Raw genomic sequence first — 57,671 nt, 5'->3', positions numbered from 1 at the left:
GAGACCATGTCTCCAGCACGCCCCTGAATTCCCGCCTGTTGCGATAATCGGTATCGAGTGGAAAGTAGGTTTCGGTAACGGCAGCCTGCCAGGCATCGCCCCCGGCTTGACCGCTGATATCATCGACGACGTATCTCATGCATCGACTTCCCCTTGTAGGCCGGCTTTTCCCGGTTCCCGCTATTGAGGGCAGAGTACATCAATTCCGTGGGTCGTATTGCTAAAAAACGCATAAACTTATGAGCATGGCCGCGCTGCGAGATGGACTAGGACTGCGACCCAAGCAGCCAGCCAGCCCGGAAACCTCAGCGGAGGACGGCTACCTTGGCACGCTCGTTGTAGAACCCGAGCTTGTCGGAGATCTCGTTCGCGGCTGTCAACAGGCTCTCCAGATAGGAGTCGCGGTTGCGCAATCCATCTTCCCGAGGCGCGACGAGGCAGAGGGTGGCAATGCAGTTGCCACCGGCCTGGTAAATCGGCACGGCAAAACAATGGGTGAAGTTTTCGACCTCGCTGTTGAAGGTGAAATATCCGTCACGAGCTGCAGTGCGCACCTCGGCCAAAAAGGTTGCGGGATCCAGCTGCCTGCCGTCCGGCAGCGTGAAATCTTCCGGCGGGATCAGATCGATGATCTGCTGGTCGGTCAGGTGTGAGACGAGCAGCCGTCCCGACGCCGTCCAGGGGATCGAAACTGTTTCGCCTACGTTGGAGGAAATACGGAAGGGTCGAACGCCCTCCCGCATCATCGCGACGGTGTACTTGTTTCCTTCGAGCAGACACATCTGGGCAGTTTCGCGCGTTTCCACTGCAAGGCGGGTCAGCATGCGCTCGCATTCCCGCATCAGATCGAAATGCTCGGCATAGGCTGTTCCAAGGAAATACAGACGACGGCCGAGGAACACCCGCCCGTCGTCTCCCTGATAGTCGAGCATGCCGTGGCCGAGAAGCAGGTTGACCAGTTCGTATACAGACGATCGCGGCGCGCCTATTTCCGCCGCGATCTCGTTGGGTCTCATGGGCTGGCGCTTCACGCGCAGAAACTCCAGGATCTCGAAAGCGCGATCCAGTCCTCTGGTGCGTCGCGATGCGATCTCGACAGCCTCAGCCATGCATTTCTCCAATATTCAGGCGCGATCCGAGCGATAGGCGACGCAATCCACCTCGACCTTGCAATCGACCATCATGCGCGACTGGACACAAGCGCGCGCGGGAGGGTTTTCGCTGAAATATTCGGCGTAGACGCCATTGAAACTCAAGAAATCGCGCGGATCGTCGAGCCACACGCCGACGCGCACGACATCCTGAAGCGTGTAGCCGGCCTCCTCGAGGATGGCTATCATGTTGTCGATGGCCTTCCGGCTCTGGGTGACGATGCCGCCCGGCACGATCTCGCTGTTCTCCATGGGAACCTGACCGGAAACATAAAGCCAGCCACCGGCTTCCGTGGCCCGCGCAAACGGAAGGGGTTGACCGCCAGCGCCTTTTTCTCCGGCGCCATAACGTTTGATCGTCATAATATTTCACTTTCCTGCTTAATTGAAACTCGAGGTCTTTAAAAACTCGGCGAGCCGCTCGGTCTTCGGCTGTACGAACATTTCCTTTGGATCGCCCTCTTCGCAGATGACACCCTGGTTCATGAAGATAACCCGGGACGACACCTCATAGGCAAAACGCATCTCGTGCGTGACCAGCAGCATGGTCATGCCATCTGCCGCCAGCCCCTTGATGACCTGAAGCACTTCCCCGACCAGTTCCGGGTCCAGCGCGGAGGTTACCTCATCGAAGAGCATCAGGCGCGGGGACATCGCGATCGCCCGGGCAATCGCAACGCGCTGCTGCTGGCCACCCGATAACTGGCCGGGATAGTGATTGCTGCGCGCCGAGAGGCCGACGCGATCGAGCCAGCGCTCGGCAAGCGTCCGGGCTTCGGTTTTCGGCATCTTCTTCACCTTGACGAGACCGAGCATGACATTTTCGGCCGCTGTCATATGGGGAAAGAGATTGAATTGCTGGAAGGCCATGCCCGTCAGCGCGCGCTGGCGCGCGATTTCCCGTTCGCTCTTGCGACGGCGCGAGCTGCCTTCGATGTGGTAGCCAATCTCCTCGCCATCAAGGTTGATGGTTCCGCCCTGGAACTCCTCGAGCATGTTGATACAGCGAAGCATCGTCGTCTTGCCGGAACCCGACGAGCCGATGATCGAGATCACCTCGCCTTCCGCGACGGAACAATCGACGCCCTGCAGCACCTCATGGTGGCCGTAGGTTTTCCGAAGGCCTTTGATTTCAAGCATAGTCCTGGCCATTGGCAAGCCTCCTCAAGATGGCAGCATGGTCTTGCGCTCGACGAATTTGCCAAAGCGCTCGATCCCGAAGTTGACGGCGAAATAGAGGGCGCCTGCGAGGAAATAGAATTGCAGGCTCATGAAGTTGCGCGAGATGATCTCCTGGCTGCGCAGCAACAGCTCAGCCACTCCGATGACCGAAAGCAGCGTCGATGCCTTGACGATTTCCGCAGCCGTGTTGACCCAGGCCGGAAGGCACTGGCGCAACGCCTGCGGCCAAAGCACGGAGGTGAATGTCTGGGTGAACGTCAGGCCGATCGCCTTGGCGGCTTCCGTCTGGCCCCGGGGGATTGCCTGCAGCGCGCCGCGTACGATCTCGCCGACATGTGACGAGCAGAAGATCGCCAGCGCCAGCACGCCGGCAGAAAAAGGACCGAGGTCAAGACCGACGGCACTCAAGACATAGTAGCTGGCCAAAACAAGCACGAGAACCGGCGTGCCGCGGATGATGTCGGTATAGGCCCGCACGACAAACCGCAGCGCCATGTTGCCGTAGGCCAGCGCGAGCCCGACGAAGACACCGACGACCGAGCCGGCAAGGATGGCCAGCAGCGAGATCGATATCGTCATCATCAGCCCGCTGACGATCACATAGCGGGCAATCCAGAGCTGTTCGAGGAAACTGTGGGACATCGGCTTACCTCGGCAGCGCCAGCCGGCGCTCGAAGAAGCGCATGACGGCAGCAATGAGAAGACAGGTGACGACATAGAGACCGGAGGTGACCATCCATGTCTCGATGACACGGAAGCTTTCGACATTGATCTTGCGGGCGGCGAAGGTCAGTTCCGGCACGGCAATGGTCGCTGCAAGCGATGTGTCCTTGAACAGGGATATGATCGTCGAGGACAGCGACGGCAGCACGTTCCGGAACATCAGCGGCGCGATAATCGAGGTGCGGATCTGGCTCGAGGTCAGGCCGATGGCGAGGCCGGCTTCGGTCAGGCCCTTCGGAATGGACAGCAGCCCGGCGCGAAATACTTCCGCCAGATAGGCGCCCGAATAGAGGGAAAGCACCAGGATGAAGCTTTTCACCTTGTCTAGCCTGAATCCCATCTGCGGCAGCGCGAAATAGGCAAACAGGACCAGCACGAGGATAGGCAGGTTGCGTATCAGCGTCACATAGCAGCGCGCCGGGATCGCCACGAACCGCTGTTTCGACAGCAGGGCGAATGCCACCACCAAGCCGATAACGGCGCCGATCACGATCGAGATAATCGCCAGGCCGAGGCTCAACGCCAAACCGCTCCAGAGAAAATCGAAATTGCGCCAGACCGCAGAGAAATTCAGCGTGTAACCCATGGTCGTCCTCGCAGAAAAAGGGAGCGAGGGATGCCTCGCTCCCCTGAGCCAGTTACTTGAATTCGACCGGGAAGCCGATCTGCGGCGGTGTCAGGTCCTTGCCGAACCAGGTCTTGTAGGACTTCGCGTAGGCATCGAACTCAACGCCGGTCATCGCTTCATGCAGAGCGGTGTTGACAAAGTTCAGCCAATCCTGGTCACCGCGCTTGACACCGCAAGCATAGGTCTGCGGGTTCCAGCCATAGCCGGCATCCTTATACCTGCCGGCGTTCTGGGTCATGTACCAGGCGAGCGATGACTGGTCGGTGGCGACAGCATCGGCCCGGCCGGATTCCAGGGCCTGGTAGATGAGATCGACGGAGTCGTACTGGTCGACCTTGGCGTCCGGAAGCGCCGCGTGGACCATGGCTTCGGCATAGACATTCTGCAGCACAGAAACGGTGACCGACGAGCCTGCCGCCTTCAGCGCGGCATAGTCGGCATACTGGCCGTCAGCCTTCAGCATGAGGCCGACGCCTTCGCGGTAATAGGGAATGGTGAAGGCAATCTGCTGGGCGCGCTCGCCGGTGACAGTGATGAACTGGCAGGTGATGTCGACCTTGTTCGTGGTGATGTTCGGAATACGGGCATCGGACGACTGGTTGACGTATTCGATCTTGTCCGGATCGCCGAACAAAGCCTTGGCGATGATGTGGCCCATATCGACATCGAAGCCCTGCAACTTGTCGTCCGCACTCTTGAAGTGCCACGGCGCATTGGTGCTGCCGGTACCCATTACCAGGTGGCCGCGTGCAAGCACTTCATCGAGCTTGCTGCCGTCGGCAAGAACGGGGCTGGAAAAAGCGACTGCTGCGGCCAGGGCGATCAGGCCGGCACGAATAGAAAAGGTCATGACGTTCCCCTTGAAAAGATGATTTATTGACTGTCCAATATACCGGACATACGTCTGTTTTACTGGATCTTGATAAAAAGCTTTACCGGCCATAAATTGTCAAGCGCACGACGCTAAAAAAGTCGCACCGTTTTTCAGTGGCTAAATTTGTGGCAGTGCAGCAATTTGGGGGAACCGGCGGCCAATCGGGGAGTGTCGACAAAGGGCGTGAACGTTGCCCTCAAATCCGTGGCTGAAAGTGGAAAGCGCAACACCGGGAATTTTCAAACTATGCCAAACAACGCTAACCGACCAATTAGCCTGTATCCTAGAAAACTTGCGTTTCAGCGGCCGAGAGCATGTCGCGTGCAGTCGGGCATGCCAGCGTTCAACAGTCTTTCTCCAAGCTCTGGCTTGGGACGGCTGCGTCTGTAGCAGGGCTTGCAACCGGTGCACGCCCGGTCCTTGCAAGGTAGACTTCAATACCGGCGCGGGTGAGGAACGATGCGAGACCGACGAGGATGGCGACCACACGGATAAGCATCTCATCCCGATCCACCTTTTTCTGTCGGGCGGCAAGAAGTGATTTTTCGGTTTCGGTCACATCGCCGATGACCCGCCGGATGCTGTCCATCGTGGCTTTCTGCATCATTTCGAGTTCCATCGTCCTTGCCGCCTCGAAACCCTTGGCGTCGTGCGTGGTTATCGATCGCTGCAAGTCCGCGAGCTTCTCGTCGATCAGACCATTCAGCCTGCGCACCCGTTCCACCTGAACTGTGTTGTCGGAGATCGATACCGCCAGGGTCGTGCGCAGTTGAGTCAGTCTCGTCAGGGCCTTCTCGTAGGGATCCAGATAACGACTATCTCCACTCAACAGGTATCCCCGCTGTCCCGTCTCGGCATCGTCGAGGCCGATCAGTACGTCTTTGGTGGTATCTATGACCTGATAGGCGTGGACGACGAGTTGCTGATGGTTGCTCAGCAAATTATGCGTCCAGCTGGTGGCAACCACGCCGCATGCGATGACCATACCGACCGGAATAGACCGCAGCAGCACAGGCGTCGTTAGATATGAGCGCCTCAGCCCTCGCCACGACCAGTCCATCATTACCTCCTGCCGAGATCCTCAAACACGCAATACTCAGGCGCGAACCCGCCCTTACTTAATGATCGTCGTGCAAGTAGCGTGCCTGGCGGGGGAGTCTTAGGGCGACGAGGAACGCGATGATCATCATGATGGTGACGTACCAGTAAAACAGCTGCTCGTTTCCGGCGTTTTTCATCGATAGCGCCACGAATTCTGCGGAGCCGCCGAAGATAGCGTTGCCCACGGCATAAGCGAGACCCACGCCAAGCGCGCGCACTTCGGCCGGAAACATCTCGGCTTTCACGATGCCGCTGATCGAAGTGTAGAAGCTGACGATGGCGAGTGCGACCACAATCAGGATGCCGGCTATGACGGGATCGGTGACGTGTTGCAGCGTGACGAGGATCGGCAACGTGCAGAGAGTGCCGAGCCCGCCGAACAGCAGCATGTTGTTGCGGCGGCCGATCCGATCTGACAGGGCACCGAATATCGGCTGCATGCACATGTAGAGGAACAGCGCCACGGTCATCACGTAGCTCGCCGTTTTCACCGGCATGTGGACCGTGTTGACAAGATATTTCTGCATGTAGGTGGTGAAGGTGTAAAAGATCAGCGACCCGCCGGCGGTGTAGCCGAGGACCGTCAGGAAGGCGGGGGTATGGTTGCGGAAAAGTGCCGAGAGCGAGCCCGCTTCCTTGCTGTTGCGGGTTTCAGCTTTCTGGGTCTCGGTCAGGGTGCGACGCAGGAAAATCGATACGACGGCCGCGACGGCACCGATTGCGAATGGAATGCGCCAGCCCCACTCGGTGATCTGCTCGCTGGTCATTAGCGCCTCTATAACGACGATCACCAGCACCGCCAGCAGTTGCCCGCCGATCAGCGTCACATACTGGAAAGACGAGAAGAAGCCGCGCCGGCCGCGCAGTGCGACTTCGGACATGTAGGTTGCGGTCGTGCCGTATTCACCGCCTACCGACAGACCCTGGATCAACCGTGCGACCAGCAGCAGGAAGGGCGCGAGGACGCCGACCTGTGCATAGGTCGGCAGGACCGCGATCATCAGCGAGCCGCCGCACATCATCGACACCGAGATCAGCATCGAGGTCTTGCGCCCGAGACGATCGGCGACGCGGCCGAAGAGCCAACCGCCGATCGGCCGCATCAGGAAGCCCGCAGCGAAAACCCCGGCCGTCTGCAGCAGCTGGACCGTCGGATCCTGGTTGGGGAAAAACGAGCTTTTGAAATACAGCGCGGTGAAGGCGTAGACGTAGAAATCGAACCATTCCACGAGGTTGCCCGAAGATGCAGCCATGATCGCAACGATGCGGTGGCGGGTTTCCTCGGCCGTGTAAGGCACCGTGGTCGTGGTGGCTGGGTCTGACAAGATTTTCCTCCTCCCGGATCATGCGGATCAACGTGCAAGAGCGCGTTGCGGAAGAAACCTAGAACCGCCGACGGGAGATGCAACCTAAAACGTACTGTTTGCGGGATGAGCTACCTTTTACGCAGGGTTATTAGGGCCAATGCCGGCACCCTTGCATGCTGTCACACAAACGGCGACCTGCGTCGCCGTTTGGAGAAATCAGCCGACCGGCAACTATCCGCCGATCATCAGCTTGACGATCTCGTCATGGGTGGTTTCGGCAATCTTTCTTTCGCCGGCGACGATGCCGCGGCGGAGGACGACGATCCGGTCCGAGACGGCAAAGATATCCTGCAGGTTATGGGAGATGAAAACCACGCCTCTTCCCTGCGCTTTCAGGGATTTGATGAGCGCCACGACCTTGCGCTGCTCGGGCACGCCGAGCGCTGCCGTCGGCTCATCCATGATCAGGATGCGGGCATTCCAGTAGACGGCACGGCCTATTGCCACCGCCTGGCGCTGGCCGCCGGAAAAGTTGCTGACCGGCGCATCGAGCCGTTTTACGTGGAAATCCAATGTTGCCATCGTCTTGCGGGCGGCCTCGGCCATAGCCTGGCGATCGATCACCGGCAGGAAGCCGAAGACCTTTTTCATCGGCTCGCGGCCGAGGAAGATGTTGGCACCGATGGTGAGGTTATCGGCAAGCGCCAAGTCCTGGTAGATCGTCTCGATGCCTTTCTCCCGCGCGTCCTGCGGCGATGAAAACGACACAGGCTTGCCCTCGATGAGGATGTCGCCGGACGTCGGCGGATAGACGCCCGAAATCGTCTTGATCATCGTCGTCTTGCCGGCGCCATTGTCTCCGGCCAGAGCTACCACCTCGCCGGGATGGACGACCAGGGAGCAGTTTTCCAGCGCTTTGACCGCGCCGAAGCTGCGGGACAGGTTTCGGACTTCGAGCAGGGGGGTCTGGCTATTCATCTTGCTTTGCTCCGGTGAACCGGCGCTGGGCCTGGTCAATGAGAACCGAAATGATGATGACGACGCCAACGGCGATGAACTGCCAGAAGGGTTCGACATTGAGGAAGACGAGACCGTACTGGATAACGGCGATGACCAGCGCGCCGGCAACGGTTCCGAGGATCGACCCGGATCCGCCAAAGAGGCTGGCGCCGCCGATGACCACGGCCGCAACGCAATCGAGCAACAGCGGTTCGCCCGCCTGGGCAGCACCTGCCGTGAAACGCGCGGCATAGAGCGCTCCGCCGAGGCCGGCACAGGCCGACGACAGCATGTAAAGCCGCATCAGATGGCGCTTGATATCGATCCCGGCGCGACGGGCAGCCTGTGCATTGGCGCCGATCGCGTAGTTATGCTGGCCGAAGCGGGTCTGGCTGAGCAGGTAATGCATGAGCAGCACAAACACCGCCGTGACGATGACCAGATAGGGAATGCCGAAGATGCGGCCGTTGCCCAGGATGGCGAAATAGTCGTTGTTGACCGGCACCGTCGTTCCACCAGCGAGCAGGAAAGCCGCGCCGCGTGCAACGCCAAACATGCCAAGCGTGCCGATGAAGGGCGGAACCTTCAGCCGCGATATCAGCAGCCCGTTGACCACGCCCGGAATGGTGGCGACCAGGATGGCGACGAGAATGCCGATGACCATGGCAGCCGGCAACGGCATGTAGAGGCCGGCGATATTGGTCATGTGGGCGGCCACCACTGCGGCAAGCCCCATGATGAAGCCCATCGACAGATCGATGCCGCCCGAAATGATGACGAAGGTCTGGCCGATGGCGAGAAGCAGTGGCGCAACGGCGAAGATGGCGATCGACTGCCAGTTGAAAGGCGAGAACACGAATGTTCCGCCGAACGAAAGTCGTGACCAGATCTCGAACACCAGGATCAGCGCGGCGAGAAACAACCAGGCACGCAATTGGGCGATCCGTGTGATCAGGCTTTTGGTCTGGTCGGCATGGTCCGCCTGCGGCGCGACATGCAGGTCCGCCTTCGGCGGGGTTTCGACAGTGCTTGTCATTTTTTCATCCAGGAGCAGGGCCTGCGGCCTAAGGCTGCATGCGTTACAAATTGACGCTGGAAACCGCCCGCGGAGGATAGAGACCGACCGCGGGCGCCCTTTGGATTAGTCAGAGTAGATGTACTTCGCGACCTTGGGGTCGGAGACATTGGCCTTGTTGATGATGGTAAAGCCCGTGCCGATTGCGGTCGGGATGGAATTGCCGGTCAGGTGCGCATAGGCGGCCATGACACCGAAATAGCCGATCTCAGCCGGATGCTGGGCGATGGCAACATCCACCAGGCCGGACTTGAGATTGTCGACCATGCTGGTCGGTGCGTCGAAGGCAACGACCTTGACCGCGCCCGTCTTGCCAGCCTGCTTGACGCCTGTGGCCGATCCGAGAGCCGAAAACAGGTTTGCGCCGAACACACCGACGAGATCCGGGTTACGGGCAAATACCGCCTGAACCTGGGACGCCGCCTTGTTGGCATCGTTGTCGTTGAACTGCGTGTCGAGCACCTGGATGTTCGGATGGTTGGCGGCCATTTCCTTCTTGAAGCCCTGCTCGCGCTGGTCGGTCGTCGAGACGCCCGGCTTGACGTTCGAGACATAGACCTTGCCCTTGTCGCCAACGGCAGTTGCCAGCGCGCGGGCAGCGATTTCACCGCCGAGCACATTATCGGATGCGATGTAGGAGAGCGGGAAATCGGCATTGCCGGCGCCGGTCTGGTACACGCCCGTGCCGATGAACGTATCGACAGTGATAACCGGAATACCGGCGTCGTTCGCTTTTTTCAGCGGCTGGACCAGCTGGTCCTTGTCGGTCGGGGCGATCAGGATGGCATCAGGCTTTTTGGCAATGACGGCGTCCAGTACCGGCACCTGCGTGACCGGATTGAAATCCGGGGCACCCTGGAACACCAGCTGAGCGCCAACAGCCTTGGCAGCAGCCTCGGCACCCTTGCGCATGGTGATGTAGAAAGCGTCTGTGGTCAGGCCGGGTACGAGTGCGATTGTGTATTTCTTGTCCGCAGCGCCGGCGTGACCTGCGGTCAGGGCTGTGGATGTGACAATTGCCGCAGCAGCGGCAACCTTGAAGAATGAACGACGCTTCATAGTCTCCTCCATTATGAGCTGGTGTTCTATGCTAGACGGCGTCCCCTCCTGGAAACCGGCCGGCTTGATCCTCATGCCGAGACGCACCTCTCGTCAAGTGAAATTTCTTCCTGAAACGAATTTCTTTACTTTTGCATAGTTGCGAAGGGACTTTTCGCAGTGCTCAGTTGGTCGCTTCCGCGCGCAGAATGTCGAGGATGGCTTGCGCGGTGGCGGTGTCCGTAACGAGGGCATTGATCATGCCCGCGCGCACTGCGCCGATGACGCCGGCCGCCTTCTCTACGGTGGCAACGACGCCAATCGCCAATCCGGTACGACGCAATTGCTCGGGCGACGCTGCAATCATCCGCTCCTCGCCTACCCAGGTCAGCATCCGGCCATCGATGTCGACATAGTGGCGGATGACATCGCCGACGGCACTCAGCGCCTGCTCGTTCAGCGTGGCGGCACTCGCCTCGGGTGGATTTATGGCGTGTGGAAGTCCTATTCCAACGATGCAGCAATCCATGCGGTCCCATAAGCCGGTGGTCTCGCGCACGAAGGGGTCGCTGAGAAAAGCCTCGCGCAAATCCGTCGAAGAGAGATACGGCGCGTGCAGGAACCGGGGCGTGCCACCGACATGTTCGGCAGCCAGGCGGACAAACTCATTGATCTGGAAGTGCTGCGCCGCCTGCTGCATGCCGCCGTTCAACGGCACCACCAGCATGCCTGGAATACGGGGCAGGCCAACCATCAGCACTTCGCGAATGGCCCTCCCCCAGCCTATGCCAAGCACCGAGCCGGATCCGAGGCCCTCTTCTTTCAGCAGGTTTCCCAAGGGTGCGGCTAGGGACCCCAGAACCCCCGACGCGGGCGTATCGATCACTGCAGCGCGTTTCAGCTTGAGCGCGTCGATCAGTTCGAGCCTGATCTCGTCCGGTGACGCAAGGTCCAGAACTTCGATCCTGACAATCCCGACTGCACGGGCCTTCTGCAGCAGGCGGGACACCGTTGCCGTCGAGACACCCACCTTCCTGGCAATGTCGACCTGCGACATGTCTGCCTCATAGTGCAGCTTTGCAACCATGTGCAGCATGGCGCGCGATGCCGGAGTTTCTTGCGAAGGCAGCGGAGGCACTCTTGCAATTCCTTTCTGAAACGTGTTACATGAACGTGACTTGGAGGAGTTATCGCTGAAAAGCGGCTAAACCGCAATCCTGCCGAAATGCCTAAAAATCAAGGCTATCCAATCGCCAACCGCACCCGGTGGCGCATAGCAGAATTGTGACCGTTTTCAGAGGCTCCGTCGAGCAATTGATCAGCAACCGCCCATAATTCAGCGGACAGGGAGTAGATGTGATGACAGCCATGACGACAGCGGAACAGCGCGCGTATCAGCAAATCTGCGGAGCCAACGGCGCAATGATGGTGATCGCGTGCGACCAGCGCGGCGGAATGCGGTCGCTTCTCGCCTCCACGCCCGAGGAGCAGGCGAAGATCGGCAACGACATGCTCGGCGATACCAAGGCCGATATTACCCGCCACCTCGCCGCCCATGCCGGCTGCGTGCTGGTCGATCCGATCTGCGCGGTACCGCATCTCGTCGATCGCGGCATTCTTCCGCGCGACACCGGGCTTCTGATCGGCCTAGACGCATCCGGTTGGGACACATCGCCGGAGGGCTACCGAATTTCCAAGATGGTGGAAGGCATCGATGCCCGGCGCGTTCGCCAGCTTGGCGGCACTGGCGGCAAGATCATGGTCTATCTGCGCATGGATGTGCCGGAGGCCAACACCCAGAACCTTGCAACATTGAAGCACTTCATCGAAGATTTCGGTCGCGAGGATCTGCTGCTCGTCGTCGAGTTCCTGACCTACCGGCTCGAAGGTGAAAGCCCTGCGGAATACGAAGCGAAAGTACCTGCTCTGATCTTCGATGGGTCGCGTGCCTGCCTGGAGCTGGGTTCCAAAGTGCTGAAGATTCCTTACCCTGGCTCAGAAGAAGCCTGCGCCAACATCACCAGGCTTGCCGGCAATGTTCCATGGGCCGTGCTGTCGGCCGGGGTCGACCACGAGACCTTTCTCGTCCAGGTCGAGGCTGCCATGAAGAACGGCGCTTCGGGCGTCATTGCAGGCCGTTCGCTGTGGAAGGACTGCATCTCGATCGACCGGGAAATCTCGGAAAAGAAGCTTTCGACGATCGCGGTTTCGAGATTGAAGGATATCCAGGCGATCATTGCGCGCTATTACAATACGCGCACCAGCAAGGCAGCATAAGGTCCGGTCGCAGACATGAAAACGCAGCAATGTGCAATCGGCGTCGATATCGGCGGCACGAATATTCGCGCTGCACTGATCTCGGCGACCGGAGAGATCCTGAGCAAGAGGATCGTTCCCGGGAGCCGCGACCGGGAAACGGCCATCGACATCATCTCGGGCCTCATCCGCGAGATCGATGGCCCGCAAGCCGTAGCCATCGGCATCGGCGTTCCCGGGCGCGTCGATGCCCATGCGGGGGCCGTGCTGTCCGGCGGTTATCTCGATCTGTCGAGCTGCGATTTCAAGACGCTGATCGAAAGCGCGTTCGGCAAGCCGGTGGCCGTTGCCAACGACTGCAGCATGGCACTGCTCGGCGAGACCGGCGTCGGCGCGGCACGCGGCGCCCGCAGTGCCGTGATGCTGACGATCGGCACTGGAATCGGCGGCGCGGCGATGGAAAACGGGCGTATCGTCAACGGCAAGCAAAGTGCCGGGCAGCTTGGCCATATCGTCGTCAACCACGGCGGCCGGCAATGCATCTGCGGACAGGTGGGATGCGTCGAAACCGAATCGTCGGGAACCGCGCTTGGGCGCCACCTCGACGAAGCCGGATATCCGGCAGGAACGCGGTTCGAGGATATCCTCAGCGAGGCCCGGGACGGAGACGACCGCGCCCTCGGCGTCATCAGGAACTGGGCGGGACCGCTTCGCGCGGCGCTCGGAACACTATCGGCAGCCTTCGATCCGGCAATGCTGCTGCTCGGCGGAGGCATGGGCCAGGCGGCAGTCGATGCGCTGGCGTTTCTTCCGGCCGTGTCAGGCTGGAACTGCACGCCGGTCAGTGCCGCAGCACTCGGTGACGATGCGGGCATAGTCGGCGCAGGGCTCGCAGCCCACGAACTCGCGAGGCAGCGGCAAGGCTGGCCTTCGCGCCAGGCCAGCGGCAAGCGCGTGCTCATGGTCAATGGCATACCCGCATCGGGCAAGAGCCGTCTCTCGCATGCGGTGTCCGAGGCGACGGGATGGCCGATCCTTGCCCTCGATACGGTCAAGAACCCCTTTCTCGAATATATCGAAGACGTCGACCGCCTGTTCAACCGGACGCTCGGCAAGGCGAGCTACAAGGCGATATGGTCAGTTATCCGGGATGCGCCCGATGGTTCAACCTTCATCGTCGATGCGTGGTTCGGCTTCCAGGCGCTCGAACTCCTCAAGGAGCATATAGAAATGTCCGGCGCCACGGACATTGCCGAAATCTGGTGTCACGCTCCGGGAGAGATCCTGGCAGAGCGATATGCTGCCAGGCTGGAGAAACGCCTTCCCGGCCATCCCGGGGCTTCCTATATCCCGGAACTGATCGAACTCGCCAAGCGAGCTGGCCCCTCCGCAATAGGCCCGGTCTACGATGTAGATACCACGCAATTTCCGGATTACGACGCTGCCGTCAGATGGGCAAAATCGGTCCTCTCCGGGATGACGCCGGCGTCCTGAACCAGAATCCGAATATGTCCACGCTACTTCGCAAGCCGTAACGGATTGACGTGAAGGGTGACCACCACGCCGTCCTCGAACCATTCATACTTGATGGAACCTTGAAGCTGGCCGGTGACGCTTCGCTCGACAAGCTTGCTTCCGTAGCCTCCGACGCCGGTCGGTGCGCGAACCTTAGGCCCACCTCGTTCCGTCCACACGATGGTGACGGCTTCGTCGTGTGCCGAGCAGGACACATCGAGAATGCCTGTGCCCACCGACAGCGCACCATACTTCAGTGAATTCGTCGCCAATTCATGGACGATCAGCGCCAGGATTGTCGTTGCCGATTCCCCGACACTCATGCGCGGTACGGAAACGCGGATACGCCCGCTGAATGCGCCGAGATCGTCGTAGGGCGCAAGCAGAACCGTAAGCAGGTCGCCGAGAAGCGCAGAAGCTTCTTTCGTCTGGCCGGGTACCGGCCGCACCAGATCGTGTGCACGACCTAGCGCTGTCAACCGCAGCGTCAGTTCACGCGCCATATCGTTGGTGGTCTCGGTCGAGCGGGAGGTGATAGCCGTTAACCCAGCAGCGATCGCCAGCAGATTTTTTACGCGATGGCTCATCTCGCCGGCCAGCAGTTCACGGCCTTCTTCCGCCTGCTTGCGTCCGGTGACATCGATAAAAATGCCGAACATGATCCGCTTGACCATTCCGGCATCGTCACCCTGTCCGCGAGCAGAAATCCATTTCAGCTCCTCACCGATCACGACGCGGAAATCGATCTCATAGGCGCCGATCAAAGCTCTCGTTGCCGTAAAGGCAGCCCGGACGCGATCACGGTCAGCCGGGTGGATATAGGCTGAGAGGTCTTCGAAATTGATATCCTGGCCACGCGGAATGCCCCACAAGTCATAGGCATGATCGTCCATCGCCAGGGCATCCGTGTCCACATTCCACGACCATAGCGTGACGCCAGCGGCCTGGATCGCGCGTACCAGGTTTTTGGGTTCCCAAAGAAGAGGTTTCAAGGCTTCAGCTGTCGTGGTCATTGAAACTCCGGAATCTGCCTGCTGGCAATTCAATGCAATATAACTCTATGCGCAGTTAATAGTCCAAATTGTCAAAAACACCCGTCATTGGCAACCTCGTCATGATTGCATCCACGGGTATCGGTACTCATCCGCAATCCAGAGGAGCGTCCTTATTCCGGAAACAGGCTGGTGAAGCGCAGTGCTCTGCCATCGGTAGCGACCACTTCTTTCATCTCCTTCTCCAGCAGGTCGCGATCGTCGGCGCCGCGCAGCAAACGCCCCGACAGCGCATCGAAGCGACCGCTGGCGATATCGACGATGAGGCCGGCGGCACGCGACGGAGGTACGTCGACGCCATCGGCAAACAGCTGCTGGATTGCGGGAAGGTGCTTCTTTCCGTCATCCGAGAGGAGTTGCATTTCAGTCATGGTCGTCCGCACCAGTCCCGGATCCACCGCGAAGGCGAGAACCCCACCCTCCCTGGTGGTATCGTTGAGGCATTCGGTAAAGCGCATGATCGCGGCCTTGCTCGAGGCATAGCCGGAGCCGTTCGGAAAGCTGTTGCCGGTGCCGCCGCCGACAAGGTTGACGATGCGGCACTTGCCGCGCTCGAGCATCGCGGGTGCGAGCGATCGCGACGTATGAAAGCTGCCGCGCAGATTGATTTCGACGTCCTGCCACCAGACATCGGGATCGCATTCCCAGATCGGCCCGAACGCACGGAAGGAGCCGTGATTGTTGACCAGCAGATCGACCGGACCGAGTTTTTCAGCGATGAGTGCAACTGCCCGCTCCACCGCATGCCGATCGACCAAGTCGACCGGCAGAGCAACCGCCGTCCCGCCCTCCTCTCGGATGAGCGATTCCGTTTCGCCGATCTCACTGCTCGTCCGCGCCACGACTGCGACTGCGGCACCGGCCTTGGCGAGATGACGGGCAATTTCACGACCTATGCCCCGGCCTGCGCCTGTCACCAGGCACACAGTTCCATCCAGGTTGTTCAAGAGAGCCTCCTCGTTCGGACCGGCAGCAGGGCAACACCCGTCCACTCAGTTCCGGAATGGACATATGGCGTGTGCGCCGGAATTCAACGCGGCATCCCCTACATTGCCGAGCGGAGAGTGCGGCTTTCAAAAGATCCGGTGACGCCTCGGCAGCGTAAGGGATTGCACCAAACGATGTCCCTCACCTGAAAGCCCTGCGATGCAGCCCGTCCGTCACCTCATCTTCGTTCTCGGCGATCAGCTGTCCTCCTCCCTCTCCAGCCTTGAGAACGCCGATCCGGAACAGGATGTGATCCTGATGTGCGAGGTCATCGAAGAAGCGAGCTATGTGCCGCATCATAAATTGAAGATAGCGCTGATTTTCTCGGCCATGCGGCATTTCGGCGAGGAGTTGCGTGCCAAGGGTTTTGAGCTGCGATACACGCGACTGGACGACCCCCAGAATACCGGCTCGTTTACCGGCGAACTCGCCCGCGCCGTTGCCGCCGTGTCGCCTCGGGGCGTCGTCGTCACCGAAGGTTCCGAATGGCGGGTCTTGGAGTCGCAGGAGGGTTGGAAATCGACCCTCGAAGTCCCCGTCGAAATCAGGAACGACACTCGGTTTCTGTGCTCCGTGGCCATGTTCCGGGAATGGGCAGCGGGAAGACGCTCGCTGACGATGGAATATTTCTATCGTGACATGCGCCGCAAAACCGGCCTGCTGATGCGAGGTGCGGAACCTGAGGGCGGCAAATGGAACTTCGATGCCGAAAATCGAAAGCCGGCAAAACCGGACATGTTTCGCCCGAAGCATCCGGTTTTTCCACCGGACACAATCACCACCGAGGTTCTCGATCTCGTCGAGCGTTCCTTTGCCGGGAACATGGGCTCCACGAAGAAATTCGGTTTTGCTGTGACCCGCGCCGATGCAGAGACTGCATCCGAGGCTTTCATCCACGATTTTCTACCGAACTTCGGCGAAACCCAGGACGCGATGCTGAGAGACGAGCCGTTTCTCAACCACGCACTGCTGTCGTTCTATATCAATATCGGCCTGCTAGACCCCCTCGCTGTCTGCCGTGCGGCTGAGCGGGCCTATCTGGAAGGATCGGCGCCGCTGAATGCGGTGGAGGGCTTCATTCGCCAGATCATTGGCTGGCGAGAATATATAAGAGGCATCTACTGGCTGAAGATGCCAGGATATGAAAACAGCAATGTCTTCGACGCCAGCCGGCCGCTACCGGAATTTTTCTGGACCGGCGACACCGAGATGACCTGCCTTTCGACTGTCATCACGCAAACCATGACTCATGCCTATGCGCACCATATCCACCGCCTCATGGTGGTCGGCAATTTCTCGATGCTGGCTGCCCTCGATCCCCACGCCGTCCACGAATGGTACCTGTCGGTCTATGCGGACGCCTTCGAATGGGTGGAGCTTCCAAACGTGATCGGCATGAGCCAGTTTGCCGATGGTGGCTTCATGGCGTCCAAACCCTATGCCGCCAGCGGCGCCTATATCGACCGGATGTCCGACTACTGCAAAGATTGCCGATACGACGTATCGAAGAAGGTCGGCGACGATGCCTGTCCGCTGAACGCGCTCTATTGGGACTTCCTCGATCGCAACAAACCCGTCCTGTCGAAAAATCACCGCCTGGCGCAGGTCTACGCATCCTGGAACCGTATGGAGGATGGCAAGCGGCAATCATATAGGGCCAGCGCTGCTGCGTTTCTCCAGAAACTCGATGCCGGCGAGAAAGTCTGATGAAGCCCCGCCTCTCCATGACGAGACCCGCACCATGCCGAAAATGAAAAAGAAGGCGGACTTGCCTACGAAGATCTGCGCATCATGCGGCCTGCCCTTCACCTGGCGCAAGAAATGGGCGGCCAGCTGGAGCGATGTCAGGTTCTGCTCGGAGCGATGCCGCCGCACCAGGTCTGATAACAAGCCGACCCCCGCCAGTTCAACGTAACGCTTGATGCACGATTGAATAAATCAAAATTCTCGATATAGAAGATCATCCATTTGCTGAAGGCTGATCGGACTTTCATGAGCCGCAATTTCCTTGTCGTCGACCCCGTGCAAGACATGTCCGTGCTGAAGGGCCTCGCCTCGCCTGCGCGGGTTTCCATCCTCAAATTGCTGCACGAAAAGGGGCCTCTCAATGTCAACGAGATCGCCGATATCCTGTCGCTGCCACAATCGAGCGTATCGACGAATGTCCAGATGCTGGAAGAGGCCGGGCTGATCCGCACCGAGACGCACAAGGCTCGAAAAGGCAACCAAAAGGTCTGTTACAGCGTCTACGACGAAGTTCTCGTTGTCTTCAAGAACGACATCAAGGAAACCGAAGCGGACGCCGTGGAAGTTTCCATGCCGCTTGGTCTCTACACCAGCTTCGAGGTGACAGCTCCCTGCGGCCTCTGTTCGGTCGACGGCATCATCGGATTGCTCGACGTTCCCAGCACATTTCTCGACCCGGACCGTATGAAAACCGCACTCATCTGGTTCACCCGCGGCCATGTCGAATACCAGTTCCCGAACAATGCGCGGCTGACCAATACCAGCGTCCGCGAAATAGAATTCGTCATGGAACTGAGCTCGGAAGTACCCGGCACCAGCGCCGACTGGCCTTCGGATATCACCCTCTCGGTCAACGGCGTCGATGTCGGCACCTGGACGTCTCCCGGCGATTTCGGCGACAAACGCGGCGTCTTCACCCCCGATTGGTGGAAACTGAAGGGCTCCCAATACGGAAAGCTCAAGAATTTCCGCATCACCGACGACGGCGCCTTTGTCGACGGATTGCGGATCTCCGACATTTCGCTGGCAGACCTGAAACTCGAGGAGCACCACTCCATCCGCCTGCGCATAGGGGTGCGGGACGATGCCAAGCATCCGGGCGGGATTAACATTTTCGGACGAGGGTTCGGAAATTACGACCAGGATATCCTGCTGCGGCTGAAGACTCGCCGCGAGCCGAAAGCTTCATAAAATTCCGCTTGACCCCGCCAAGGCCATCCGCTTTATTATCCCTAAATCGTGATACAAATCACGAAATAAGATATAGTGGAGGATGCCATGAAAGTTGCGGTCACCGCGCACAGCCGATTCACGATCTCCGAAATCGATCCGCGCCTCTACGGCTCGTTTATCGAGCACCTCGGCCGCGCCGTCTATACCGGCATCTACGAACCGGACCATCCGACCGCAGATGCGAACGGCATGCGCCAGGACGTCATCGATCTCGTCAAGGAGCTGAACGTTCCGGTCGTACGCTATCCCGGCGGCAACTTCGTTTCGGCCTATAACTGGGAAGACGGCGTCGGTCCGCGAGAGAGCCGCCCAACGCGGCTCGACCTTGCGTGGCACACATCCGAGAGCAACCAGGTCGGAATTCACGAATTCGCAGACTGGTGCAAGTCGGCCAACACCGAGATGATGCTCGCCGTCAATCTCGGCTCGCGCGGCCTCGACGAGGCCCGCAATTTCCTCGAATACGTCAACCATCCCGGCGGCAGCGAATGGAGCGACAAGCGACGCGACAACGGCCGCGCCGAACCTTTCGACGTCAAGCTCTGGTGCCTCGGCAACGAGATGGACGGCCCCTGGCAGATCGGACACAAGTCGGCGGACGAATATGGACGGCTGGCGCACGAGACCGCCAAGGCGATGCGGGCCTTCGACAGTTCGCTGGAACTGGTCGTATGCGGCTCGTCCAACGCCCACATGCCAACCTACCCCCAGTGGGAAGCCACGGTCCTCGATCATACCTATGACGAAGTCGATTATATCTCGCTGCATATGTATTTCGAGAATCGCGCTAAAAACACTGCGAATTTCCTCGCAAAAAGCGTCGAACTCGACAATTACATCGGTACAGTCGCTGGCGTCATCGAGTTCATCAAGGCGAAGAAGCGCTCGACCAAGAACGTCTATATTTCCTTCGACGAATGGAACGTCTGGTACCATTCCAAGGAGCGCGACAAGGCGATCCTCGAAGGCGCCAGCGGTTGGCCCCATGCGCCGGCGCTTCTGGAGGACGACTACAATTTCGAGGATGTCCTGCAGGTCGGCTGCATCCTCAACACCTTCATCAACCGCGCCGATGTCGTGAAGATTGCCTGCCTTGCGCAGCTGGTGAACGTCATTGCCCCGATCATGACCGTACCGGGCGGCCCGGCCTGGCGACAGACCATCTACTACCCGTACTATTTCGCATCGGTCTATGGCCGCGGCACCGCGCTGAAGCTGATCGTCGACAGCCCCACCTATGCGGCCGATGGCCTTGGCGACATCCCCTATCTCGACATCTCGGCCGTCCATGACGACACGTCCCGGACGATCACTTTCTTCATCGTCAACCGGCACCAGCAGGAAGCGCTGGATCTGGGCATCGCCCTTCTGGAATTCGGCACCCTGGCGGTGATCGACGATCAGGAGATTGCGCATCCCGATCTCGCAATCACCAACACCGCCGGCAAGCCTGACAATATCGTCCCGCGCAAAGCGGCCGGTGCGAGCGTGTCTGACGGAACGCTCAGCGCGTCGATTGCGCCGCTTTCCTACCGCATGATCCGGCTTCAGGCCTGATTTTTATATATCACGATAGGCGATACATATCGCCTATCTGTTGACATTATCAACATTTGTCTTAACGTCTTTGCAGCGATGCCTGACGTCTCTGGGAGGAGAAGATGGAAGCAATAGCTTCTATTTTGGCGCAGTCGTGGACCGAGAAGAACTTCGCCGCAACCGCTGGCAGGTTCATCTGTAGCGGTTGCTGCTCGCATATCGATATCAGAATTTCCGTTTCAGCGTCTGGCGCGCAGGTGCCGACATGACGGCTGATATCGAAATTCTGAATGTCAGCAAACGTTTCGGCGCCCTGACGGTGCTCGACAGCTTGTCGCTGACCATCAAGGCCAACGAGTTCATGGTGTTCCTCGGGCCTTCCGGCTGCGGCAAGTCTACTCTGCTGCGGATGATTGCCGGGCTCGAAACCGTCGACGAGGGCACGATCTCGATCAACGGGCAGCGGATCGATACGCTCCCGCCCGGCCAGCGCGACGTTGCCATGGTGTTCCAGAGCTACGCGCTCTATCCGCACATGACCGTCGCAGACAACATGGCTTTCGGCTTGCGCAACATCAAAGTTGCAGCTGATGTGATCGACGCCCGCGTGACGGAAGCAGCCCGCATGCTGGAAATCGGCCATCTGCTCGATCGCAAACCCGGCCAGCTTTCCGGCGGCCAGCGCCAGCGCGTCGCCATCGGCCGCGCCATCGTCAAGGAACCGAAGGCCTTTCTCTTCGACGAGCCGCTGTCCAATCTCGATGCGGCGCTGCGGGTGCGCACCCGGCTTGAACTGGCGCAGTTGCGAAACCGCGTGCAGTCGACGATGGTCTTCGTCACCCACGACCAGATCGAAGCCATGACCCTGGCTGATCGCATCGTGGTGATGAACAACCGCCGGATCGAGCAGATCGGCTCGCCGATGGATATCTATACAAGACCGGCCAGCCGTTTCGTCGCCGCGTTCGTCGGTTCGCCGACGATGAACTTCCTGTCCGTAAAGCTGTCGGAGCGCGACGGTTTCCTTCAGGCGACCCTTGCCGATGGCAGCACGGTGGAGACCGCCATCCGGCCCGGTGGCATCGCTGCCGGAGGCGACTACACGCTCGGCATCCGCGCCGAGGCGGTGAAGCTCGCAGGATCGGCGCCAGCCGCCGTGACGGGCAAGGTGGATGTGCTGGAGCGGCTCGGCGACCGGACACTGCTTTACGTGCGGCTGGCTGACGAAAGCATCATCGTCGCCGAAGACATCGGCAACAGCCGAGTGGCTGTCGGCGATACCGTCTCCCTCACCATCGACGGAACCAGAGTGCATCTCTTCGATGTGGATGGACGCGCGTGGCATTGCGAGGAGAGCCTTCATGGCTGAGGCCGCGCTTTCCCTCGCACGTCCTGCGGTATCAGCGGTTGGACGCCGCCGTCACCTGGGCGTCAACGCTCCGCAGTGGCGCAATGCGCTCTTCATCGTGCCCTTCCTATTCTTCTTCGTGACGCTGCTGGTCGTGCCGCTGTTCTGGGGCATGTGGCTGAGCGTCCATAAGGCGGACACCTTCGGCGTCGGAAAATTCGTCGGCCTGGGCAATTATCTGAGGCTTTACAACGACAAGATATTCCTGCAGTCGATTGGCAACACCTTCTATTTCGTTGCCCTCACTGTGCCGCTTCTCGCGGTCATGGGCCTGCTGCTGGCGCTGGGGCTGAACCGCAAGACGCGCACCGCCACCATCCTCCGCGCAGTCTATTTCTCCTCCTCGGTGCTGTCGGTAACAATCGTGACGCTGATCTGGCGGATCGTCTTCGTGCCGAATTTCGGATTGCTGACGACCATCTATGGCTGGTTCGGGGCGACCGCGCCGGCCTTCCTGTCCAATCAGGACCTGGCGATGATCGCCATTGCCATCGCCACCATCTGGTGGTGCATCGGACTGCCGATGATGCTCTTCCTCTCGGCATTGCAGCAGATACCCGGCGATATCTACGAGGCTGCGGCGCTCGACAATGCCAGCCGCTGGCGCGTGCTGTGGTACATCACCCTGCCCTCGATACGGCGCACCTTCGTGCTCGTGGTCATCATCCAGATCGTGTTGCAGTTCCAGCTGTTCGGCCAGTCCAAGTTGCTGACCCAGGGTGGCCCGAACAATGCTTCGAAGCCGATCGTCTATTACATCTATGAGACTGCCTTCACCAAGTGGGATCTCGGCCTCGGTGCTGCCGCTTCCGAGGTGCTGTTCGTGCTGATCCTGATTGCGGCCATGGCACAATACCTGTTCTCTCGCCGGCAAGGGGAAGAAGGATGAGCATCAACCCCACATCCACCACGATTGGAAGCTCCGTCGGCGATCGCATAATCCTGGGGCTGGTGATTGCCGTTGCCATCGTGATGATGGCGCCGGTGGTCTGGGTCGTCGCCCTTTCGCTGAAGGAAAACAAGGAACTGATGACGGATATGAATGCCGTCTTCCGGGCTCCCTACACGATCAAGAACTACATCGACATTCTGGGCACGTCATCGGTCTTCCGCTGGATACTCAACAGCCTGATCGTGTCGGGCACGATGACCATCATGACCCTGATCCTCGCATCGCTCGCCGGCTATGGTTTCGCCCGGCTGAACTTCCCCTACCGCGACGTGCTGTTCATCATCGTGCTGCTAGGCCTTGCGGTTCCCGAGCAGGCCGTGCTGATTGCCCGCCACCAGATCTTCAGCTGGCTGAAATTTCACAATACGTATCAGGGGCTGATCCTGCCTGGCCTTTCGGCGCCATTCGGCGTGTTCCTGATGACCCAGTATTTCCGCGCCATTCCGAAGGAACTCGACGAGGCGGCTTTGCTCGACAATGCCAGCCGGTTCAAGATCTTCTGGAAGGTCCTTCTGCCGCTCACCATCCCGGCACAGGCGACCCTCGGGATCTTTACCTTCCTGAATTCCTGGAACGAATACCTCTGGCCGCTGATCTCGGGCACGCGCAAGGACATGTTCACGCTGACCGTCGGCATGGCGTCGACGCAAAGCAATTTTGCCCAGTCGGAGGGACTGGGCTTCCTGATGGCGCAGGCGGTCTTTGCCGGCGCGCCGGTGCTCGTTCTCTACCTGTTTTTCCAGAAGTACATCGTCACGGCGGTCTCGGGTAACGCCGTCCGCTGAACTACCACGCGCCTGACACGTCGAGACAATGCCCTGGGAGGGGCCAACAGGGGTTAACGACCCCACGAGGAGGAGATGATATGACGCATATTTTCAGGAGATATCTGCTGGCGGCGGCTTCGGTTGTTGCTCTCGCCGGGGCAAGTCCTGCCTTTGCCGCAACCGAACTCTCGGTGCAGCGCTTCTTCGGCGCCTGCGATGCGGATTTCGGCACCAACACCGATGTCTCCAAGGCGGTGGGCGAATGCGGCATCATGACGTCGCTGATCAACAAGTTCAACGCCGACAATCCCGATGTGCATGTCAGCGTCACCACAGTGGAATGGCCGGGTTATGATCAGCTGACGGCCCAGTTCGCCGCTGGCGACCCGCCGGATATCGTCACGATCCACCAGTCAGTGCTCGGCGACTATGCCTCGAGAGGTCTGCTGATGCCGCTCGACGATATCCTGAAATCTGTCGGTGTCGCCTCTACCGATTTCACAGAGGCAAGCCTCAGCGGCGTTACCAAGGAAGGCAAGATCTACGGCCTGCCGATCGACAACTGGACAATGCTCTTTCACATCAACATGGGTCTCTTCAAGAAGGCCGGTCTCGTCAATGCCGACGGCACACCGATACTACCGAAAAACGTCGACGAGCTTCTGGCGCAGGCAAAGCAATTCCGGGAAAAGACCGGCAAGCCCTATTTCGTCCAGAACCTTGCCAACGAGGTCGCTCTCTATACCCGCAATCTCTACACCTACCTGTTTCAGCAGGATTCCGATTTCTTCGCCGATCCCAAGCATGTGAAGCTCGATACGCCGGAAGCCAGAAAAGTCGTTGAGATGTACAAGGCTATCTTCGACAATGGCGACACGACCAAGGATCTCGACTACTCTGCCAGCATCAATGCATTCCTGGCCGGCGAAGGCGGCGTTCACCTGAACGGCACGTGGATGATCGGCGACTATACCGCGTCGTCGGAAAAGGCCGGGACCTCGCTCAATGCCGGCGGCTACGCAGTCTACCCTTATCCGCAGCTCTTCCCCGGCAAGAAGGCGCAGTATGCCGATGGACATAGCTGGGCTGTATCGCAGAAGGATCGCTCGCCGGAACAGATGGCCGCCATCGGCAAGTTCCTCAAATTCTTCCACGACAACGACTTCGACTGGTCGCGCACCGGCCATCTGCCGGCGATAAAGGCCGTACTGACATCCAAGGAATTCCTGGCACTGCCGCATCGTGACACCATTTCTTCCATCACGACACTCGGCACGCCGCTTCCCTCCGCAGTCCAGCGCCAGTTCGCCATTCAGGACATCATCGGCCAGGAAATGAGCTCGGCCGTCACCGGCCAGAAGGATGTGGGCGCTGCCCTCAAGGATATGGAGTCGCGCGTCAACGACCTCCTCGGCAACCTCTAGCCAACAACGCTACCCGAACGACCTATGCCCGCCAGAGCGGGCATAGGCATGTCGATCGAAGGGAACGGCTCGCCAAGGCGCCTTTCGCCAACCGTCGCTTACGGCCGCACGAGCGCAGTTTTGCGCATTCGCCGCTGGCGAAAATCTGCTCTTCCGCTCTGCGCTCGTCTTTCCCATGGTTGAACGGATGACTGCCTGATGCACCCGTGTCACCAAAAATTCACCCCAGTTTCAACGACGTGACATCCAGCGAGCGGATACCCCTCCCCTGCGACGAGGCTCAATGCCGCTCACAGGAGACTACCATGATTTCACTCAATCGGCGTGCAGCCCTCGGTCTGATCGGCGGGACAGCCGGCAGTCTCATGCTCCCGAAACTGTCGATGGGCCAGGGCAAGCGCCCGTCCATCACGGTCGCAGTCCAGAAGATCACCATCAACAACACGCTGGATATCTGGTACGAGCAGTCGAACGTCGGCGAGCGCATATTCTTCCCCAATCTGTGGGAAGGCCTGATCGTCCGCAACTGGATGGGTAACCAGGAGCCGATCCCTGGTCTTGCCACCGAGTGGAAACGCATCGACGAAAAAACGCTCGAACTGAAGCTCCGCCAGGGCGTCAAGTTCCACAATGGCGACGAGCTGACCGCCGATGACGTCGTGTTCAGCTTCTCGCCGCAGCGCGTCTTCGGCAACAGCCAGCCTGCAGGCGGCAAGACCATTTTCGAGGCCGACAACAAGCCGACGACGGCAAAGGAACTGCCTGCCACCTTCCCGGGCGTCGGTCGACGTCTCTGGCCCTCACTGGCCGGTGTCGAGGCCGTCGATAAGTACACGGTACGGTTCCACAATGTCACGCCGGATGTCACGCTCGAAGGCCGGCTTTACGCGTTCGGCAGCCAGATCGCCAATCGCCGCGCCTGGGATGAAGCAGCCTCCTACCTCGACTGGGCACGCAAGCCGATCACGACAGGCGCCTACATGGTCGGCGAGTACAAGCCGGACGTATCCCTGACGCTGCTGGCCTTCGACCAGTACTGGGGCGGCCGCCCTCCGCTCGAGCAAATCCGCTTCGTCGAAGTGCCTGAAGTCTCGTCGCGCGTGAACGGCCTTCTCTCCGGCCAGTTTGATTTCGCCTGCGACCTGCCGCCGGACCAGATCGGTGCCGTCCAGGCAACTTCGGGCTTCGAGGTTCAGGGCTCGACCATTTTCAACCACCGCATCTCGGTGTTCAGCACCCAGAACCCGGTGCTCGCCAACCCGCTGGTGCGCCGTGCCATGACCCATGCGATCGATCGCCAGGCCATCGTCGATGCCCTGTGGGCGGGCAAGACGAACATACCGGCCGGCCTGCAATTCGAGTCCTATGGCGAGATGTTCATCAAGGGATGGACGGTCCCGGAATACAATCCGGAGATGGCCAAGGATCTCCTGAAGCAAGCCAACTACAAGGGCGATGCCATCCCCTTCCGCCTGCTCAACAACTACTACACCAACCAGACGGCCAACGGCCAGATCATGGTGGAGATGTGGAAGCAGGTCGGCATCAATGTCGAGATCCAGATGAAGGAGAACTGGGCCCAGATCCAGGATGCAAGCAGCCTGAAGGGGGTGCGCGACTGGTCCGCATCCCCGGCCTTCAACGATCCGGTCTCCTGCATTGTCAGCCAGTTCGGACCGAACAGCGATACCCAGCAGCAGAAGGACTGGTTCAACGCCGAGGCAAACCAGATGTCTGGAATTCTCGAGACATCGACAGACCGCGCGGCCCGCAAGAAGGCATTTGCTCGCATGCTCGAGATCTGCGAGCGCGAAGATCCGGCCTACCAGGTCCTCCACCAGAACGCGGTATTTACCGGCATGAAATCGTCCCTGAAATGGAAGGCAGCGCCCGCCTTCGCCATGGACTTCCGCGCCAACAACTGGGCCAGCTGAGACCCCCACCTATTTGCCTCGGCTGCGTGATGCTGCCGGGGCATTTTTTGTACCAGACACGGCCTGTCCAAGCGCCTCCCGCCCGGACTTCGATACGAGCGCCGTCATTTAGAGGGAGACCGTCCCGTTGCAAACCAATCTCGTAGAGCTCCGCAATCTGAAGGTCGCGTTCGAGGGCGTTCCCGTGCTTCACGGCATCGATCTCGACATAAGACGAGGGGAATCCGTCGGGCTTGTCGGTGAATCCGGCTGCGGCAAGTCCGTCACCTGGTTGGCAGCGCTGGGCCTTCTGCCGCGCCGGGCCCAGATCAGCGGCTCCGTGACGCTCGAAGGCCGGGAACTCTGCGGCGCCCCCCGCTCGGTGCTCGAACAGGTCAGAGGCGGCCGCATCGCGATCATTTTCCAGGACCCGTCGAGTTCGCTCAACCCCGTGCAGCGCATAGGTCGACAGATTGCCGAGGCGCTTGCGCTCCACCGCGGACTGCACGGAGCAGCCGCAGCGGCAGAAACACTGCGGCTGCTGGACATCGTCGGCATCCCCGACGCCCGCCGTCGCGTCGATCTCTATCCGCATGAATTTTCCGGCGGCCAATGTCAGCGACTGATGATCGCCATGGCGCTGGCCGGCGAACCCGATCTGCTGATTGCCGATGAGCCGACAACGGCGCTCGATGCGACGATCCAGGCGCAGATTCTCGATCTGCTGATCCAGATTCGGGCGGAGACCGGTATGGCGACCGTTTTCATCAGCCACGATCTCGGCGCGGTCTCACAGGTCTGCGAACGGATCTGCGTCATGTATGCCGGCCGGATCATCGAAGAGGGCAGCATTGCCCAGCTCTTCTCCGAGCCGCGCCATCCCTATACACGTGGCCTTTTCGACGCCATTCCGACCATCGACGGGCCACGCAAGCGCCTGGTCCCCATTCCCGGCACTGTCCCTAACCCGAAGCACATGCCATCCGGCTGTGCATTTTCGCCACGTTGTGCGCGCGCCGTGGAAAACTGTCGTCATGAGATGCCGGCTTTCGAGACACTCGAGGATGGCAGGAAGCTCGCTTGCCTGCGCCCCGTGCCCACGCGTGAACTGGTGAGCTCTCCGTCCCGCGTTGCGGAAGAGGTTGCCTCGTGACGCCGCTTCTCGAGGCGAGAAACCTCGTTCGAACCTATCATATCCCGACCGGTGCTTTCGGCAGGCCCACACCTGTGCGGGCCGTCGACGGCATATCGCTATCCGTCAACGTCGGCGAGACGCTCGGGATCGTCGGGGAATCTGGGTCGGGCAAGTCGACGCTCGGCCGGATGCTGCTCGGCATCGATCCCGTCCAGTCGGGCGAGGTCCTGTTCGAGGGCAAGCCCATGCCAGCCGTGGCAACCCGCCTTTGGCGGGCATGGCGGGCAAAGATGCAATTCGTCCATCAGGATCCGCTGGCAGCGCTCGACAAGCGCCTGACGATTTCCGCCCAGATCCGCGAGCCCCTCGAGATCCACCGGCTTGTGCCCAAGGAACAGCGCAACCTGCGCGTCACCGAGTTGATGTCCGCAGTCGGGTTGCGCCAGGACCAGGCCGACCGCTATCCCCATGAACTGTCCGGCGGCCAACGGCAGCGCGCTGTCATCGCCAGAGCGCTGGCCTCACGCCCGAAGCTGATCGTCTGCGACGAGCCCGTGTCGGCGCTCGATGTGTCGATCCAGGCGCAGGTGGTGAACATGCTGAGCGACCTGCAGGCGGAAAACCGGCTTGCCATGGTGTTCATCAGCCATGACCTGAAGGTCGTTCGCAACATCGCCGACCGCGTTGCCGTGATGTATCTCGGGCGGATCGTCGAGGAAGCCTCCTCGGATGTGATCTTCAGTTCGCCGCAGCATCCCTACACCAAGGCGCTCGTCTCCAGCGTGCCTGTCCCGGGCAGACAGCTTGAGGGCCGGGTGATCCTGCAGGGCGAGCCGCCGAACCCTGCCAATCGGCCTTCCGGCTGTGCCTTCCATCCGCGCTGCCCGATTGCAGCCGAGATATGCCGCACGACGGTGCCTGCCTTGCAGACCATCGGCGATGGCCGGACTGCCGCCTGTCACCTGGTGAAGACCGGCGACGCCTCGATTGCCGCATAGCGGGAGATAGACATGCTGCGTTTCGTTCTCGTCCGGATCCTTCGGGCACTAATCACCATTGTGGCGGTCGTCACCTTCGCCTTCGTCGTGCTGCGCATGTCGGGCGATCCGGCGCAGGTGATGCTCGGTCCCGACGTGCCAAAGGAAGCCGTCGATGCCTTTCGCAAGGCCTGGGGTCTCGATCAGCCCCTGTGGGTCCAGTATTTCGCCTATATGAAGTCCATCCTCACCTGTGATTTTGGCGTTTCCATGCGCGACAGGGCCTCTGCGCTCCAGCTGGTCATCGACCGCGTCCCGGCAACCCTGGAATTGACGATCCCGGCTCTTTGCCTGCAACTCCTGATCGGCATTCCGGCGGGTGTCTATGCCGCCCTGCATCGCCAGAGCTTTGCCGACCGCAGCGTCATCATGGCCGCGATCCTCGGTTTCACCGTTCCCTCCTTCGTGATGGGATTGCTGCTGGTGCTGATCTTCTCGGTGATCCTCGGTCTGCTGCCATCCGGTGGCCAAGGCACCTGGCAGCAGATGATCCTGCCGATCGTGACCATGAGCATTGGCTATATCGGTATCCTGGCTCGCTTTTCGCGCAGTGCGATGATCGAGGTGATGGGCCAGCATTATGTCCGCACAGCTTCGGCAAAGGGCCTCAAATGGCGCGACGTTGTGTGGAAACATGCATTGCCGAACGCCGCCGTGCCGATCGTGACAATCGTCGGCTTCCTGGTCGGCACGCTGATTGCCGGCGCCGTCGTCGTGGAGTCGATCTTTTCATGGCCGGGCATCGGCCGTCTTCTGGTGGTCTCGGTCAGCAACCGCGATCTCGCGGTCGTCCAGTGCATCCTGCTGCTGATCGCCGCGACGATGGTTATCTCCAATCTGATCGTCGACATGCTCTACGGCTGGCTCGATCCACGCCTGCGCGCCCAGTCGGCACATTGAGGACTTCAGACATGACGACGGTAGATGCGACATCCATTCCCGTGACAACGAGCAGGAGCCGGGGACCGCTCGGCTGGTTATGGCGCAACGTCCCCTTCAGCATCGGGCTTGGGATCGTCTGGCTTGTGGCGATGATAATCGTCGCGATCTTTGCCGATCAGTTGCGCCCCTACGGCATCACGACGATGGACCTCAGCAGCCGTCTTGTCGCGCCGGGCCATTTCAAGCACTGGGCCGGCACGGACGAGCTTGGTCGCGACGTGTTTTCACGGTTGCTCCAGTCGATCAAGGTGTCGCTGATCATTGCCTTCGGGGCGACGATGATATCGGCCTTCTTCGGCACGGCGCTCGGCTTTGCTGCCGCAAAATTCCGCGGCATTGTGGAACATCTCGTTCTGGTCCTGGCGGACTTCCAGGCGGCCCTGCCGTTCCTGATCATGTCCTTGGCGGTGCTTGCCTTCTTTGGCTCGTCGATGACACTGGTCGTCTGCCTCATGGGTTTCTACGGCTGGGAACGCTATGCCCGTATCGCCCGCGGGCTGGCCATTTCCGCCAGCGCCCAGGGTTATGCTGCAGCGGTCGTGCAGCTCGGCGCATCCCCGTTCCGCGTCTACCTCCGTCACATCCTGCCGAACGTCGCCTCGACGCTGATCGTTTCGATGACGCTGACATTTCCGGAAATCATCCTGATGGAAAGCAGCCTGTCCTTCCTCGGCCTCGGGGTCCAGCCGCCGGAATCGAGTCTTGGCAACATGGTCGGCTTCGGGCGAGAATACCTGACCCGCGCACCGTGGATCATGCTGGCGCCCTCGGCCGTCATCATGCTCACTACCCTGTCGATCTCGCTGGTCGGCGACTGGCTGCGCGACAAGCTCGACCCGACAACACGGTAACATCCACCCACCAGGAAACATTCTCCATGACACTCATCACCGGCCACCGCGGCGCCCGCAATCTCTGGGCCGAAAACTCGCTGACGGGCTTTCGCAACGTTCTCGATCTCGGCGTCGACGCGGTGGAATTCGACGTCCACCTGACCACGGCCGGTGAACTCGTCGTCATCCACGACGCAACGCTGGACCGAACGACGGATCATACCGGCCCGGTTCGCGCCCTCTCGCCTGAAGCTCGCCAGAAGGTAATGCTGAAGGATACGCACGAGGCTATGCCAACGCTTTCCGAGGTTCTGGAAGTGCTGGCACCGGCCGACCGGCTTGCCTTTCATATCGAGATCAAGTCCGACGAGAACGGCACGCCCCATCAGGGCATCGTCGAGCGGGTCGCTGGTGAGATCGGAGGTTTCGGCATCGGCAGCCGTAGCTGCCTGACATCCTTCGATACGTCCGTTCTGGAGGATTGCCGCCGCCAGGCGCCAGCCATCGCCCGCCTCGTCTCGATCAGCGCCATATCGGCGGAAAAGCACGGCGGAATCTCGCGATTCCTCGAGAAGGTCGACGGCCTCGCCAAACTGGTCGCCGTACACCACGAATTGCTGGAGGCGGAATGGGACGTCATCACCGGCGCTGTTCCGATCGAAGACCTGTGCGTCTGGACGGTGAATGACGAGGAGACTATCCGCAGATGGCTTACGCGCGGCATCGGTCACCTGACCTCGGATGCCCCGGATCTGGCGCTGAAACTGCGCGGGGAAATGACCGCGCTTTAGGCGCGGTCTGAGATCAGCGCAGCATGGTTCCCGTCGTCTGCTTGCGGATGTGCCACGATAGCGCCTCTTCGAGCAGGTGCGGGGTATGGCCGCCGCGCGCGGTGGCGCGTGCCAGGTAATCCTCGAGTTGCTCGCGATAGGACGGATGGGAACACCGGGCGATGATCATCGCCGCCCGTTCGCGCGGCGCGAGTTCGCGCAGATCCGCGAGGCCATTTTCGGTGACGATGATATCGACATCGTGCTCGGTGTGGTCGACGTGGCTGACCATTGGGACCACCGAGGAAATGCTGCCGCCCTTGGCCAGCGACTTCGTAACGAAGACGGACAGATAGGCGTTGCGCGCGAAATCTCCGGAACCGCCGATACCGTTCATCATGTGCGTGCCATTGACGTGGCTGGAATTGACATTGCCGTAGATGTCGACCTCCAGCGCGGTGTTGATCCCGATTACCCCGAGACGCCGGATCACCTCTGGATGGTTGGAAATTTCCTGCGGGCGCAGCACAAGCTTGTCCTTGTATCTGTCGAAGTCACCGAACACTCGCTCGGCGCATCCGGCCGAAAGCGTGATCGAGGATCCCGAGGCAAACGCAAGCTTGCCGGCATCGAACAGGTCGAAGGTGCTGTCCTGGAGGACCTCGCTGTACATTCGGAGGTCATGGAACGGCCCCTTCCCCAATCCTGAAAGCACCGAGTTGGCGATCGTACCGATCCCCGCCTGCAATGGCTGCAGGAAAAGGTCGAGCCGGCCGCTTGCCACCTCCTGCTCCATGAAGCGGATCAGGTGGCCTGCAATTGCTTCCGTCTCGGCGTCAGGTGCCTCGACGGACGAGAAGCTGTCCTTCTGCCCGGTGATGACGATGGCGGCAATCTTGTCCGGATCGATCGGCACATAGGGCAGGCCGACGCGGCTGTCACAGGCAACGACCGGGATCGGCTCGCGCGACGGACGTTTGGTGGGGATATATATGTCGTGCAGGCCTTCGAGCGCCAGCGGCTGGCTGAGGTTGATCTCGATGATGATCTGCTTGGCAAGGATCGCGAAACTTGCCGAGTTGCCGATAGAGGTGGACGGCACGATGCCGCCCTCTTCGGTAATCGCCGTCGCCTCGATGACGGCGTAGTCGATCGGACCGAGCTGGTTGGAGCGGAGATGTTCGACCGTCTCGGACAGATGCTGGTCGATGAACATCACCTCGCCGCGATTGATCGCGGCACGCAACGTCGTGTCGACCTGGAACGGCATCCGGCGCGCCAGAATTTTCGCCTCGGTCAGCATGCGATCAATGTCATGGCCGAGAGATGCGCCGGTGATCAGCGTAATCTTGAATGGATCGGTCTTGGCACGTTCGACCATCGCGACCGGCACCGCCTTGGCGTCGCCTGCCCTCGTGAAGCCGCTCATTCCGATGATCATGCCGTCCCTGATCAGGGCGGCTGCGGCCTCCGGGGTGGTTATTTTGTCCAGCAGCGATTTGCGACGGATGCGTGTCTCGAACATTCTGGCACCGGGGTTGGGTAGGTCTGCAAAAGGGGATTAAGCCTCCCTGTCATGGCACCGAAGCGTCCGCCGCGGCAGGGAGACATTTCTGCTTAGAAGGGTGCGTCTATGTCGACGATATTGATCAGCTTGTGGTTGACGAACTCCTTGATCCCGAGGTCGAGCAACTCCCGCCCGTAACCGGAGCGGCGGACGCCGCCGAAGGGCAGATCGGCCTTCACCATCGTCGGATGGTTGACGAACACCATGCCCGTGGAGATCTTCGCTGCAACTTCCGCACCGTGCTTCGTATCGGAGGTGAACACCGAGCCACCGAGGCCGAAGGGCGAGTCGTTGGCGATGCGGATCGCATCGTCCTCGTCCTTGGCGCGAAACAGCATGGAGACAGGACCGAAGAATTCCCAATAGCGGGCAGGATTTTCGTCGGAGACGTTGGTGAGGATCGTCGGCTGCACGAATGCTCCCCGGTTGGGAACGCTGGGTCCGACCTCGGTGGCCGTCGCGCCGAGGGCAACGGCTTGTGCAATCTTCTCCCGGATTTCATCGGCAGCACCCTGCGACGACATCGGCGCGAGCGTTGTTTCCGGTGCGAAAGGATCGCCGGCACGCAGGCCTGCGACGCCTTTGGTATAGCTCTCGAGAAACGCATCGTAGACGCCATCGAGGATGATCATGCGCTTGGAGGACACACACACCTGGCCGCCGTTCCAGTGCCGTCCGAAGACTGCCCATTTGACGGTCTTTTCCATGTCGGCATCGGTAAGCACGACGAAAGCGTCGGCACCACCGAGTTCCATGGTCGATTTTTTCAGGGCCTTGCCGGCCTGAGAAGCGACGATGGCGCCCGCGCCTTCGGAACCGGTCAGGGCGACGCCGTGCACGCGGGGATCGTTGAGAATCATCTCGATCTGCGAGCGGGTGGCATAGAGGTTCTGGAATCCACCGACGGGCAAGCCGGCTTCCTTCATCAGCCCCTCAAACGCCGCCGCACTTTGCGGCACGTTCGAGGCGTGCTTGAGCAGCATGGTGTTGCCCGCCGACAGCTGCGGGGCGATGATCCGCGCGATCTGGTAATAAGGGAAATTCCAGGGTTCGATGGCGAGGAGGACGCCGAGGGGTTCGTGCACCAGCGTCGCCTCGCCTTCCGCAGGGTCGGCCACCGGCAGCTTTTGTGGGGCAAGCAGTCTTTCGGCGTTGTTCGCGTAGTATTCGAAGATAGCTGCCGACAGTTCCACTTCTGCCCGGGCTTCCGATATCACCTTGCCCATCTCGAGGGTCAGCAGATTGGCGTAGCTGTCGATATCCCGACGCAGAAGGCCGGCCGCATTCTGCATGACCTTTGCGCGGTCCGCGAACGAAGCCGTTTTCCATGACAGGAAGGCGGCGTGCGCTTTGTCGATTGCCGTGCCTACCTCGGCGTCCGTGGCGTCGGCAAAGGTTTTCAACGTTTCGCCCGTGTAGGGATTGATGGTTGCATATGCCATGTTACTTACCTTTCGCAGTGTGCGGCGCGTCCGATTTCCCATGGCGCCACCGGTTAGAAGCGGATGCCGGATCAGCCTCCGAGCTCCTTGATGGCCTGGACCATCTGGGTAATCACGGCCTGGGCGTCGCCATAGACCATGTTGCAGTTGTCGCCGTAAAACAGCAGGTTCTCGACGCCGGCATAGCCTTTGCCCTGTCCTCGCTTGACGACGTAGACCTGGTGCGCCTGATCGACGTTGAGGATCGGCATGCCGTAGATCGGAGAGGACTTGTCGGTGCGCGCCGCCGGATTGACGACATCGTTGGCGCCGATGACAAGGGCGACATCGGTCGTCGCGAAGGCATCGTTGATGTCCTCCATATCGAAGATGATGTCGTAGGGAACACCAGCCTCGGCAAGCAGCACGTTCATGTGCCCCGGCATACGACCCGCCACCGGATGGATGGCAAATTTCACGTCGACGTCGGCCGCCTGCAGCATCTTCACCAGTTCGTAGAGCTTCTGCTGCGCCTGAGCGACGGCGAGGCCGTAGCCCGGAACGATGATGACGCTGGAAGCATAGCGCATGGCGATTGCCGCATCGCCGGCGTCTGCCGGCTTCATGCTGCCGGCGATGTCTGATGTCGAGGCGGCACTGACGTCTCCAAAGTTGCTGAAAAGCACATTTGCAAGCGACCGGTTCATGGCCTTCGCCATCAGCACGGTCAGCATCGTGCCGGCCGACCCGACCACCATGCCGGCAATCATCAGCGCAGGATTTTGCAGGGCATACCCTTCGAGCGCCACGGCAAGGCCGGTAAAGGCGTTGTAGAGCGAGATCACCACCGGCATGTCGGCGCCACCGATCGGCAGCGTCATCAGGATGCCGAAAGCCAGAGCGCAGCCGAAGAACAGGAGCGCGATGACCACGGTGGGCAGGCCGCCGTACTGCAGGACAAGCAAGGTGCCAAGTGCAATGGCAAGGACGAACACCAGCCCGTTGACAACGCGCTGGCCCGTAAAGCGCCATGGCTTGTCGATGCGGCCGTCGAGCTTTGCCCAGGCGATGACCGAGCCCGTCAGCGAAATGGAGCCGATCAGCGCACCGGCGATGGTGACGGAGGCATTCAGCGGCGCGGCCGTAGCAACCTTGAGAAGTTCGACTGCGGCAACGGCCGCAGCCGCGCCGCCGCCCATGCCGTTATAGAGCGCAACCATCTGCGGCATCGCTGTGACGGCGACCTTGCGGCCATTCCACCATGCCCAGCCACCGCCAAGACCGAGCGCAAGAACGGCAAGTACGATATTTGCCAGCATGCGCGGCTGTGCTGCCTCTGGCAGATCGGCAAGCACGAGAAAGCTCGCGGCGACGGCGATGACCATGCCGATCCCGGCAACGACGATCCCCGAAAGTGCCGTGACGGGGGACGACATGCGTTTCAGCCCGAATATGAAGAGAGCTGCGGCAACCAGACCGCTCAGCCCCTCGATATGTTGAAGGAACATGATCAAACCTTCTTTTCGGTGCTGGGACGGAACATGGCGAGCATCCGGTCTGTGACGATGTAGCCACCGGCGGCATTGGCCGCTCCGAGCATCACAGCAACGAAGGCGAGAACCTGTGCGGTGGTGCTTGTCGCCGTGAACAGCGCATGCAGCGCACCTACCACGACGATGCCGTGGATGAAGTTGGAGCCGGACATCAGCGGCGTGTGGAGAATGGAGGGAACCTTGCTGATGACCTCGTAGCCGGTGATGGCAGCGAGCATGAAGATATAAAGGGCAATGAGCCAGGTAAGGGATGTGTCGGTGGTCATACGGCTGCTCCTTCGGGGGTCTTCAACTGGACCACGCTCGGCACCGGCTGGTTTCTCATCTCGCCTTCATGGGTGAGGACTGTCTTGGCGATGACCTCATCCTCAAAATCGAGCACCACCTTGCCATCGCGCACGATCAGCTGGAGGAGATTGAGGAGGTTCTTGGCGTAGAGTTCGCTCGCATGCTGGGCGAGATGAGACGGAACATTGAGCGGCGCCAAGATGGTGACCGGCCCGATCTCGACGGTTTCGCCCGGCTTTGTCCCTACGCAATTCCCACCGCCTTCCGCACCGAGATCGACGATCACGGACCCCGGCTTCATGCCGGCGAGCTGCTGGGCGTCGATCAGCTTTGGAGATGGGCGGCCGGGCACGGCGGCCGTGGTGATGATGAGGTCGGCCTCCTGGATATGCTGCGTCAGGGCCGCATTGACCTTCAGCTTTTCCTCGGCAGTCAATTCCCGGGCATAGCCGCCCTCGCCGCGAGCATCGACGCCGGTCTCGACGAACTTGGCGCCGACGGACAGCGCCTGCTCCTTGGTTTCGGGGCGAACATCGTAGCCTTCGGTGATCGCGCCAAGACGATGGGCCGTTGCGAGTGCCTGTAGCCCGGCGACACCAAGTCCCATGACCAGCACCTTGGCAGCCCTGAGCGAGCCGACCGCGGTCGTCATCATCGGCAGGATTCGCGGCATGTTGGCTGCCCCCAGCAGCGGCGCATAATAGCCGGACAGTGCCGACTGGGTCGACAGCACGTCGATGGACTGGGCGCGGCTGATGCGGGGCACCGTCTCCATGGCGAATGTCGTGATCTTGTCCTCGCACAGCGCCTTGACCAGTTGCTGCTCGCGGTTGGCATAGACGAGGCAAATCAGGATCGCGCCCGGCTTCATCATCTTGACCGTCGCAATGGCGGGAGCCTGGACGCAGAGGACGATATCGGCGTCACCGAGCAGCACCTTCTGATCGGGTTCGAATGCGACCTGCTGAAAGCTGGTGTCCGGAAGCTTCGCGGCATCTCCGGCACCGGACTGCATATGAAGTTCGGCGCCGAGCTTGACGAGCTTGCCCGTCACCGCCGGTGCCAGCGCGACGCGCTTCTCACCCGCTCTTGTTTCCTTGAGCACTGCAATCTTCATGAGGATCGAACTTTCACGGTTGTCCGGGTTACAGCATTCCCTCCCCGGGGGAATGCTGTAGCTGCGGTCTGGGTACGGGACTGGTGATGAAAATGCCTAGTCGATCTGCAGAACGATGCGGCCGTCGATGCCGCCCTCTTCCATGCGAGCAAAGATAGCGTTGATGTTTTCGAGCTTGTCCCAGGAGAAGTGGGCTGCCACTGCGCCATCACCGGCAAATTCCAATGCTTCTTCCAGATCCTGCCGCGTTCCGACGATGGAGCCACGCACGGTGATGCGCTTCAGGACCGTGTCGAAGATCGGCATGGCGAACTTGCCCGGTGGCAGGCCGACGAGCGCCATCGTGCCGTGCGAGCGCAGCGCACCGAAGGCCTGTTCGAAGGCGGCTGGTGACACCGCAGTGACGAGAACGCCGTGCACGCCGCCGAGACGCTTTTGCAGCTCTGCAGCCGGGTCGACCTCACGGGCGTTGATGACGATCTCCGCCCCGAGCTTTGTTGCAAGCGTGAGCTTGTCCGGATGAACGTCGATGGCTGCGACATGCATTCCCATGGCCCTAGCGTACTGGACCGCCATATGGCCGAGACCGCCGACGCCTGAAATGGCCACCCACTCGCCCGGCTTGACCTCGGTTTCCTTGAGCGCCTTGTAGACCGTCACGCCGGCGCACAGGATAGGTGCTGCCGGACCCCACTCCAGATTGTCCGGAAGGCGGCCGACATAATTCGGATCGGCGAGCGCATATTCGGCAAAGCTGCCATTGACGGAATAGCCGGTGTTCTGCTGGTCGGCGCAAAGCGTCTCCCAGCCGGTGCGGCAATGGGGGCAATAGCCACATGCAGTATGAAGCCACGGCACGCCGACGCGGTCGCCTTCCCTGATGCGCTTGACGTCGCGTCCGATGGCGACGACGGTTCCCACGCCCTCATGGCCCGGAATGAACGGCACGGTCGGCTTGACCGGCCAGTCGCCCTTGATCGCATGGAGATCGGTATGGCAGACGCCCGTCGCAGCGATCTTGACCAGGATCTGGTCGGGACGTGGTTCCGGCACCGGCACATCCTCTATCACGAGAGGTTTGCCGAATTCGTGGAGAACCGCAGCTTTCATCATTTTCGTCATGGGATGCTCCTTGGGTTATCGCCAAGTAGCATGCACCCCGACCGGCCAGCTTGATCTCAATCAACCGGCGCTGGTCATGGCCCCGGCCAGTGACGACCGGAGCCTCCGGGTCTCGTTATTGCGACAGATAGGCGGCCTGACGTTGCGATCCCTCATCACGATCAGCAGAGCAACCCTCTCCGTTTGGTCCTATCGGGCTATGTCCGATACTGCGGTCTCTGACATCTCGACCATCAGGTTGTAGTCCGAGACAATTTTCTCGAGACTTTCACCGGCTCCCTTGCGCGCATCGCCTTTGGCTTTCTCCAGCAGTACATAGAAGTCACGCATCTCCGAAAGCATGGTATCGGGCCGCGATTCAAATCCAATGAACGAGCCGGGGTTCGCCGAGGAAAAATCGTCGAACTCGGTCGTCGCGGCCGTGTATCCGTCCAGCGCAGCCTTGAAGGCCTGCATGTCGACCACCGGGTTTTCTGCATCCGGCAGGAGATTTATCATCGTTTCAGCATGCATCATGGTGTTGCGGACGTGCCAGGCTGCCTTCTTGCCTTCAGCCTTCTCGATAGCCGCGAGAGCAGCCAGATCGGTTTTTTGCTTTTCTACGCGCAAGGCTGTCTCCGCGTCTTTACGACGCGCTTCGTAAGCGGCGCCTAGCGGTGCGATATCCTTATGGAGGGCTTTGCCGCCTTCCATTTTATCCACCTTGTAGTCACCGCGCTCGTAATAGGTGTTGGCCTTTTCGATCACCGGCGCCAGCTTCTGATAGGCATCGAGATACGCCATCATGGCGGCATCGAGGTCGGGCATCGCCGGCTCGGAGACAGCAGCCTTTTTCACGGCATCGATCTGCTGGCCGACATCATACAGCGAGTAGAGGCCGTAAATGATCCTCTCCTTACCGGTCGGTCCCTTGCTCATGTTGACCCACAAGCGATAGCGCTGAAGCGAGTCGGTAGCGCGAAGGGTGTCGTTCATGAATTTGACGTAGGCGTTCATCTTGGTCACCGCCAACTGTGTGGCGCTGGCCGGTGCGCTGGCGTCCTGCGCGTAGGCTGGCTGCCACACCAGAGCTGGCTGCGCACCGAGTGCGAAGAGTGTGGCTGCCGCCGCCAGAGCCAAGGATTTCAGATATTCCATCAAACCTATTCCCCACGAAAATCTATTTTGAACAAACGATACAGACCAAATCGATGTGGGGCTGGAGTGAGCAAGGTCAACAGCAAGTGCCGGGCATCCTTGCTGTTGACAAAATGGAGGATCGGGTAGACGCCTCGGCTAGACTGCGAGAAATCCCCCATCGACATTCAGGACCACGCCGGTGACCATTTCCGTGTCTTCCGACAGCAACATAGCGATGGTCCGTGCGACGTCTTCGACTTCGGCGAAGCGCCCGATGGGATGGCGCACCATCATCGGCTCCGACTTGACGGGGTCGCTCCAGGCTCTGAGGGCAAGCTCCGTGAGTGTGATCGTCGGGGCGACTGCGTTGACGCGAATGCCGTGCGGGCCGAACTCCTTGGCCATGACCCGCGTGGCGCCTTCCAGTCCGGCCTTGGAGGCGGCATAGCAGAGATGCTCGGCAAAACCGCGATGGCCCGCAATCGAGGTGATGTTAACGATGGCGCCCCCGCCGCCGGCTGCGACGCGCGCGCGTCCGAATTCCTGGCAGGTGATCATGGCGGCACGCAGGTTGATGCCCATGACGGCCTCGTAGCCCTCCTCGGTCATGTCGAAGCTCGATTCGAGCACGTTGATACCGGCGCTGTTGATCAGGAAATCGGCGGTGCCCGCTTCCCGCATCGCCGCCCGTGTCGTAGCCGGGTCGGCAAGATCGACGGCAATCGAGCGTCCGCCGACTTCTTCTCGCAGGCTTTCCAGATCGGACGCCGTGCGGCTGAGGGCGATGACCTCGGCGCCACGCTCCGCCATGATTTTCGCGCAGGCGCGGCCGATGCCCTTGCCTGCGCCGGTGATGATGACGGACTTTCCGGCAAACTGCATATCTGTCTCCTCCTCAGGCATAAAACTTATTTTGAAAGCGGCTCGGCGTCAGTTCGGATTTTCCGGCTGACCGCCTGCAGGTCCAGGAACGCGCGGTATCGTCTATCGTGCAACGCACGGATCGGACCGGTCGCCGGCTGGCATTGCAAGGCGATGACGGACATGGCCGGCATCGCTGCCTTCAGGTCGGGATAGACACCGGCAGCGACCGCACCCAGCATTGCCGACCCCAGCAGCACTGGCTCCGGACTAGCGGTAACCTCGATCGGCATTCCGGTTGCATCGGCCAGCATCTGGCGGATGAGAGGATGCAGCCCTGCGCCGCCCGACACCGAGATCGTCCGGATCGCCACGCCCTTGGCGGCCTGAGTGTCGACGATCTGGCGCAGGCCATAGCCAAGTCCGCAAATTCCGGCGATGTAGAGCGCCACTAGACTGTCGGAGCCCGTCTCCATGCCGAGTCCCATCATCACCGCACGGGCCTGCGGATCGGCAAATGGCGCGCGATTGCCGAGGAACTCGGGCACCACGTGCAGATGATCGGCAAGACGGACAGCTTCCGATGGCTCGGTTGACAAGGCGAGCGCCCGGTCCGCCAGCCATTGCGGCAGGCTCTTGCCTTCGCGCGCCGCCGTGGCGGTCGCCTCCGGGCTGGCCGGATGCATCCTGACGAGCTGGTCTATCGCAGCGCCGGCTGCGGATTGTCCGCCTTCGTTCAGCCACATGCCGGGAACCATTGCCGAATAATAGGGGCCCCAGACGCCGGGCACGAAGATGGGCTCTGCTGTGGTTGTCATGGTGCACGAGGACGTCCCGAACACATATCCGAGGCACAAGGTCGGGTCTTCCGCCCCTCCCCTCGCCGCCACCGTGCCGATACCGCCGGCATGAGCGTCGATCAAGCCGGCCGCAACGGCAATGCCGGGCCGCAGGTTCATGAGAGCAGCCGCCTCGGCGGTCAGCCCCTGGCCAAGGGCAGTGCCGGGGTGAACGACGCTTCGGCCGATCCTGGCAAAGCCATCCTCGACAAGATCCTCCAGCCCAATCTGGCGGAAGAAGCTCTCGTCCCAACGGTTCTCCTTCGCTAGGTATGTCCACTTGCAGGTGACGGTGCAGGACGACCGGTCGAGGGCACCGGTCGCCTTCCAGGTGAGGAAGTCCGTGAGATCAAAGAAGTTCACCGCTGAGCGGTAGATCTCCGGCAGTTTCTCGCGCAGCCAGAGCAACTTCGGCGTCTCCATCTCCGGCGAAATCTTGCCCCCGACGTAGGACAGAACCTCGTGCCCGGTGGCATTGATCCTGCTGGCCTGATCGAGGGCGCGATGGTCCATCCAGACGATGATGTCCCGCTCGGGATGGGCACTGTCCCCCACCCCGCCGCTGGCACCATCGACGACAAGCGAGCAGGTCGCATCGAAGCCGATCCCCGCCACATCGGTTGGATCGACGCCCGCCAGATCGACGGCCTCGGAAACCGCCTCGCAGACGGCCTGCCAAACCTGTGCGCTCGATTGCTCGACATGGCCGGAATCGTCTCGGAAGATCACCAGATCCCGTTTGGCATGAGCGAGCAGCAAGCCCTCGCGGTTGAACACGCCTGCCCGTGCCGAACCGGTGCCGACATCGACGCCGATCAAGAATCCCGTCATATCATTCCTCCACGCTCTGCGAACTCGCCTTCAGCCGTCTTACACCCGGTCGAAATTCGTCGGAAGGACGATCATGTCGCGGATCGTCACTGTGCGCTTGCGGGTGAGAATATATTCGACCGCATCGGCAACTTCGCTCGGGTCCATCAGGCTTCCGGATTCCTTCGCCTTGCGCAAGTTCTCCTCCGGCCAGTCGGCCAGCAACGCCGAGACGACGGGACCGGGCGATACCTGGGCAACGCGAATGCCATACGGAATCATCTGGCGACGCATGGTCTGGACGAAGCAGGTAATCGCCCACTTCGAGGAGGCATAGACCGGCTCCCAATAGGTCGGATAGTGGCCGGCAATCGAGCAGGTAACTACGATGTCGCCGGTACCGCGCTCGATCATGTGCGGGGCAACGTCATGGACGTTCTTTATCACGGCGTTGACGTTGAGGTTCAGCATCTTGTCGATCGCCTCGCCGGTCGTCTCCGTCAGCTCGCCGCCGATATAGGTACCCGCATTGCAATAGAGGATGTCGATGTGATCGACCTTCTTAAGGATTTCAGGCACCATCGCGGCGCAGCTTTCAGTGTCCAGCAGGTTCGTCACCTGCGCTATAGCCTTTTCGCCCAGACGATCCGTCAGCTCTTTCAGGCTGCTCTCGTTCCAGTCCACCATGACGACGGTGGCGCCGGCCGCCAGTAACTTTTCCGTCGTGGCAAGGCCAATACCCGAAGCGGCTCCGGTGATGACGGCAATCTTTCCTTCAAGTGACTGAGACATTCGTGCTCTCCTATATGTCCTGAATTATCAATATGGTTGCGGGTCAGCGCCACTCGCGGGCGATGTAGATGGCGAGAAGGATGATGAAGCCCCGGATGATATCCTGCAGATAGGGGTTGATACCCATCAGGTTGAGGCCGTTGCTGAGGATGCCGAGCAGCACGGCGCCGATCAGGGTCCCGAGGATGAGCCCGCGACCGCCGGCAATAGCGGTGCCACCGAGGACAACCGCCGCAATGGCATCCAGCTCGAAGCCGACGCCGGCATTCGGCTGGCCGGACATCAGGCGTCCGGTGAGGATCACCGCAGCCAGGCCGGCAGTCAGGCCGGAAATGGCATAAACCACGAGCTTGACCCTGGCGGTCTTCACACCGGATAACTTGGCTGCCAGTTCGTTGCCGCCGATGGCGTAGACATGGCGGCCGAACGGCGTGCGCTCGAGCAGCACCCAGGCGAGTGCATAGATGACGACCGTGATGATGACAGGCACCGGGACGATGCCGACGCGGCCGACGCCGAACCAGGAAATCCAGGACGGCAAGCCCGAGATCGGATAGCCGCCGGAATAGATAAGCCCGATACCGCGGGCGATCCCCATTGTAGCAAGGGTGACGATGATAGCTGGCATCCGTCCCCAGGCGACCAGCAGGCCATTGAAAATCCCAAGCCCTATGCCGAGAACCATCCCGGCTAGCAAACCCACCCAGCCCGGCAGGCCGAAATGGACCATAAGGCCCGCAGCCATCGTCCCCGCCAGCGCCATGACCGCGCCGACGGAAAGGTCGATGCCGCCGGTGAGGATGACAAAGGTCATGCCGACCGCGAGGATCGCCACGACAGAGACCTGGCGGAATACATTCAGGATATTCGACACCGAGAAAAAGCTGTCGGACGCAAAGCCCATCAGGATGGACACGACAACCAGCCCGGCCAGCGGCAGCGCCAAAGGCGAGTGAATAAGCGATCTGAATGCGGAAATTGCTGCGCCTTTGGCGCGAGTATCGCTTTCAGCGATCCCATCATGCGACATCTTTTATCCTCCCGGTGGTAGCGTGGATCATGATCTCTTCGGCATTGATGGCTGAGCCTTCGACTGTCGCGACGATGCCGCCCGCCCGAAAGACACACACCCTGTCGGACATGCCGATGACTTCCGGCAGTTCGGACGAGATCATGATGATGGAATATCCGCGCGCGGTGAACTCGCGCATCAGCTGGTAGATTTCTGTCTTGGCGCCCACATCGATGCCGCGTGTCGGCTCGTCGAAGATCAGCACCTTCATGTTGTGATTGAGCCAACGGGCGATGACCACCTTCTGCTGATTGCCGCCGGAGAGCGTATCGACGCGCGCCATCGGCCCCTGCGCCTTGACCTGCACCTGCGCCATCGCCGAGACGGTATCCTCGAGCTCGCGACGGCGATCGATGAAGAAATGCCCGAATAGATATTTGCCGTAGTTATTCAGCGAAACATTGTGGAGGATGGAGAAGCTGGTGATCAGCCCCTGTTCCTTTCTGCTTTCGGGCAGCAGCCCTATGCCGCTTGCAAGCGCCTCCGCTGGATCGTTAAACCGTCTCTCGACGCCATCGAGCGACAGCTCGCAGCGAGTGGCACGGTGGGCACCGATCATCGCCAGCGCCGTTTCCGTCCGGCCGGATCCGACCAGCCCGGCAAAACCGAGAATTTCGCCTGAACGCAACTGAAAACTGGATACCGGCCCTCCCCGCGCCAGTTGGACCGCCTTGACGTCTAGGACGACCGGAGGGTTTGCAGTCATGACAGGTTTCGGCGGAAAACTGTTTTCAATTCGCCGGCCGACCATCAATTCGACGAGACGGTGCTGGTCGACCTCGCTCACATCGCAGGAGGTAACATATTCTCCATCGCGCAGCACCGTGATGCGGTCGCAGATCTCGAAAATCTCTTCGAGGTGGTGCGAGATGAAAACGATGGCGACGCCCTGCTGCCGAAGGCCCCTCATTACCCGGAAGAGATGCTCGACCTCGGATGGCGTCAGCGTTGCTGTCGGCTCGTCCAGCATCAGTATCCGGGCATTCAGCGCCAGCGCCTTGGCGATCTCGACGAACTGCTGCTCGGCAACGGAAAGAGTACGGACCGGCACATTGAGGGGTATATCGATGCCGAGTTGAGCGAGGATTTCGGCCGCGCGCTTGCGCATGGCGCCGCGCTTCAACAGGCCAACGGAGCTGCGCAGCTCGCGGGCGAGAAACATGTTATCGACAGCATCGAGATAGGGGATCAGCGAGAACTCCTGGAACACCACGCCGATACCGTTGTCGATCGCCTCGTTGTAATCGGCAAAGCGGTGACGCTCGCCATCGATGAAGATTTCCCCCTCGCTCGGTTGCAGAATGCCGCAAAGGACCTTCGTCAGCGTCGACTTACCCGCACCGTTCTCGCCGAGGAGAGCATGGATTTCACCTGCGCGAACGGTCAGGTCGACCCCGTGCAGGACCGCAATCCTGCCGAAGCTCTTCTTGATCCCTTTCAATTCCAGCATCGCTCGCTCCCGCGTTTGAATGGATGGCGCGCTCCCGCGAGGTGGCAGGGGCGCGCCGACATCGATTACCAGCTGAAGCCGGCAGCATTTTCCTTGGTCACAGGCTTCACGTCGATCGGAACTTCCTTCGGCACGACGCGGGCTCCCCACTTCTGGGCGAGCGCCATGGCAAGACCGACACGCACCTGGTCACGCGGGAATTGCGCCGTCGTCTCGATGAAAGCCGTGCCGTCGGCAATCGCCTTGACCGCTTCGGGAGCGCCGTCGACGGAGGTCAGCTTGATGTCCTTGTTCGATCCCTGGATTGCCGAGAGCGCGCCCATCGCACCACCGTCGTTGACCGAAAAGATGCCCTTGAGGTTAGGATGCGACTGGATCATGTTCTCGACGACGCCGAGCGCAACAGAGCGGTCCTGGCGACCGTTCTGCGTATCCACCAGCTTGATACTGCTGAATTCGGCGAGCGCCTGTTTGCAGCCCTCGACGCGCTGCAGGATCGGCACGACGGCAATGCCGTCGAGAATGGCGACTTCGCCGGTGCCATTCAGGGACTTGGCCAGGAACTGGCAGGACTGGTAGCCGGCGTCCTTGTTCTTCGAGCCGACGAAGGTGTCGACCGGCCCGTTGGCATTGGCATCGACGGCGACGACGATGACGTTCGCATCCTTGGCCATCTTGACAGCGGATTCGACGCCGGCGGAATCGGTGGGGTTAATCAGCAGGATGTCGATCTTCTGCTGCAGCATGTCCTCGATATCGGAAATCTGCTTGGCGACGTCATGGTTGGCATCGGTGATGACAACGTCGGCGCCAATGCTTTTCGCGGCTTCCTTGAGAGCCTCCTGCATCGACACGAAATAGGGGTTGTTCAACTCCTGAAACGTCATGCCGATCTTTAGCTTGGCGTTCTGCGCCATGGCTGGCGCGGTGGCCATTGCCAAGGTGGCAATCGATAGCGCGATCAAAGTCTTCTTCATCTCGGTCTTCCTCCCTTAGATGACGACAGGCAAAGCCTGTCCCTTTCCGGAAGGCACATGCCTTCCGAATGCAAATCCCTTCCGGGGTATCGGGCTTTAGCTGTTACTCCGCCGCCATCAGCTCCCCATTGGCAGCAAACGTCGTGCGGAATTGCGATGGCGGCATTCCCTTCTGCTTGAGGAAATGCCGGTTGAAATTGGATATGTTCGAGAAGCCGGTCTCGAAGCAGACTTCGGCGACCTTTACCTCGGGCTGCGTCAGCAGCATCAGGCAGGCGAGATCCACCCGCAGCTGGTTTTTGTAACGCACCAGCGTCGTGCCGGTGTGGCGCTTGAAGGCGCGCGAGAAAGAACTGGGGCTCTGTCCGACGAGATCGGCCAGTTCGCGCTCGTCGATATCGTCGGTCAAGTGGTCGCGAAGATGGGCGATGGCGCGGTTTATGCCACAGTCGTTGATGCTTGGTAGGTCGAGTTCATAACTGAGACTGGCAAGCACTTCCGGTTCGGAGGCACGGGCGAGGATGTCAAGAATCTCCCAGAACAGCGCCAGCCGCTTCATGCCCTGCGCCTCGATCAGATGCTCCATCAACGGCCGCACTTCCGCGCCTGCAGCCGGATCGAACAGCAGTCCGCGACTGCTGCGTTTCAGGAGCGGTCCGAGCGCCTCCATCTCGGGCAAGCTGGTGATGCAATCCTGAATTAGTTTTTCGGGAAACTGGATGACCAGATTGCGCGTCGGAATGATCTCGCCCGGTGCGATCTCGGAAATCCAGTTCTGGGGAAGATTGGGGCCGGTCATGATCAACTGGCCAGGCTGAAACCGGCCGATGTGGTCGCCGATGTAAAACTGGCCGGATGTGGCGACAACCAGATGGATCTCGTATTCGGGATGATAATGCCAGCGCACCGTGCGAAACGGGTATCCGTGCTTCCACGCGGCAAAGGACTCGCCTTTGCGGATATGAACCAGTTCGAGATCCGGCTGCATGTTTACTCCTCCCGCTCACGCCTTCCAGTTTCCTGGCAAAATCTGCAAACCTCCAATTTCGCAGATCCAACGCTTGCAATGACGATATCCCTCAATTGCCGGGACCTCTACCTCAGCCCAGATCTATTAGAGATACTTTTTTGACATCCGGTCGTGGCTGAGTGCCCAATCTTCATTGTACAGAGATCCAATTGGACGACAGCGGTTCGCAAACTCCAGACATCATATCTGCATGCCGGCACGCTTGATCACGGAACGGTGAGGACCCTCTTGCGTTGTGGATGTGCAAGCAAACAACGGAGGATATACCATGAGCATTTTCGACCGCATCAAGAACGCCATTTTTGGCCAGGCGCAGGCCGCAGGCACGACACAGGCATCGACTGGAACCACGACTGCGGCAGCTACCCCGGTCTCAAACCCGGCACCAGGCACTGCCACACCGGTACCGTCAGCGCCATCTGCAGCCACCCTCGCCCAGTCCGTTGACGTCGCCCCGATCCTCGATGCTGCTGTACAGAAATCAGGCCAGAAGCTCGACTGGAAACACTCCATCGTCGACCTCATGAAGGCGCTCGGCATGGACGCCAGTCTCGAGGAACGAAAGGAACTCGCGGCTGAACTCAATTTCCAGGGCGATGTCCACGACAGCGCCAAGATGAACACTTTCCTGCATAAGGCTTTGCTGCAGAAACTGTCGGAAAACGGCGGCAAGGTGCCGGCCGAACTTCTCGACTAGTCCAGATACGGACAACACAAACAGACGCCCTTCGGATTCGGAGGGCGTTTTTTTGTGCTGGTCATTTGTGATGAGAGTGGGCGGCAGTCGCCCATATAAACAAGAGGCGCTAGATACCGACGGATGATCGGAGACTGACTGTGGCCAAGACCAGACCGGTGCTATCCGCCACTTCCAAAACTCTGTCGCCAATACATTTGCCGGCCAGGATGCGCTCCACGACAAGCGCACGCGCTGAAAGGGCAGCCTCCAGTTCGGCCGCCCGCAGGTCCGGCAATTCCGAGCCGTCCGGATCCTCGATCACCACGTCGCCTTCGCGGATATGAAAGTAAAATCTCGCCATACAGGACAAAACTGTATCGGACGAATTAGTTCCGGATGGCTACTTCATGCTTCCGATAAGCCGGTCGAATTCCGCCTCGGCAACTCCGTAGGCATCGCCGGCGAAAGCCTGCAGTCCATCCCGGTTTCGGATTGTCACAAGGCCGCGCGTGTTCGAAATGAAATGTTCGCCTTCAAGCACGTGGAGCGAGTCCGTTACGCTCTGGCGTCTGACGTTCATCATGGAAGACAGGAAGTCATGAGTCAGGGGCAAGGACGCGCCCTCCGACCTGTCGTGGACCATCAGCAGCCAGCGCGAAAGCCGCTTCTCCACCGAATGGGTGGCGTTGGAAAGCGACGTATACGCGGTCTGAACGAACAACGTCTGGGCATAGCGGCTGAGAGTGCGGCGGAGGGATCGGCTTTCTGCCAACAGGTCAAACAGGATTTCGTTCTTGATGCTGTAGCCGTGACCCTCCACTTGCATGAAGACCTTGAACGGGGCCTGAGTATCTTCGAACAGGCTGTTGGGCGGTGACATGCCCTCGCGACCGAAAATTGCCACCTCGACTTCACTGCCAGCGGGCGAAATCCCTATGATAGACCCGATGCCCGTTTCCGGAAAATAGCTGCAATCGGCCGGGACATTCGGCTCGGCCATCACAAACAGTCGCGGCAGCCTCACCGGCATGAGGTGGGGAACGAGCAGATCCCTGTCCCGACTGTCCAGATGGTTTATCAGGCGGTTGAGCATGTTTGCCGTGCTTGGTGATGTCATAAACGCAAGCTAACGACGCGTTCCCCTCAACGCAAGGCAATACGCGCACGCACCGTTTGTACAGCTTTGAGGGAGTTGCTGCAGCGCAGTCGCTGTTTCGCGGTGCCGACGCTACGGCGCCTCAATTTCACCTCTCACCACGTGGACGCCAGGTGAGGCGACGCTAGGAAACTTCCGGGAAGGGCTGCATTTGGCGGCGGTCTACAGACACTTTCCTGGAGATACCAGAGAGCGTTCATGAAGCCGTGACGCGAGAAGGGCTTCGGGATGACCCCATGAGCGCCCGCGAAATCGTCCGGTATCTTATTGGGGTTGGCCGTCACGAAAACGATGATCGTGTGGGACCAGCGTCTCCGGATATGGGCGCAGACATCGAGACCAGTCGTGTTACGGGCGAGTTGCATGTCGACGAATGCGATGTCTGGCGCCTTGGTTGGCTCCATGTCTTCGACGTCGTAAAGCGAGGCCGCCTCGCCAATGACAGTGTGCCCGGCATCCTCGACCATCATTCCCACATCCATGGCGAGAAGGGCCTCGTCTTCGACGATCAGGACACTCAAAGGCGGTTTGGGGCGTTCCATCAATCAATTCCCGTTATGCAGAGACAGCGTCACGCGTGTACCGGACGAAAGCGTCGACCAGTCCACTGTCGCGTCCGTCTGTCTGGCAAGTCTGTTAATAAGGGTACGGCCCAATCCTGTCGGTGGTTCACTCGGCATGCCGATGCCGTCGTCTTCGACAGTAATCGTCGCCTTGCTACCCTCGGAGCGGCCTTTAACCACAATCGTCCCTGCCCTGCCGTCGCGCAAACCGTGCTTGATCGCATTGGTGAGTATCTCGTTCAAAACCAGGCCAAGAGAGGACGCTTTGCCGGCTGGTACGAGAATGGGATCCACATCGCATTTCAGCCCAATGTCCCCTCTTCCACTCGAACCGATGACATCCTCTGCCAGTTTCGTGGCGAATTCACCGATGTCGAACTTTGTCACATCGCCGGACTGATAGAGGGTCCGGTGCACCGTTGCCAGCGCATCGATCCGCTCCATCATCGCCTCCAGCTTGGAGGTTATGACCGGGTCGCCAATCGTTCGCGCCTGGAGCCTCAGCAAGGAACCGATCATGGTCAGGTTGTTTTTGACGCGGTGGTCCACCTCGTGAAGCAGCACCGTCTTCGCTTCAAGAACAGCTTCCAGTTCGGCAGTCCGTCGCTCGACTTCTTTTTCTACCAAGGCCGCCTGTTCGAGCACCGTGCGGCTGTAAGCCACGTGTTTGGTCACATCGAGCTGCGAGGCAAAGAAAAACTGGATTTCGCCCGCGTCGTTGCGCACGGGGCTGAGGTAAAGAGCGTTCCAAAACGTGGAGCCGTCTTTTCGATAGTTCAACAATTCGACTGAAACACTTTCTCCATACGCAATTGCTGCACGGATCGTCTCGACCACAGAGCGGTCTGTATCTGGACCCTGAAGGAAACGGCAATTCCGACCTAGCACTTCATCCTGCGCGTAGCCTGTCAGCGCCTGGAACGCCTCGTTACAAAATACGATGGGATTGTCGGCCTGCGACGGATCAGTGATCACCATCGGCATTCTCGTCGCGCGCACAGCTGCTGCGAAGGGATCTCCCCTGCCATGCGCATAGTTGAGCCTGTCGGTCAGGTGCCAGTCGTCGCGCTGCTCCACAGTAACTCCACACATCAATTTAATTACACGAGCCGATAAACGTCGCCATGCTTAAGTTGGTTCCTGCTAAATAAGGGCCATGCAGGATGCACGCGAGTCCGGGGATAGTAGTCAACTCGGCCGCCCTAGCATCCGCATCACCGCTGCTCGCGTCAGTACCGGGCTGGAACAGCCTATGCCATTGCAAGCACGCCATCTTCTTCCCTATCGGAAACTAAATGACACATTGATTCCGTAACATTTGGTTAACCATAGTGGTGACGTGACTTTGTCACGGGCCTTAACATTCGACCTCTCGCCATACTTACAACTCAAAAATCAGTCGTGCCGCCGATGTGGCTCGGTCCGGGATGGAGCGATAAGCGTCCCCTACCCCCGGTGCAAATTGCCATCTTGCAACCGCATTTCGACGCCCTACCTCTACAAACGGTCTATTGCGGGCGCAGTAATGCAAGGACATGGCGCTTCAATATTGGTCACAACGCCGCTTCTAAACGGCACATGGAAAACAAGACTAGAAGGAACTATGAAATGGCTTCCGGCACTGTGAAATGGTTTAACAGCACCAAGGGTTTTGGCTTTATCGAGCCTGACAATGGCGGCGCAGACGTCTTCGTGCATATCAGCGCCGTGGAGCGCTCGGGCCTCGGAACATTGAAGGATGGCCAGAAGGTCAGCTTTGAGATCGTCCAGGACAAGCGGTCAGGGAAATCCTCCGCCGAACAGCTCCAGGCTCTTTAAGACTGACGCGCTTGACGTTAATACAAAAAAGAAGGCCGGAAACCCGGCCTTCAGTTTATTCAGAATAGAAATATAGCTCGAAAATCAGCGCCTTTTACGTGGTTTTCTTGAACTTCGGCTTACCGCCAGCCGGCCTTGCGCCATCGCGTGCAAAATCAGGCTTCTTGCTCCAAGGCTTCTTTTCACCCGGTGCGGACGGTGCACCCTCAGACCTGCGCTCAAACTTCGCTGCAGGCTTGGCGTCCGTCCTCGGACGGTTGTTCTTTTCCGCAAAACTGCGCTTCGGGCCATCGTGGCTCTGGCGTCCTGTTTCAGGCGCACTGTCGAGAGCCTTGACGCGGATCCCCTTCTCCAGTGTTTTGTTCGGGCCGATCGCAGTGAGAAAGCGCTCGGCAGCCTCGCCCGAAAACTCCACGAACGTTTCGTCAGGCTGCATCCTGATGGCGCCGATATCGCGCTTCGTCAGGTCGCCGTAACGGCAGATCATCGGGATCAACCAACGTGGTTCGGCGCTCTGCTTGCGCCCAACCGAAAGCGAAACCCATTTACCATCTGTGAAGTCGGCCCGAGTCTCGGCGGGATGATCGTCACGTGGCGCAGAAAACTCGTCACGGCGTGGCTTCTTGCGGTCGTCAGGGACCGCAACATCGAGCAGATCTTCAGGCGCGGAATGTGCAGAACGATATTGGCGCAGAAACGCAGCAGCCACCTGCTCGGCGCTATGCTGCTCCAGCAACTTCTTGACGAAATCGATCTCGTCTTCACGAACGGCTTCGGTGAACAAGGGGTCGGCGAGCAAACGTTCATCGTCACGGCGGGTAACATCGTCGGCCGACGGTGGCTTTGCCCAAGTCGCATTGATGCGCGCGGCCTCGAGCAGACGCTCCGCCTTGCGACGACCGCTGGTGGGCACGATCATGGCGCTAACGCCCTGGCGACCGGCACGGCCCGTGCGACCGCTGCGGTGCAGCAGCGTTTCCGGATTGGTCGGCAGATCCGCATGGATGACGAGGTCAAGACCCGGCAAATCGATACCGCGAGCGGCGACGTCGGTGGCGATGCAAACGCGGGCACGCCCGTCACGCATGGCCTGCAGCGCGTGGGTGCGCTCGCTCTGGCTGAGTTCGCCGGAAAGGGCGACGACCGAGAAACCGCGATTGTTGAAACGGGCTGTCAGATGGTTGACGGCTGCGCGCGTCGAGCAAAATACGATGGCATTCGGCGCCTCGTAGAAGCGCAGGACATTGATGATCGCATTTTCGCGGTCGCTTCCGGCGACGGTCAGGGCGCGATACTCGATATCGACATGTTGCTTCGTCTCAGCAGCGGTGCTGATACGCACTGCATCCCGCTGGTAGCTCTTGGCAAGCGCCGCGATTGAGCGCGGCACGGTGGCCGAGAACATCAGCGTGCGCCGCTCGGCTGGCGAATTCTCGAGGATAAACTCAAGATCTTCGCGGAAGCCGAGATCGAGCATTTCATCGGCCTCATCGAGGACAACGGCCTGCAGCTCGGAAATGTCCAGCGAGTTACGGCGAATATGATCGCAAAGGCGGCCAGGTGTACCGATGACGATGTGAACGCCGCGATCGAGCGTACGTCGCTCTGTGCGCATGTCCATACCGCCGACGCAGGAAGCAATCGTGGCACCGGTCAGTTCGAACAGCCATTCGAGTTCGCGCTGCACCTGCAGGGCCAATTCGCGGGTCGGAGCAATCGCCAGAGCCAAGGGACGGCCAGCCTGACCGAAGCGTTCACCCTTGCCAAGCAACGTCGTGGCCAGAGCAAGGCCGAATGCCACGGTCTTGCCCGAGCCGGTCTGCGCAGAAACGAGAACGTCGGAGTTGCCGAGCTTGGGATCAAGCATCGCCTTTTGCACGGGGGTGAGCGCTTCGTAACCGCGTTTGGTCAACGCCTGCGCAATCGGAGGAACGATGCCTTCGAATTCAGTCATATCTGGTCTTTCGGAATTCGGTGTTCGCGCCGGCAGAAAAAAACCCGGAAGGCGCAGATCGCCGCGGCCAGCACGTCGCAGGCCTCTTCATGAGCCCGGCATATACGTGGTCTCCGTTCAAAAGTACAGAGCAGTCCGCCATATACCGGCAGGCTATCCACGTGAAGCTTAACGGCGTAGCCGGGGCGAAGGCAATCATGCTGACCGCCTGTCCTCTGCACCATTGCTCCGAGCCAGCGCCAAGAGCATTGGCCCAATGGCAAACTCCCCTCGTTCCGCCTTTCTGGTCAAGTCGCGCAGATAGCCGCCGGCCGAGTTGATTTGACCGGACCTTTCCAGCAGGCAGGCCATGACAGTTGCCGCATTCTCCGGTCCCATGACCTGGCAGGCCTCCTCATAGGCGCTGGCACTGACGCCGAGCATCGATCGGACAACAACGCCGGCCGTCAGCATGTCGCGCCAACTTGAGATCACTCCGCCCGGGCCATACATCGCAATCTCGGGGCAAGCCCGAAGCACGAGGCCGAGCGGAAAGGACTTCAAACCGCCGAGGTCCGTAAATTGCCTGCCGTTGCCGCCTTCCACCGGTTGGCGGCTATCATCCCGCTGGTCTTGTGTAACAGGCACAAGGCTCAGCTTTTGCTCTGCCCCCTCAGCTTCGCCCTGCTTTATTTCTAAAGCTGGTTCAAGTTCAGGATTAGATTCGGATTTTGAATTCTGTATGTGCTGCTCGTTTCGGGACTCATTGCCGCTTTGTTTTTGTGTTTTCAGGCATGTTTCCAGTAGGTTGAGGACTTCGTCACGCAACATGCTCATCTCTTCCAAAATCGGTTCGATGTCTGCTGTTGTCGGCAGGCGAGGTATCCGCGTCACCAGGCGCCGAAAATGCTCGTATATGCTTGCCCAATCGCCAGGTGCCCCCTCCTCCATGGCCGTCTCGATCAGTTTGCCGACATCGCGTCGGCACAAGGTGAGCTTTTCTCGCGTGACACGGAGAACTTGGCGTTCGGCAACCACTTCAGCTGCCAGCACATTGATTTCTTCAGCCCGGGAGATCAGCGGAGCAACACTGAAACCAAAAGCCTGCGCAACTTCACCATCGCCGCCCCTCCGGACGTAGCGCTTGCCGTTGGGGCTATCCCGGCGGATAAGCAGGCCTGTCTCTACGAGAGCGGCGAGGTGCCTGCGCAATGTCGCAGGCGCTATACCGTGGGCACGCAAGGCCAATTGCTCATTCGATGGGAAGACCACCAGTCCGTTGGCTGCCGAAAGCACGTTGCCGGGGTAGAAACTCAATAATGCGTTCAAAACAGCCAGCGCGCGATCGCTGACCCCGAGCATCTGCCGCGCTTCGCACAGCGCTCGAAATAACTTCCATTTGTCGACCGAGGCGTCAGCGTCGATCTCACTCGCGTCGTACTGGCTTGCCAGCATGCCAAGCGTCATCGAACGCCCACCAAAGGGCGTCGATATATGTCCGGTCTGCATCGTCCTTCACCTTTTTCAAGGCAAAAAAAATCCGCTCACCCAATTTGGTGCCAAAGACTCTTGACTAAGATTCGTGGAAATGTGATTCTCTAAGCGCCAACTACGAGAAGGGCTTCCACGACGGCAACGTTTGGGGGCCTTTTTCTTTTGCGTTTAGTCTCCTGCTTCTGACTTGGTCTCATCCTGAAAGGCTTGATAAAGCCGATCGAGATTTTTGGTGATGTAAGCGCCGAAGGCAGGACCGTTTTCCGCCTTCAAGGCAATCGTATACTTCTTACCACCAGCTTTGATTTCTGCTTTTGCTGCGCCGCTTTGTTCGCGCCACTCCGAAACAGGTTTCACGACCGGCACAGATCTGGCCTGTCCCCTTCCCGCAAGAAACGTGCTCAACAAATCAAAGCGATCATCCGCGGCGGCATCAAGAAATTCCGGACGGGTGATAAATTCCCCCGCTCGCACGATATTTTCGGGTGTGTCGAAACGCGTCGCCAAGTCATGCCAGCGGTCGCGGCCAACAGCCAGTGCCGGTCCGATTGCATCGACGATCGCGGGGGGGATGCGGTTGATGACTGACAACATTTTCGAAACTGTCGTCTTGTCGGCGCTGAGCGCGGCCATGATCGTTTCGCGGTCAAAGGTTCGCTTCTCCAGCCGACCTGCAAACATGGCGCGTTCGATAAAGGATAAATCTGCGCGGGCGCTGTTTTCCTGGCCCTGCGCGATGACATGATCGCGATCGTCCAGCTTCTTGACGACAGCCCGAACCGGGCGACCCAGTGTCTTTGCTGCGCGAGCACGGCGATGGCCAAAGGCGATCTGGTATTTACCGTCTCGGGATGGGTGCGGACGCACGAGAATTGGTGAATCCTGGCCGCGTAGACGTATTGCTTCGACGAGTTCGTCGAATTTTGCATCCAGCTGCACGAGGCGGTCGGACACGAAGGAGTCCTCAATCATATCCGGATCAAGTTCGATCACCACCTCGCCGGCCGTGAGCTTTGCTTCAATCGCCTTCGCCGCATCAGCCTTGGCTGCAAGCGCATCTATACTACGTGTCACTGCACCGAGTGCACCGACGCCCTTGTATCCGCTCGTTTGGCGCTCAGGCGCAGACGTCGGCTGAGTGGAGTTTACCGCAGTAAACTTTGTCTCGGGTTCAGAGATCAATCCGGAAAGGACGTTCTTTCTAGCCATGATCAGCGACCCCATGCCTTGTGGACCAGGGCAGCGATCTCAGCGTTTACAGCCTCCATCGATTCCAACGCCCGGTCGTAGGTCGTGCGCGTAAACTGGCTGCGATCTACCTCGTAGAGTGTCTGGTTGGTAAGCGCGGCATCGGAGATCGCAACGCTTCGCAGCATGGGGTTGGTGAGGACGTGCTGCTTGAACATAGACCTCATGAAGGCCACCATCTGCGTTTGCGGTCCATCGGTTGGATCGTAGCGCGTGACGAGATAGCGCATCCAGTCGAGGTTCATATCGGCGCCCGCACCCTTCAGGGTGTTCAGGATTTCCCCGAGCATCTGCAGGAACTGGCACATGGACATCACGTCGAGCATCTGCGGATGTACCGTGATGAGCACCGCCGTGGCGGCGCAAATCGCGCTCATTGTCAGAAATCCGAGCTGTGGAGGGCAGTCGATGACGATAACGTCGTAGTCGTCGGATACCGATGACAGGGCCTCGTCCAGTCGCGCAAAAAAGATGCGCCCGTAGTCATTGCCTTGGCCCTGCGCCAGGATACGCGGTGTGTCGTGCTCGAACTCCATCAGCTCGAGGTTGCCCGGCACGATGTCGAGACCTGGAAAATTGGTTTTCCGCACGACTTCCCTGAGCGGCCGCCGACGGTCGTCATAACGGATCGCAGCGTAAAGCGTCTCGTTCTCATCGAGATCGAATTCAGGCTGGAAACCGTGGATCGCCGAAAGGCTGGCCTGAGGATCAAGATCGACGGCGAGAACGCGATGCCCGGTCAGAGCCAGATGCTGGGCGAGGTGAGCCGCCGTGGTTGTCTTGCCCGACCCGCCTTTAAAATTCACGACTGCAATGACCTGAAGATGGTCCTTGGCGCGGCGATGCGGCACGTAATGCTGACCTGCACGTCCATTCTGCTGGAGATACTGCCGCATCTCGAGTAATTGCTCAGCTGTATAGGAACGACGGCCCGATGGAGTAACCTGCGGCAGCGGCCCCTTCGATTCTAGCGACAGGTTGCGCAAATGGCCGCTGGTGACGCCGAGAAAATGCGCGGCCTCGCTGAGATGAAACTGCCGGAGCGTTTTTTGCGCCGTCGGTGGAAACATCTCGAGCCGGTGCTGCTTCAGCTTGTCGGACAGCTCTCGGGCTTGGCCGATGATTAGCTGGTCGACCTCCGAAATAGGCTGTCCGAGCGTTGCTGCCATATTCAT

At 59.9% G+C, this 57,671-nt stretch carries 55 protein-coding genes (1 of these 55 running past the window's edge); 18 read left to right on the top strand and 37 right to left on the bottom strand.

Features of this window, described 5'->3' with window-relative positions; genetic code table 11:
• The 13 genes from PR017_RS25885 to PR017_RS25825 all read right to left on the bottom strand — a co-directional run.
• On the bottom strand, positions 1-139 hold the 5' portion of the coding sequence (locus tag PR017_RS25885; protein WP_111221214.1) for an AraC-like ligand-binding domain-containing protein. The gene continues 842 nt to the left of window position 1, outside the view; the window shows 139 of its 981 coding nt (coding positions 1-139); its start codon is at positions 137-139; its stop codon lies off the left edge, out of view.
• A 166-nt stretch (positions 140-305) separates the two neighbouring features.
• Positions 306-1,109 (bottom strand): IclR family transcriptional regulator, encoded by an 804-nt coding sequence (locus PR017_RS25880; RefSeq protein ID WP_111221213.1) that lies wholly within the window; start codon positions 1,107-1,109, stop codon positions 306-308.
• A gap of 15 nt (positions 1,110-1,124) precedes the next feature.
• Positions 1,125-1,514, bottom strand: a complete 390-nt coding sequence (locus tag PR017_RS25875; RefSeq protein WP_111221212.1) for a RidA family protein — start codon at positions 1,512-1,514, stop codon at positions 1,125-1,127.
• Positions 1,515-1,532: 18 nt separating this feature from the next.
• Positions 1,533-2,303 carry an amino acid ABC transporter ATP-binding protein gene (locus PR017_RS25870; protein WP_111221211.1) on the bottom strand — a complete coding sequence of 257 codons (771 nt, stop codon included), beginning with the start codon at positions 2,301-2,303 and terminating at the stop codon, positions 1,533-1,535.
• 12 nt (positions 2,304-2,315) lie between these two features.
• Positions 2,316-2,975, bottom strand: coding sequence for an amino acid ABC transporter permease (locus PR017_RS25865; RefSeq protein ID WP_111221210.1), 660 nt, complete (start codon positions 2,973-2,975; stop codon positions 2,316-2,318).
• A gap of 4 nt (positions 2,976-2,979) precedes the next feature.
• Positions 2,980-3,642, bottom strand: coding sequence for an amino acid ABC transporter permease (locus tag PR017_RS25860; RefSeq protein WP_111221209.1), 663 nt, complete (start codon positions 3,640-3,642; stop codon positions 2,980-2,982).
• Between the two features lie 52 nt (positions 3,643-3,694).
• Positions 3,695-4,534 (bottom strand): transporter substrate-binding protein, encoded by an 840-nt coding sequence (locus PR017_RS25855; RefSeq protein ID WP_111221208.1) that lies wholly within the window; start codon positions 4,532-4,534, stop codon positions 3,695-3,697.
• Positions 4,535-4,901: 367 nt separating this feature from the next.
• Positions 4,902-5,525, bottom strand: a complete 624-nt coding sequence (locus PR017_RS25850; RefSeq protein ID WP_161959346.1) for a CHASE3 domain-containing protein — start codon at positions 5,523-5,525, stop codon at positions 4,902-4,904.
• Positions 5,526-5,676: 151 nt separating this feature from the next.
• Complete coding sequence (locus PR017_RS25845) at positions 5,677-6,984, bottom strand: MFS family transporter (protein WP_111221206.1); 1,308 nt, start codon at positions 6,982-6,984, stop codon at positions 5,677-5,679.
• A gap of 213 nt (positions 6,985-7,197) precedes the next feature.
• Positions 7,198-7,944: an ATP-binding cassette domain-containing protein gene (locus PR017_RS25840; protein WP_111221205.1), complete on the bottom strand. Its 747-nt coding sequence runs from the start codon at positions 7,942-7,944 to the stop codon at positions 7,198-7,200.
• The gene (locus tag PR017_RS25835; RefSeq protein ID WP_111221204.1) at positions 7,937-9,001 is read right to left on the bottom strand and encodes an ABC transporter permease subunit; all 1,065 of its coding nucleotides are present in this window, start codon (positions 8,999-9,001) and stop codon (positions 7,937-7,939) included. The genes PR017_RS25840 and PR017_RS25835 overlap by 8 nt, the downstream gene beginning before the upstream one ends.
• A gap of 105 nt (positions 9,002-9,106) precedes the next feature.
• Positions 9,107-10,099 carry an ABC transporter substrate-binding protein gene (locus PR017_RS25830; RefSeq protein ID WP_111221203.1) on the bottom strand — a complete coding sequence of 331 codons (993 nt, stop codon included), beginning with the start codon at positions 10,097-10,099 and terminating at the stop codon, positions 9,107-9,109.
• A 163-nt stretch (positions 10,100-10,262) separates the two neighbouring features.
• On the bottom strand, positions 10,263-11,174 hold the full coding sequence (locus PR017_RS25825) for a sugar-binding transcriptional regulator (protein WP_111221252.1): 912 nt from the start codon (positions 11,172-11,174) through the stop codon (positions 10,263-10,265).
• A 263-nt stretch (positions 11,175-11,437) separates the two neighbouring features.
• Between PR017_RS25825 and PR017_RS25820 the strand changes: the two genes are divergently transcribed.
• Together PR017_RS25820 and PR017_RS25815 are read left to right on the top strand one after the other, a co-directional pair.
• On the top strand, positions 11,438-12,355 hold the full coding sequence (locus tag PR017_RS25820; protein ID WP_111221202.1) for a tagatose-bisphosphate aldolase: 918 nt from the start codon (positions 11,438-11,440) through the stop codon (positions 12,353-12,355).
• 15 nt (positions 12,356-12,370) lie between these two features.
• Positions 12,371-13,828 (top strand): ROK family protein, encoded by a 1,458-nt coding sequence (locus tag PR017_RS25815; protein WP_111221201.1) that lies wholly within the window; start codon positions 12,371-12,373, stop codon positions 13,826-13,828.
• 23 nt (positions 13,829-13,851) lie between these two features.
• Here the strand turns inward: PR017_RS25815 and PR017_RS25810 are convergent, their stop codons facing one another.
• Both PR017_RS25810 and PR017_RS25805 read right to left on the bottom strand, forming a co-directional pair.
• The gene (locus PR017_RS25810; protein ID WP_111221200.1) at positions 13,852-14,862 is read right to left on the bottom strand and encodes a sensor histidine kinase; all 1,011 of its coding nucleotides are present in this window, start codon (positions 14,860-14,862) and stop codon (positions 13,852-13,854) included.
• A gap of 152 nt (positions 14,863-15,014) precedes the next feature.
• Positions 15,015-15,848, bottom strand: coding sequence for an SDR family NAD(P)-dependent oxidoreductase (locus tag PR017_RS25805; RefSeq protein ID WP_111221199.1), 834 nt, complete (start codon positions 15,846-15,848; stop codon positions 15,015-15,017).
• A 199-nt stretch (positions 15,849-16,047) separates the two neighbouring features.
• On the opposite strand from PR017_RS25805, the gene PR017_RS25800 reads away from it, so the two are divergent.
• The 14 genes from PR017_RS25800 (at position 16,048) to PR017_RS25735 (ending at position 31,608) form a co-directional block, all read left to right on the top strand.
• On the top strand, positions 16,048-17,595 hold the full coding sequence (locus PR017_RS25800; RefSeq protein ID WP_111221198.1) for a cryptochrome/photolyase family protein: 1,548 nt from the start codon (positions 16,048-16,050) through the stop codon (positions 17,593-17,595).
• The gene (locus PR017_RS28635) at positions 17,522-17,803 is read left to right on the top strand and encodes a DUF2256 domain-containing protein (RefSeq protein ID WP_425070062.1); all 282 of its coding nucleotides are present in this window, start codon (positions 17,522-17,524) and stop codon (positions 17,801-17,803) included. Before PR017_RS25800 ends, PR017_RS28635 begins: the two co-directional genes overlap by 74 nt.
• A gap of 77 nt (positions 17,804-17,880) precedes the next feature.
• Positions 17,881-18,825 (top strand): ArsR/SmtB family transcription factor, encoded by a 945-nt coding sequence (locus PR017_RS25790; protein ID WP_111221250.1) that lies wholly within the window; start codon positions 17,881-17,883, stop codon positions 18,823-18,825.
• Between the two features lie 87 nt (positions 18,826-18,912).
• Positions 18,913-20,424, top strand: coding sequence for an arabinosylfuranosidase ArfA (arfA, locus tag PR017_RS25785; RefSeq protein ID WP_111221197.1), 1,512 nt, complete (start codon positions 18,913-18,915; stop codon positions 20,422-20,424).
• A gap of 247 nt (positions 20,425-20,671) precedes the next feature.
• Positions 20,672-21,775 carry an ABC transporter ATP-binding protein gene (locus tag PR017_RS25780; protein ID WP_111221249.1) on the top strand — a complete coding sequence of 368 codons (1,104 nt, stop codon included), beginning with the start codon at positions 20,672-20,674 and terminating at the stop codon, positions 21,773-21,775.
• Positions 21,768-22,703 carry a carbohydrate ABC transporter permease gene (locus PR017_RS25775; RefSeq protein WP_111221196.1) on the top strand — a complete coding sequence of 312 codons (936 nt, stop codon included), beginning with the start codon at positions 21,768-21,770 and terminating at the stop codon, positions 22,701-22,703. Before PR017_RS25780 ends, PR017_RS25775 begins: the two co-directional genes overlap by 8 nt.
• Positions 22,700-23,551 (top strand): carbohydrate ABC transporter permease, encoded by an 852-nt coding sequence (locus PR017_RS25770; protein WP_111221195.1) that lies wholly within the window; start codon positions 22,700-22,702, stop codon positions 23,549-23,551. Before PR017_RS25775 ends, PR017_RS25770 begins: the two co-directional genes overlap by 4 nt.
• 80 nt (positions 23,552-23,631) lie before the next feature.
• Complete coding sequence (locus tag PR017_RS25765) at positions 23,632-24,957, top strand: extracellular solute-binding protein (protein WP_111221194.1); 1,326 nt, start codon at positions 23,632-23,634, stop codon at positions 24,955-24,957.
• Positions 24,958-25,262: 305 nt separating this feature from the next.
• Complete coding sequence (locus PR017_RS25760; protein ID WP_111221193.1) at positions 25,263-26,891, top strand: ABC transporter substrate-binding protein; 1,629 nt, start codon at positions 25,263-25,265, stop codon at positions 26,889-26,891.
• A gap of 127 nt (positions 26,892-27,018) precedes the next feature.
• Positions 27,019-28,023, top strand: coding sequence for an ABC transporter ATP-binding protein (locus PR017_RS25755; protein ID WP_111221192.1), 1,005 nt, complete (start codon positions 27,019-27,021; stop codon positions 28,021-28,023).
• Complete coding sequence (locus PR017_RS25750; protein WP_111221191.1) at positions 28,020-29,003, top strand: ABC transporter ATP-binding protein; 984 nt, start codon at positions 28,020-28,022, stop codon at positions 29,001-29,003. The genes PR017_RS25755 and PR017_RS25750 overlap by 4 nt, the downstream gene beginning before the upstream one ends.
• Before the next feature lie 12 nt (positions 29,004-29,015).
• The gene (locus tag PR017_RS25745; protein ID WP_111221190.1) at positions 29,016-29,942 is read left to right on the top strand and encodes an ABC transporter permease; all 927 of its coding nucleotides are present in this window, start codon (positions 29,016-29,018) and stop codon (positions 29,940-29,942) included.
• A gap of 11 nt (positions 29,943-29,953) precedes the next feature.
• Positions 29,954-30,835, top strand: a complete 882-nt coding sequence (locus tag PR017_RS25740; RefSeq protein WP_111221189.1) for an ABC transporter permease — start codon at positions 29,954-29,956, stop codon at positions 30,833-30,835.
• Positions 30,836-30,861: 26 nt separating this feature from the next.
• Positions 30,862-31,608 carry a glycerophosphodiester phosphodiesterase family protein gene (locus PR017_RS25735; RefSeq protein ID WP_111221188.1) on the top strand — a complete coding sequence of 249 codons (747 nt, stop codon included), beginning with the start codon at positions 30,862-30,864 and terminating at the stop codon, positions 31,606-31,608.
• A gap of 13 nt (positions 31,609-31,621) precedes the next feature.
• Here PR017_RS25735 and PR017_RS25730 read toward each other — a convergent pair whose 3' ends face one another.
• The 14 genes from PR017_RS25730 to PR017_RS25665 all read right to left on the bottom strand — a co-directional run bounded on the left by PR017_RS25730 (position 31,622) and on the right by PR017_RS25665 (position 47,563).
• Complete coding sequence (locus PR017_RS25730; RefSeq protein WP_111221187.1) at positions 31,622-33,112, bottom strand: succinyl-CoA:acetate CoA-transferase ScpC; 1,491 nt, start codon at positions 33,110-33,112, stop codon at positions 31,622-31,624.
• 92 nt (positions 33,113-33,204) lie between these two features.
• Entirely contained in the window at positions 33,205-34,596 is a 1,392-nt protein-coding gene (locus tag PR017_RS25725) for an NAD-dependent succinate-semialdehyde dehydrogenase (protein WP_111221186.1), read from the bottom strand.
• Positions 34,597-34,667: 71 nt separating this feature from the next.
• Positions 34,668-36,083, bottom strand: coding sequence for an NAD(P)(+) transhydrogenase (Re/Si-specific) subunit beta (locus PR017_RS25720; protein WP_111221248.1), 1,416 nt, complete (start codon positions 36,081-36,083; stop codon positions 34,668-34,670).
• A gap of 2 nt (positions 36,084-36,085) precedes the next feature.
• Positions 36,086-36,394 carry an NAD(P) transhydrogenase subunit alpha part 2 gene (locus PR017_RS25715; RefSeq protein WP_111221185.1) on the bottom strand — a complete coding sequence of 103 codons (309 nt, stop codon included), beginning with the start codon at positions 36,392-36,394 and terminating at the stop codon, positions 36,086-36,088.
• On the bottom strand, positions 36,391-37,533 hold the full coding sequence (locus tag PR017_RS25710; RefSeq protein WP_240539037.1) for an NAD(P) transhydrogenase subunit alpha: 1,143 nt from the start codon (positions 37,531-37,533) through the stop codon (positions 36,391-36,393). The genes PR017_RS25715 and PR017_RS25710 overlap by 4 nt, the downstream gene beginning before the upstream one ends.
• Before the next feature lie 96 nt (positions 37,534-37,629).
• Positions 37,630-38,655, bottom strand: a complete 1,026-nt coding sequence (gene adhP / locus PR017_RS25705) for an alcohol dehydrogenase AdhP (protein WP_111221183.1) — start codon at positions 38,653-38,655, stop codon at positions 37,630-37,632.
• Positions 38,656-38,844: 189 nt separating this feature from the next.
• Positions 38,845-39,792 (bottom strand): YiiG family protein, encoded by a 948-nt coding sequence (locus tag PR017_RS25700; protein WP_111221182.1) that lies wholly within the window; start codon positions 39,790-39,792, stop codon positions 38,845-38,847.
• Between the two features lie 138 nt (positions 39,793-39,930).
• Positions 39,931-40,656, bottom strand: a complete 726-nt coding sequence (locus PR017_RS25695; protein ID WP_111221181.1) for an SDR family oxidoreductase — start codon at positions 40,654-40,656, stop codon at positions 39,931-39,933.
• Between the two features lie 26 nt (positions 40,657-40,682).
• Entirely contained in the window at positions 40,683-42,305 is a 1,623-nt protein-coding gene (locus PR017_RS25690) for an FGGY-family carbohydrate kinase (protein WP_111221180.1), read from the bottom strand.
• A 39-nt stretch (positions 42,306-42,344) separates the two neighbouring features.
• Positions 42,345-43,076 (bottom strand): SDR family oxidoreductase, encoded by a 732-nt coding sequence (locus PR017_RS25685; protein ID WP_111221179.1) that lies wholly within the window; start codon positions 43,074-43,076, stop codon positions 42,345-42,347.
• A 43-nt stretch (positions 43,077-43,119) separates the two neighbouring features.
• Positions 43,120-44,106 carry an ABC transporter permease gene (locus tag PR017_RS25680; protein WP_111221178.1) on the bottom strand — a complete coding sequence of 329 codons (987 nt, stop codon included), beginning with the start codon at positions 44,104-44,106 and terminating at the stop codon, positions 43,120-43,122.
• The gene (locus PR017_RS25675; protein ID WP_111221177.1) at positions 44,096-45,598 is read right to left on the bottom strand and encodes a sugar ABC transporter ATP-binding protein; all 1,503 of its coding nucleotides are present in this window, start codon (positions 45,596-45,598) and stop codon (positions 44,096-44,098) included. The genes PR017_RS25680 and PR017_RS25675 overlap by 11 nt, the downstream gene beginning before the upstream one ends.
• Positions 45,599-45,663: 65 nt before the next feature.
• Positions 45,664-46,575 carry an ABC transporter substrate-binding protein gene (locus PR017_RS25670; RefSeq protein WP_111221176.1) on the bottom strand — a complete coding sequence of 304 codons (912 nt, stop codon included), beginning with the start codon at positions 46,573-46,575 and terminating at the stop codon, positions 45,664-45,666.
• Positions 46,576-46,678: 103 nt separating this feature from the next.
• Positions 46,679-47,563, bottom strand: a complete 885-nt coding sequence (locus tag PR017_RS25665) for an AraC family transcriptional regulator (protein ID WP_111221175.1) — start codon at positions 47,561-47,563, stop codon at positions 46,679-46,681.
• A gap of 310 nt (positions 47,564-47,873) precedes the next feature.
• Here PR017_RS25665 and PR017_RS25660 point away from each other — a divergent pair, with 310 nt between their 5' ends.
• A complete protein-coding gene (locus PR017_RS25660; protein ID WP_111221174.1) occupies positions 47,874-48,302 on the top strand; it encodes a DUF3597 domain-containing protein in 429 nt (142 codons plus the stop codon).
• A 109-nt stretch (positions 48,303-48,411) separates the two neighbouring features.
• Here PR017_RS25660 and PR017_RS25655 read toward each other — a convergent pair whose 3' ends face one another.
• From PR017_RS25655 to PR017_RS25640, 4 genes are all read right to left on the bottom strand, one after another.
• A complete protein-coding gene (locus PR017_RS25655; protein ID WP_111221173.1) occupies positions 48,412-48,645 on the bottom strand; it encodes a DUF6894 family protein in 234 nt (77 codons plus the stop codon).
• Between the two features lie 39 nt (positions 48,646-48,684).
• A complete protein-coding gene (locus PR017_RS25650; protein ID WP_240539036.1) occupies positions 48,685-49,401 on the bottom strand; it encodes a Crp/Fnr family transcriptional regulator in 717 nt (238 codons plus the stop codon).
• A 134-nt stretch (positions 49,402-49,535) separates the two neighbouring features.
• On the bottom strand, positions 49,536-49,982 hold the full coding sequence (locus PR017_RS25645; RefSeq protein WP_111221171.1) for a response regulator: 447 nt from the start codon (positions 49,980-49,982) through the stop codon (positions 49,536-49,538).
• Between the two features lie 3 nt (positions 49,983-49,985).
• Positions 49,986-51,080, bottom strand: coding sequence for a histidine kinase dimerization/phosphoacceptor domain -containing protein (locus tag PR017_RS25640; RefSeq protein ID WP_275113032.1), 1,095 nt, complete (start codon positions 51,078-51,080; stop codon positions 49,986-49,988).
• A 531-nt stretch (positions 51,081-51,611) separates the two neighbouring features.
• On the opposite strand from PR017_RS25640, the gene PR017_RS25635 reads away from it, so the two are divergent.
• Complete coding sequence (locus tag PR017_RS25635; RefSeq protein WP_111221169.1) at positions 51,612-51,821, top strand: cold-shock protein; 210 nt, start codon at positions 51,612-51,614, stop codon at positions 51,819-51,821.
• Positions 51,822-51,915: 94 nt separating this feature from the next.
• On the opposite strand, the gene PR017_RS25630 is transcribed toward PR017_RS25635, so the two are convergent.
• The 4 genes from PR017_RS25630 to repA form a co-directional block, all read right to left on the bottom strand.
• Positions 51,916-53,775, bottom strand: coding sequence for a DEAD/DEAH box helicase (locus tag PR017_RS25630; protein ID WP_111221168.1), 1,860 nt, complete (start codon positions 53,773-53,775; stop codon positions 51,916-51,918).
• A 195-nt stretch (positions 53,776-53,970) separates the two neighbouring features.
• Positions 53,971-55,263, bottom strand: a complete 1,293-nt coding sequence (gene repC / locus PR017_RS25625) for a plasmid replication protein RepC (protein WP_111221167.1) — start codon at positions 55,261-55,263, stop codon at positions 53,971-53,973.
• A gap of 153 nt (positions 55,264-55,416) precedes the next feature.
• Positions 55,417-56,457, bottom strand: coding sequence for a plasmid partitioning protein RepB (gene repB, locus PR017_RS25620; RefSeq protein ID WP_111221247.1), 1,041 nt, complete (start codon positions 56,455-56,457; stop codon positions 55,417-55,419).
• Positions 56,458-56,459: 2 nt separating this feature from the next.
• On the bottom strand, positions 56,460-57,671 hold the full coding sequence (gene repA, locus PR017_RS25615; protein ID WP_111221166.1) for a plasmid partitioning protein RepA: 1,212 nt from the start codon (positions 57,669-57,671) through the stop codon (positions 56,460-56,462).

The sequence above is a fragment of the Rhizobium tumorigenes genome (genome assembly GCF_003240565.2).
Classification (GTDB): domain Bacteria; phylum Pseudomonadota; class Alphaproteobacteria; order Rhizobiales; family Rhizobiaceae; genus Rhizobium; species Rhizobium tumorigenes.
This window is presented reverse-complemented; position numbering and strand designations above follow the sequence as displayed.

Bases quoted from the DNA above. Each gene is read 5' to 3' on its own strand.
- PR017_RS25880 (WP_111221213.1), bottom strand. From the start codon at position 1,109: ATGGCTGAGGCTGTCGAGATCGCATCGCGACGCACCAGAGGACTGGAT.
- PR017_RS25875 (WP_111221212.1), bottom strand. From the start codon at position 1,514: ATGACGATCAAACGTTATGGCGCCGGAGAAAAAGGCGCTGGCGGTCAA.
- PR017_RS25870 (WP_111221211.1), bottom strand. From the start codon at position 2,303: ATGGCCAGGACTATGCTTGAAATCAAAGGCCTTCGGAAAACCTACGGC.
- PR017_RS25865 (WP_111221210.1), bottom strand. From the start codon at position 2,975: ATGTCCCACAGTTTCCTCGAACAGCTCTGGATTGCCCGCTATGTGATC.
- PR017_RS25860 (WP_111221209.1), bottom strand. From the start codon at position 3,642: ATGGGTTACACGCTGAATTTCTCTGCGGTCTGGCGCAATTTCGATTTT.
- PR017_RS25855 (WP_111221208.1), bottom strand. From the start codon at position 4,534: ATGACCTTTTCTATTCGTGCCGGCCTGATCGCCCTGGCCGCAGCAGTC.
- PR017_RS25840 (WP_111221205.1), bottom strand. From the start codon at position 7,944: ATGAATAGCCAGACCCCCCTGCTCGAAGTCCGAAACCTGTCCCGCAGC.
- PR017_RS25835 (WP_111221204.1), bottom strand. From the start codon at position 9,001: ATGACAAGCACTGTCGAAACCCCGCCGAAGGCGGACCTGCATGTCGCG.
- PR017_RS25830 (WP_111221203.1), bottom strand. From the start codon at position 10,099: ATGAAGCGTCGTTCATTCTTCAAGGTTGCCGCTGCTGCGGCAATTGTC.
- PR017_RS25825 (WP_111221252.1), bottom strand. From the start codon at position 11,174: ATGCTGCACATGGTTGCAAAGCTGCACTATGAGGCAGACATGTCGCAG.
- PR017_RS25820 (WP_111221202.1), top strand. From the start codon at position 11,438: ATGACAGCCATGACGACAGCGGAACAGCGCGCGTATCAGCAAATCTGC.
- PR017_RS25815 (WP_111221201.1), top strand. From the start codon at position 12,371: ATGAAAACGCAGCAATGTGCAATCGGCGTCGATATCGGCGGCACGAAT.
- PR017_RS25810 (WP_111221200.1), bottom strand. From the start codon at position 14,862: ATGACCACGACAGCTGAAGCCTTGAAACCTCTTCTTTGGGAACCCAAA.
- PR017_RS25800 (WP_111221198.1), top strand. From the start codon at position 16,048: ATGCAGCCCGTCCGTCACCTCATCTTCGTTCTCGGCGATCAGCTGTCC.
- PR017_RS28635 (WP_425070062.1), top strand. From the start codon at position 17,522: ATGGCAAGCGGCAATCATATAGGGCCAGCGCTGCTGCGTTTCTCCAGA.
- PR017_RS25790 (WP_111221250.1), top strand. From the start codon at position 17,881: ATGAGCCGCAATTTCCTTGTCGTCGACCCCGTGCAAGACATGTCCGTG.
- arfA (WP_111221197.1), top strand. From the start codon at position 18,913: ATGAAAGTTGCGGTCACCGCGCACAGCCGATTCACGATCTCCGAAATC.
- PR017_RS25780 (WP_111221249.1), top strand. From the start codon at position 20,672: ATGACGGCTGATATCGAAATTCTGAATGTCAGCAAACGTTTCGGCGCC.
- PR017_RS25775 (WP_111221196.1), top strand. From the start codon at position 21,768: ATGGCTGAGGCCGCGCTTTCCCTCGCACGTCCTGCGGTATCAGCGGTT.
- PR017_RS25770 (WP_111221195.1), top strand. From the start codon at position 22,700: ATGAGCATCAACCCCACATCCACCACGATTGGAAGCTCCGTCGGCGAT.
- PR017_RS25765 (WP_111221194.1), top strand. From the start codon at position 23,632: ATGACGCATATTTTCAGGAGATATCTGCTGGCGGCGGCTTCGGTTGTT.
- PR017_RS25760 (WP_111221193.1), top strand. From the start codon at position 25,263: ATGATTTCACTCAATCGGCGTGCAGCCCTCGGTCTGATCGGCGGGACA.
- PR017_RS25745 (WP_111221190.1), top strand. From the start codon at position 29,016: ATGCTGCGTTTCGTTCTCGTCCGGATCCTTCGGGCACTAATCACCATT.
- PR017_RS25740 (WP_111221189.1), top strand. From the start codon at position 29,954: ATGACGACGGTAGATGCGACATCCATTCCCGTGACAACGAGCAGGAGC.
- PR017_RS25735 (WP_111221188.1), top strand. From the start codon at position 30,862: ATGACACTCATCACCGGCCACCGCGGCGCCCGCAATCTCTGGGCCGAA.
- PR017_RS25730 (WP_111221187.1), bottom strand. From the start codon at position 33,112: ATGTTCGAGACACGCATCCGTCGCAAATCGCTGCTGGACAAAATAACC.
- PR017_RS25725 (WP_111221186.1), bottom strand. From the start codon at position 34,596: ATGGCATATGCAACCATCAATCCCTACACGGGCGAAACGTTGAAAACC.
- PR017_RS25720 (WP_111221248.1), bottom strand. From the start codon at position 36,083: ATGTTCCTTCAACATATCGAGGGGCTGAGCGGTCTGGTTGCCGCAGCT.
- PR017_RS25715 (WP_111221185.1), bottom strand. From the start codon at position 36,394: ATGACCACCGACACATCCCTTACCTGGCTCATTGCCCTTTATATCTTC.
- PR017_RS25710 (WP_240539037.1), bottom strand. From the start codon at position 37,533: ATGAAGATTGCAGTGCTCAAGGAAACAAGAGCGGGTGAGAAGCGCGTC.
- adhP (WP_111221183.1), bottom strand. From the start codon at position 38,655: ATGACGAAAATGATGAAAGCTGCGGTTCTCCACGAATTCGGCAAACCT.
- PR017_RS25700 (WP_111221182.1), bottom strand. From the start codon at position 39,792: ATGGAATATCTGAAATCCTTGGCTCTGGCGGCGGCAGCCACACTCTTC.
- PR017_RS25695 (WP_111221181.1), bottom strand. From the start codon at position 40,656: ATGCAGTTTGCCGGAAAGTCCGTCATCATCACCGGCGCAGGCAAGGGC.
- PR017_RS25690 (WP_111221180.1), bottom strand. From the start codon at position 42,305: ATGACGGGATTCTTGATCGGCGTCGATGTCGGCACCGGTTCGGCACGG.
- PR017_RS25685 (WP_111221179.1), bottom strand. From the start codon at position 43,076: ATGTCTCAGTCACTTGAAGGAAAGATTGCCGTCATCACCGGAGCCGCT.
- PR017_RS25680 (WP_111221178.1), bottom strand. From the start codon at position 44,106: ATGTCGCATGATGGGATCGCTGAAAGCGATACTCGCGCCAAAGGCGCA.
- PR017_RS25675 (WP_111221177.1), bottom strand. From the start codon at position 45,598: ATGCTGGAATTGAAAGGGATCAAGAAGAGCTTCGGCAGGATTGCGGTC.
- PR017_RS25670 (WP_111221176.1), bottom strand. From the start codon at position 46,575: ATGAAGAAGACTTTGATCGCGCTATCGATTGCCACCTTGGCAATGGCC.
- PR017_RS25665 (WP_111221175.1), bottom strand. From the start codon at position 47,563: ATGCAGCCGGATCTCGAACTGGTTCATATCCGCAAAGGCGAGTCCTTT.
- PR017_RS25660 (WP_111221174.1), top strand. From the start codon at position 47,874: ATGAGCATTTTCGACCGCATCAAGAACGCCATTTTTGGCCAGGCGCAG.
- PR017_RS25655 (WP_111221173.1), bottom strand. From the start codon at position 48,645: ATGGCGAGATTTTACTTTCATATCCGCGAAGGCGACGTGGTGATCGAG.
- PR017_RS25650 (WP_240539036.1), bottom strand. From the start codon at position 49,401: ATGACATCACCAAGCACGGCAAACATGCTCAACCGCCTGATAAACCAT.
- PR017_RS25645 (WP_111221171.1), bottom strand. From the start codon at position 49,982: ATGGAACGCCCCAAACCGCCTTTGAGTGTCCTGATCGTCGAAGACGAG.
- PR017_RS25635 (WP_111221169.1), top strand. From the start codon at position 51,612: ATGGCTTCCGGCACTGTGAAATGGTTTAACAGCACCAAGGGTTTTGGC.
- PR017_RS25630 (WP_111221168.1), bottom strand. From the start codon at position 53,775: ATGACTGAATTCGAAGGCATCGTTCCTCCGATTGCGCAGGCGTTGACC.
- repC (WP_111221167.1), bottom strand. From the start codon at position 55,263: ATGCAGACCGGACATATATCGACGCCCTTTGGTGGGCGTTCGATGACG.
- repB (WP_111221247.1), bottom strand. From the start codon at position 56,457: ATGGCTAGAAAGAACGTCCTTTCCGGATTGATCTCTGAACCCGAGACA.
- repA (WP_111221166.1), bottom strand. From the start codon at position 57,671: ATGAATATGGCAGCAACGCTCGGACAGCCTATTTCGGAGGTCGACCAG.